This is a genomic window from Variovorax cryoconiti, assembly GCF_051216395.1.
GTDB lineage: Bacteria > Pseudomonadota > Gammaproteobacteria > Burkholderiales > Burkholderiaceae_C > Variovorax.
The window spans coordinates 1-57,671 of the sequence record NZ_JBPJZI010000010.1; the positions used below are offsets into that span (position 1 = coordinate 1).

Annotated in this window: 42 protein-coding genes, 1 tRNA gene and 1 pseudogene (1 of these 44 running past the window's edge); 25 read left to right on the top strand and 19 right to left on the bottom strand. The window is 68.8% G+C overall.

Annotation, left to right across the window (positions count from 1 at the left end):
- From ACSFA2_RS20845 to ACSFA2_RS20880, 8 genes and pseudogenes are all read left to right on the top strand, one after another.
- Positions 1–294, top strand: a pseudogene (locus ACSFA2_RS20845) (methyl-accepting chemotaxis protein); the annotation flags it as partial.
- 248 nt (positions 295–542) lie between these two features.
- Positions 543–2,336, top strand: coding sequence for a nitrite/sulfite reductase (locus tag ACSFA2_RS20850; protein ID WP_435457241.1), 1,794 nt, complete (start codon positions 543–545; stop codon positions 2,334–2,336).
- Positions 2,333–2,731, top strand: a complete 399-nt coding sequence (locus ACSFA2_RS20855; protein ID WP_435457242.1) for a DUF934 domain-containing protein — start codon at positions 2,333–2,335, stop codon at positions 2,729–2,731. Before ACSFA2_RS20850 ends, ACSFA2_RS20855 begins: the two co-directional genes overlap by 4 nt.
- A gap of 229 nt (positions 2,732–2,960) precedes the next feature.
- Positions 2,961–3,581, top strand: coding sequence for a phosphoadenosine phosphosulfate reductase domain-containing protein (locus ACSFA2_RS20860; RefSeq protein WP_435457243.1), 621 nt, complete (start codon positions 2,961–2,963; stop codon positions 3,579–3,581).
- A gap of 10 nt (positions 3,582–3,591) precedes the next feature.
- Positions 3,592–4,542 (top strand): sulfate adenylyltransferase subunit CysD, encoded by a 951-nt coding sequence (gene cysD, locus ACSFA2_RS20865; RefSeq protein ID WP_435457244.1) that lies wholly within the window; start codon positions 3,592–3,594, stop codon positions 4,540–4,542.
- Entirely contained in the window at positions 4,542–5,864 is a 1,323-nt protein-coding gene (locus ACSFA2_RS20870) for a sulfate adenylyltransferase subunit 1 (protein WP_435457245.1), read from the top strand. Before cysD ends, ACSFA2_RS20870 begins: the two co-directional genes overlap by 1 nt.
- A gap of 74 nt (positions 5,865–5,938) precedes the next feature.
- Positions 5,939–6,268, top strand: coding sequence for a ferredoxin FdxA (gene fdxA / locus ACSFA2_RS20875; protein ID WP_435457246.1), 330 nt, complete (start codon positions 5,939–5,941; stop codon positions 6,266–6,268).
- 8 nt (positions 6,269–6,276) lie between these two features.
- Positions 6,277–7,299 carry an NAD(P)/FAD-dependent oxidoreductase gene (locus tag ACSFA2_RS20880; protein WP_435457247.1) on the top strand — a complete coding sequence of 341 codons (1,023 nt, stop codon included), beginning with the start codon at positions 6,277–6,279 and terminating at the stop codon, positions 7,297–7,299.
- A gap of 8 nt (positions 7,300–7,307) precedes the next feature.
- Here the strand turns inward: ACSFA2_RS20880 and ACSFA2_RS20885 are convergent, their stop codons facing one another.
- The 4 genes from ACSFA2_RS20885 to thiD all read right to left on the bottom strand — a co-directional run bounded on the left by ACSFA2_RS20885 (position 7,308) and on the right by thiD (position 11,094).
- Complete coding sequence (locus ACSFA2_RS20885; protein WP_435457248.1) at positions 7,308–8,291, bottom strand: NAD(P)H-quinone oxidoreductase; 984 nt, start codon at positions 8,289–8,291, stop codon at positions 7,308–7,310.
- A 214-nt stretch (positions 8,292–8,505) separates the two neighbouring features.
- Positions 8,506–9,105, bottom strand: coding sequence for an MltR family transcriptional regulator (locus tag ACSFA2_RS20890; RefSeq protein WP_435457249.1), 600 nt, complete (start codon positions 9,103–9,105; stop codon positions 8,506–8,508).
- A gap of 13 nt (positions 9,106–9,118) precedes the next feature.
- Complete coding sequence (locus ACSFA2_RS20895; protein WP_435457250.1) at positions 9,119–9,886, bottom strand: hypothetical protein; 768 nt, start codon at positions 9,884–9,886, stop codon at positions 9,119–9,121.
- A 350-nt stretch (positions 9,887–10,236) separates the two neighbouring features.
- Positions 10,237–11,094: a bifunctional hydroxymethylpyrimidine kinase/phosphomethylpyrimidine kinase gene (gene thiD / locus ACSFA2_RS20900; protein ID WP_435457251.1), complete on the bottom strand. Its 858-nt coding sequence runs from the start codon at positions 11,092–11,094 to the stop codon at positions 10,237–10,239.
- 47 nt (positions 11,095–11,141) lie between these two features.
- Between thiD and ACSFA2_RS20905 the strand changes: the two genes are divergently transcribed.
- From ACSFA2_RS20905 to ACSFA2_RS20930, 6 genes are all read left to right on the top strand, one after another.
- Positions 11,142–12,239 carry an FAD-dependent oxidoreductase gene (locus ACSFA2_RS20905; protein WP_435457252.1) on the top strand — a complete coding sequence of 366 codons (1,098 nt, stop codon included), beginning with the start codon at positions 11,142–11,144 and terminating at the stop codon, positions 12,237–12,239.
- Positions 12,227–12,424: a sulfur carrier protein ThiS gene (thiS, locus tag ACSFA2_RS20910; RefSeq protein WP_435457253.1), complete on the top strand. Its 198-nt coding sequence runs from the start codon at positions 12,227–12,229 to the stop codon at positions 12,422–12,424. The genes ACSFA2_RS20905 and thiS overlap by 13 nt, the downstream gene beginning before the upstream one ends.
- 5 nt (positions 12,425–12,429) lie before the next feature.
- The gene (locus ACSFA2_RS20915; RefSeq protein ID WP_435457254.1) at positions 12,430–13,248 is read left to right on the top strand and encodes a thiazole synthase; all 819 of its coding nucleotides are present in this window, start codon (positions 12,430–12,432) and stop codon (positions 13,246–13,248) included.
- Complete coding sequence (gene thiE / locus ACSFA2_RS20920; protein ID WP_435457255.1) at positions 13,245–14,156, top strand: thiamine phosphate synthase; 912 nt, start codon at positions 13,245–13,247, stop codon at positions 14,154–14,156. Before ACSFA2_RS20915 ends, thiE begins: the two co-directional genes overlap by 4 nt.
- Before the next feature lie 36 nt (positions 14,157–14,192).
- Positions 14,193–16,328, top strand: coding sequence for a TonB-dependent siderophore receptor (locus ACSFA2_RS20925; RefSeq protein ID WP_435457256.1), 2,136 nt, complete (start codon positions 14,193–14,195; stop codon positions 16,326–16,328).
- A gap of 68 nt (positions 16,329–16,396) precedes the next feature.
- A tRNA-Asn gene (locus ACSFA2_RS20930) sits at positions 16,397–16,472 on the top strand.
- A gap of 134 nt (positions 16,473–16,606) precedes the next feature.
- Here ACSFA2_RS20930 and ACSFA2_RS20935 read toward each other — a convergent pair.
- Positions 16,607–16,840 carry a hypothetical protein gene (locus ACSFA2_RS20935; protein ID WP_435457257.1) on the bottom strand — a complete coding sequence of 78 codons (234 nt, stop codon included), beginning with the start codon at positions 16,838–16,840 and terminating at the stop codon, positions 16,607–16,609.
- Positions 16,841–16,942: 102 nt separating this feature from the next.
- Here ACSFA2_RS20935 and ACSFA2_RS20940 point away from each other — a divergent pair, with 102 nt between their 5' ends.
- The gene (locus ACSFA2_RS20940; RefSeq protein ID WP_435457258.1) at positions 16,943–17,554 is read left to right on the top strand and encodes a hypothetical protein; all 612 of its coding nucleotides are present in this window, start codon (positions 16,943–16,945) and stop codon (positions 17,552–17,554) included.
- Positions 17,555–17,604: 50 nt separating this feature from the next.
- Here ACSFA2_RS20940 and ACSFA2_RS20945 read toward each other — a convergent pair whose 3' ends face one another.
- The 5 genes from ACSFA2_RS20945 to ACSFA2_RS20965 all read right to left on the bottom strand — a co-directional run bounded on the left by ACSFA2_RS20945 (position 17,605) and on the right by ACSFA2_RS20965 (position 20,520).
- Positions 17,605–17,808: a hypothetical protein gene (locus tag ACSFA2_RS20945; protein WP_435457259.1), complete on the bottom strand. Its 204-nt coding sequence runs from the start codon at positions 17,806–17,808 to the stop codon at positions 17,605–17,607.
- Between the two features lie 159 nt (positions 17,809–17,967).
- Positions 17,968–18,117 carry a hypothetical protein gene (locus ACSFA2_RS20950; protein WP_435457260.1) on the bottom strand — a complete coding sequence of 50 codons (150 nt, stop codon included), beginning with the start codon at positions 18,115–18,117 and terminating at the stop codon, positions 17,968–17,970.
- 72 nt (positions 18,118–18,189) lie between these two features.
- Positions 18,190–18,390 carry a hypothetical protein gene (locus ACSFA2_RS20955; protein ID WP_435457261.1) on the bottom strand — a complete coding sequence of 67 codons (201 nt, stop codon included), beginning with the start codon at positions 18,388–18,390 and terminating at the stop codon, positions 18,190–18,192.
- A 178-nt stretch (positions 18,391–18,568) separates the two neighbouring features.
- A complete protein-coding gene (locus ACSFA2_RS20960; RefSeq protein ID WP_435457402.1) occupies positions 18,569–19,351 on the bottom strand; it encodes an alpha/beta hydrolase family protein in 783 nt (260 codons plus the stop codon).
- Positions 19,348–20,520 (bottom strand): DUF3182 family protein, encoded by a 1,173-nt coding sequence (locus tag ACSFA2_RS20965; protein ID WP_435457262.1) that lies wholly within the window; start codon positions 20,518–20,520, stop codon positions 19,348–19,350. Before ACSFA2_RS20965 ends, ACSFA2_RS20960 begins: the two co-directional genes overlap by 4 nt.
- 263 nt (positions 20,521–20,783) lie before the next feature.
- Here ACSFA2_RS20965 and ACSFA2_RS20970 point away from each other — a divergent pair, with 263 nt between their 5' ends.
- The 9 genes from ACSFA2_RS20970 (at position 20,784) to ACSFA2_RS21010 (ending at position 31,255) form a co-directional block, all read left to right on the top strand.
- Complete coding sequence (locus tag ACSFA2_RS20970; protein ID WP_435457263.1) at positions 20,784–21,314, top strand: universal stress protein; 531 nt, start codon at positions 20,784–20,786, stop codon at positions 21,312–21,314.
- 46 nt (positions 21,315–21,360) lie between these two features.
- A complete protein-coding gene (locus ACSFA2_RS20975) occupies positions 21,361–22,014 on the top strand; it encodes a BON domain-containing protein (RefSeq protein WP_435457264.1) in 654 nt (217 codons plus the stop codon).
- A 50-nt stretch (positions 22,015–22,064) separates the two neighbouring features.
- The gene (locus tag ACSFA2_RS20980; RefSeq protein WP_435457265.1) at positions 22,065–22,424 is read left to right on the top strand and encodes a TraR/DksA family transcriptional regulator; all 360 of its coding nucleotides are present in this window, start codon (positions 22,065–22,067) and stop codon (positions 22,422–22,424) included.
- A 44-nt stretch (positions 22,425–22,468) separates the two neighbouring features.
- On the top strand, positions 22,469–23,200 hold the full coding sequence (locus tag ACSFA2_RS20985) for a winged helix-turn-helix domain-containing protein (protein WP_435457266.1): 732 nt from the start codon (positions 22,469–22,471) through the stop codon (positions 23,198–23,200).
- 15 nt (positions 23,201–23,215) lie between these two features.
- Complete coding sequence (locus ACSFA2_RS20990) at positions 23,216–25,225, top strand: PAS domain S-box protein (RefSeq protein ID WP_435457267.1); 2,010 nt, start codon at positions 23,216–23,218, stop codon at positions 25,223–25,225.
- A 115-nt stretch (positions 25,226–25,340) separates the two neighbouring features.
- Positions 25,341–25,742, top strand: coding sequence for a hypothetical protein (locus ACSFA2_RS20995; RefSeq protein WP_435457268.1), 402 nt, complete (start codon positions 25,341–25,343; stop codon positions 25,740–25,742).
- 35 nt (positions 25,743–25,777) lie between these two features.
- On the top strand, positions 25,778–28,132 hold the full coding sequence (locus tag ACSFA2_RS21000; protein ID WP_435457269.1) for an ATP-dependent DNA helicase: 2,355 nt from the start codon (positions 25,778–25,780) through the stop codon (positions 28,130–28,132).
- Positions 28,129–30,249, top strand: coding sequence for an NAD(+) synthase (locus ACSFA2_RS21005; RefSeq protein ID WP_435457270.1), 2,121 nt, complete (start codon positions 28,129–28,131; stop codon positions 30,247–30,249). Before ACSFA2_RS21000 ends, ACSFA2_RS21005 begins: the two co-directional genes overlap by 4 nt.
- A gap of 112 nt (positions 30,250–30,361) precedes the next feature.
- Positions 30,362–31,255, top strand: a complete 894-nt coding sequence (locus tag ACSFA2_RS21010; protein WP_435457271.1) for an SDR family oxidoreductase — start codon at positions 30,362–30,364, stop codon at positions 31,253–31,255.
- A gap of 24 nt (positions 31,256–31,279) precedes the next feature.
- On the opposite strand, the gene ACSFA2_RS21015 is transcribed toward ACSFA2_RS21010, so the two are convergent.
- A complete protein-coding gene (locus ACSFA2_RS21015; protein ID WP_435457272.1) occupies positions 31,280–32,011 on the bottom strand; it encodes a Crp/Fnr family transcriptional regulator in 732 nt (243 codons plus the stop codon).
- Between the two features lie 158 nt (positions 32,012–32,169).
- Between ACSFA2_RS21015 and ACSFA2_RS21020 the strand changes: the two genes are divergently transcribed.
- On the top strand, positions 32,170–32,724 hold the full coding sequence (locus tag ACSFA2_RS21020; protein ID WP_435457273.1) for a Rossmann-fold NAD(P)-binding domain-containing protein: 555 nt from the start codon (positions 32,170–32,172) through the stop codon (positions 32,722–32,724).
- Here the strand turns inward: ACSFA2_RS21020 and ACSFA2_RS21025 are convergent.
- From ACSFA2_RS21025 to ACSFA2_RS21060, 8 genes are all read right to left on the bottom strand, one after another.
- Positions 32,721–41,321: a prealbumin-like fold domain-containing protein gene (locus tag ACSFA2_RS21025; RefSeq protein WP_435457274.1), complete on the bottom strand. Its 8,601-nt coding sequence runs from the start codon at positions 41,319–41,321 to the stop codon at positions 32,721–32,723. The two genes, ACSFA2_RS21020 and ACSFA2_RS21025, sit on opposite strands and share 4 nt — an antisense overlap.
- Complete coding sequence (locus tag ACSFA2_RS21030) at positions 41,318–48,550, bottom strand: hypothetical protein (RefSeq protein WP_435457275.1); 7,233 nt, start codon at positions 48,548–48,550, stop codon at positions 41,318–41,320. Before ACSFA2_RS21030 ends, ACSFA2_RS21025 begins: the two co-directional genes overlap by 4 nt.
- Positions 48,551–48,808: 258 nt before the next feature.
- Complete coding sequence (locus ACSFA2_RS21035) at positions 48,809–51,715, bottom strand: beta strand repeat-containing protein (protein ID WP_435457276.1); 2,907 nt, start codon at positions 51,713–51,715, stop codon at positions 48,809–48,811.
- Positions 51,716–51,853: 138 nt separating this feature from the next.
- Positions 51,854–52,510: a hypothetical protein gene (locus ACSFA2_RS21040; RefSeq protein ID WP_435457277.1), complete on the bottom strand. Its 657-nt coding sequence runs from the start codon at positions 52,508–52,510 to the stop codon at positions 51,854–51,856.
- A gap of 396 nt (positions 52,511–52,906) precedes the next feature.
- Positions 52,907–53,827 (bottom strand): LysR family transcriptional regulator, encoded by a 921-nt coding sequence (locus ACSFA2_RS21045; protein WP_435457278.1) that lies wholly within the window; start codon positions 53,825–53,827, stop codon positions 52,907–52,909.
- A 285-nt stretch (positions 53,828–54,112) separates the two neighbouring features.
- Entirely contained in the window at positions 54,113–55,579 is a 1,467-nt protein-coding gene (locus ACSFA2_RS21050) for a DegQ family serine endoprotease (protein WP_435457279.1), read from the bottom strand.
- Between the two features lie 107 nt (positions 55,580–55,686).
- Complete coding sequence (locus tag ACSFA2_RS21055) at positions 55,687–57,039, bottom strand: ATP-binding protein (protein WP_435457280.1); 1,353 nt, start codon at positions 57,037–57,039, stop codon at positions 55,687–55,689.
- A 103-nt stretch (positions 57,040–57,142) separates the two neighbouring features.
- Positions 57,143–57,671, bottom strand: the 3' portion of a protein-coding gene (locus ACSFA2_RS21060) for a response regulator (RefSeq protein ID WP_435457281.1). The gene runs 131 nt beyond the window's last position; only the last 529 of its 660 coding nucleotides appear in the window; its start codon lies beyond the right edge, outside the window — the gene reads right to left on this strand; the stop codon is at positions 57,143–57,145.

Below are 57,671 nucleotides of genomic sequence, written 5' to 3' on the forward strand. Positions count from 1 at the left end.
CAGATCAACCAGGCCATCAGCCAGATGGACCAGGTCACGCAGCAGAACGCGGCGCTGGTGGAAGAAGCCGCCGCAGCGGCCGGCTCGCTGCAGGAGCAGGCCGGCAGCCTGTCGCAGGTCGTCAGCGTGTTCACGCTGGAGAGCGGCAGCGGCAGGAGCGCGCCGCTGCGTCGCCCCGCCCTCGCCGCCAAGGCGGCGGCGCCGCGCGCTACCGCGGCGCCGCGCAAACGCGAAACGACCGCGACGCGTGACGTGGCGGTTGCTGCGGGCAGCAGCGACTGGGAGTCTTTCTGACCTGAGCGCGTCCTCTGTCACCGAAAGCCGGCTCCGCGCCGGTTTTTTTTTTCAGCGCGCCCGTCAAAGGCCCGACGCCCTTATCCCGACATGGCCTGGAATCGGCCGCCAACCCGCATGGCCACTGGTGAATATGCTTATCCGCATAATGCGCGAACCAAAAAATAGTTGGTTTCCCTGAGCGCGACTTCTAAAGTCGATGCCCTCCGGGCGGTGCCGAATGCACCGCGCGTCAAGATCCACACACGATGTACCAATACACAGACTTCGATCGCCAGTTCGTGCGCCAGCGCGCGGCGCAGTTCCGTGACCAGCTCGAACGCTGGCAAGCCGGCCGGCTCGCCGAGGACGAATTCAAGCCGCTGCGCCTGCAGAACGGCTGGTACGTGCAACGCTACGCACCGATGCTGCGCGTGGCCGTGCCCTACGGCGAACTGTCGAGCCGCCAGTTGCGCGTGCTGGCCCGCATCGCCCGCGAGTACGACGAGCCCGAAGCCGAGGTGTATCGCCGCGCCACCGAGAAGCAGGCCGTACTCGGAACCAAGCACCTGCCGACCCACTACGGCCACTTCACGACGCGCCAGAACGTCCAGTTCAACTGGATCCCGCTGGCCAAGAGCGCCGACGTGATGGACCTGCTCGCCACGGTCGACATGCACGGCATCCAGACCAGCGGCAACTGCATCCGCAACATCACCAGTGACGAGCGCGCCGGCGTTGCGCACGACGAGATCGCCGACCCGCGCCCCTTCGCCGAGATCATGCGGCAATGGAGCACGCTGCACCCCGAATTCGCCTTCCTGCCGCGCAAGTTCAAGATCGCGATCACCGGCGCCGCCGAAGACCGCGCCGCCACCGGCTGGCACGACGTCGGTCTGCATCTGCTGAAGAACGAGGCCGGCGAGCTCGGCTTCCGCGTACAGGTGGGCGGCGGCATGGGCCGCACGCCGATCATCGGCACCGTGCTGCGCGAGTTCCTGCCGTGGCACCAGATCATGAATTACCTGGAAGCCGTGGTGCGGGTCTACAACCGCTACGGCCGCCGCGACAACATCTACAAGGCGCGCATCAAGATCCTGGTGAAGGCCGAAGGCCAGCGCTACATCGACGACGTCGAGGCCGAGTACCAGCAGATCATCACGCACGACGGCGCCCCGCACACCATCACGCAGGCCGAGTTCGACCGCGTGGTCGCATCCTTCGTGCCGCCGACGCTTGCCACCCGCGTGCTGCAGGCGGCCGACGTCACGGAAGCCGCGCTGCAGAAACATGCCGCCGACGACGTGATGTTCGCGCGCTGGCTGGCGCGCAATGTGGCACCGCACCAGAACCCCGCGCTGCGTGCCGTCACGCTGTCGTTCAAGCGCCTGAAGCAGGCGCCGGGCGATGCCACGGCCGACCAGCTCGACACGGCCGCGCGCCTGGCCGAGCGCTTCAGCGCCGGCGAGGCGCGCGTGACGCACGACCAGAACCTGCTGCTGCCCTGGGTGCACGCCGAAGACCTGCACGCGCTGTGGCTGGCCGCCCGCGAGGCCGGCTTCGCGAGCGCCAACGTGCGCCTGCTGACCGACATGATCGCCTGCCCCGGCGGCGACTTCTGCGACCTGGCCAACGCGCGGTCCATTCCCATCGCCGAAGCGATCACCGAGCGCTACCAGGACCTGGACGAGCTCGACGACCTGGGCGAAATCGACCTGCACATCAGCGGCTGCATCAACAGCTGCGGCCACCACCACAGCGGCCACATCGGCATCCTGGGCGTCGACAAGGACGGCAAGGAGTGGTACCAGGTGTCGCTCGGCGGCTCGGACGGCTCCGACCTCAGCGGCGCGCCGCTGGCCGGCAAGGCCGTCGGCCCATCGTTCACCGCGGCCGAAGTGCCGGAGGTGATCGAGGCCGTGCTCACGACCTACCGCGACACCCGCCAGATCGTCGACGGGAAGCGCGAGACCTTCATCGACACGCTGCGCCGGGTCGGGCCCGACCCCTTCAAGGCCGCCGCCAACGGTGCACGCTCCAAGGCCGAAGAGGTGGCCGCATGAACAAGACGCTGAAGCTCGTGGCCGCCGAAGACCACGTCGACGACGGCGACCCGAAGGTGCTGCAGCTGGCGAACGATGCCGACCCGCTCGCCATCGCCGTGTGCCTGCAGGACATCGACCGCATCGACCTGCACTTCCCGAAGTTCACCGACGGCCGGGCCTACAGCCAGGCCTTCCTGCTGCGCCGGCGCATGGGTTTCCAGGGCGAGATCCGGGCCACCGGCGACGTGCTGATCGACCAGCTGGTGCAGATGCAGCGCATGGGCTTTTCCAGCGCCGTGCTGCGCGAAGGCGTCGACGCCTCGGCGGCCCAGCGCCAGTTCGATCGCTTCGCGGCCTTCTACCAGGGCGACGCGGTGACGGCCGACCCGATCTTCAAGCGCGAATCCGCCTGACGCGGCTCCCTCGGTGAGCACACCCAGGCCGCGCTTCGTGCGCGGCTTTTTTTCGCGCGTTCGATGCGTGACCCGGTGACAGCTCATATCCAGGTTGACGCCCGAATCGCCCCGCAACCCGCATGAACAGGGGTGCATTTGCTTATCCGCATAAAGCGCGAACTAAAAGATCGTTTGCTTCCATAAGGGCTCTCCCTACAGTTCGGGCTCTCACGAAAACTTTTGTCCCATGCGCATCGATCTCGCACACGTCAACACCGAACTGGGCCGCAACGCCAGCGGCCTGGTCGACTGGGCCATCGGCCTCGGCCAGCCCGCGATCATCACGACCAACTTCCGCCCCTTCGAGGCCGTGATCCTGCACATGGTCACGCGTGCGAAGCGCGACGTGCCGGTGGTCTGGATGGACAACGGCTACAACACCGAGGCCACCTACCGCTTCGCCGACGAAGTGACGAAGCAGCTCGGGCTGGACCTGCACATCTACCTGCCGCGCCGCTCTCGGGCGCACCGCGAAGCGGTCGATGGCCCCACGCCGGCACTCGACGACCCGCGCCACGCCGCCTTCACCGAAGAGGTGAAGCTGGAGCCCTTCGCCCGCGCGTTGCGCGAGACGGCGCCGAAGGTGTGGTTCACCGCGCTGCGTGCCACCGACACCGCCGTGCGTGCGCAGATGGACCCGGTCAGCATCAACCCCGACGGCCTGATCAAGGTCGCGCCGCTGCTGCACTGGTCGTCGAAAGACCTCTACGAATACTGCGAAGCGCACGGCCTGCCCAACAACTTCGACTACGTGGACCCGACCAAGGGCGAAGACAACCGCGAATGCGGCTTGCATCTCTCGCACTGAGGACCTTCCGATGAACGCCCGCACCGACTCCGAACGGCTGCAACCGATGCACTCTCCCGCGCAACTGTCCAACACGCACCTCGACGCGCTCGAGGAAGAAGCCATCTTCATCCTGCGCGAAGTCGCCGCCGCCTTCGAGCGCCCGACGCTGCTGTTCTCGGGCGGCAAGGACTCGCTGGTGCTGCTCAAGTGCGCCGAGAAGGCCTTCGGCGCAGGGCGTATTCCGTATCCGCTGCTGATGATCGACACCGGCCACAACTTCCCCGAAGTGACCGACTTCCGCGATTTCCGCGCCAAGGAACTGGGCGCCGAACTGATCGTGCGCAGCGTCGAGGATTCGATGGCGCGCGGCACCGTGCGGCTGGCGCACCCGGGCGAATCACGCAACGCGCACCAGTCGGTCACGCTGCTCGAGGCCATCGAGGAATTCCGCTTCGACGCGCTGATCGGCGGCGCCCGCCGCGATGAGGAAAAAGCGCGCGCCAAGGAACGCATCTTTTCGCACCGCGACGCCTTCGGCCAATGGCAGCCGAAAGATCAGCGCCCCGAACTCTGGACGCTGTTCAACACGCGCCTGGCACCGGGCGAGCATTTCCGCGTGTTCCCGATCTCGAACTGGACCGAGCTCGACGTGTGGCAGTACATCGAGCGCGAGAACGTCGCGCTGCCGTCGATCTACTACACGCACAAGCGGGAAGTGGTCGAGCGCCGCGGCCTGCTGGTGCCGGTGACGCCGCTCACCCCGTCGCGCGATGGCGAAACGGTGCAGACGCGCGACGTGCGCTTTCGCACCGTCGGCGACATCACGACGACCTGCCCGGTCGCCAGCCTCGCGGCCGATGCCGGCGACGTGGTGCTGGAGACGCTCAGCGTCGACGTGAGCGAGCGCGGCGCCACGCGCATGGACGACATGACGTCGGAAGCTTCGATGGAGAAGCGCAAGAAAGACGGGTACTTCTGATGACCGCCACCACCCTCGAATCCAACATTGCCGCCGACACCGGTGCCGCCCTGCGTTTCATCACCTGCGGCTCGGTCGACGACGGCAAGAGCACGCTCATCGGACGCCTGCTGGTCGACAGCAAGACCGTGCTGCAGGACCAACTGGCCGGCGTGCAGCGCGGCGGGGAGACCGACCTGGCGCTGCTGACCGACGGCCTCTCGGCCGAGCGCGAGCAGGGCATCACCATCGACGTGGCCTACCGCTACTTCGCGACCGCCAAGCGCAAGTTCATCATCGGCGACGCGCCGGGCCACGAGCAGTACACCCGCAACATGGTCACGGCCGCGTCGAGCGCCGACGCCGCTGTCGTGCTGGTCGACGCGACCAAGCTGGGCTGGGCGGCCGAGGTGACCGACGGCGAAGTCGTCAAGGGCGAACTGCTCGCGCAGACGCGCCGCCACGCGCTGCTGTGCCATCTGCTGCGCGTGCAGTCGATCGTGTTCGCGGTCAACAAGCTCGACGCCATCACCGACGCCGAGCTGGCCTTCGAGCGCATCTCGAACGCGCTGAACGCCTTCGCTGCGAGCGCGGGCGTGCAGGTCGCCGCCATCGTCCCGATCTCTGCACTCAAGGGCTGGAACGTGGTGTCGGCACACGAAGGCTGGTGCGGCTACACCGGTCCGGCCCTGCTGGACCTGCTCGAAGGCCTGCCGGTCACGGCGCAGGACGAAGACGTGCCCTTCGCCTTCCCGGTGCAGTGGGTGGAGAAGTTCTCTTCATCTGCCGACACCTCGCAGGGCCGCCGCGTGTTCTGGGGCCGCGTCGCCAGCGGCCATGTCGAACCGGGCCAGCAAGTCACCGTCATGCCCAGCGGGCAAACGGCGACGGTGGCTCAGGTGCTGGGCCACACGCGCCAGCCGAAGACGGTGCATGCCGGCCACAGCGCGGGCATCGTGCTCGACCGCGAACTCGACGTCTCGCGCGGCGACTGGTTGCTGGCGCCCGACGCCTTCACGCCGGTGCGCGAGATCACGGCCACGGTCGCCTGGCTCGACGACGAACCGCTGGTGCCGGGCCGCATCTACTGGGCGCTGCAGGGCCACCGCTGGGTCAAGGCCAAGGTCGCGCGAATCGTCGACCGGGTCGACATCGCCACGCTCGAAGCCAGGCCGGCCACCCAGCTGGAGGCCAACGCCATCGGCGACGTGGTGCTGGCGCTGCAGCAGCCGCTGGCCGTGCTGCCCTTCACGCGCTCGCGCACGCTGGGCTCGCTGGTGCTGGTCGACACCGCCACCCACAAGACCGCGGCCGCGGTGCTGGTTCGTCCGGCCGCCGCCTGACGCTTTTCGCGAGCCCTTAAAATGCGGGGTTTCCCCCGATTTCACTACGCCGAGAACCGCCGGCACAGACTCTCATGACACACGTCGTTTCCGAAAACTGCATCCGCTGCAAATACACCGATTGCGTCGACGTGTGCCCCGTGGACTGCTTCCGCGAAGGTCCCAACATGCTGGTGATCGATCCGGACGAATGCATCGACTGCGCCGTTTGCATCCCCGAATGCCCGGCCAACGCCATCTTCGCGGAAGAAGACCTGCCGGCCGACCAGCTCGCCTTCATCAAGCTCAACGCCGAACTCGCGCTGGCCGACGGCTGGAAGAGCATCACCAAGCGCAAGGCGCCCCTGCCGGACGCCGACGACTGGAAAGACAAGCCCAACAAGATCTCGGAACTGGTGAAGTAAGCCCTCCGATGTCGGCGCGCCCACCGATCGAGACCGACGCGCTGATCATCGGCGCCGGGCCGGTCGGGCTGTTCCAGGCCTTCCAGCTCGGCCTGCTCGAGATCTCCTGCCACATCGTCGACGCCCTGCCCCACGCGGGCGGCCAGTGCGTCGAGCTGTACGGCGACAAACCCCTCTACGACATCCCCGGCACACCGGCCACCACCGGCCGCGGCCTGGCGGACGCCTTGCTGGCGCAGGTGGCGCCGTTCAAGCCGGTGATGCACCTGGGCGAGCGCATCGAGACGCTCGTGCGCGAGGCCGATGGCCGCTGGCGCCTGGGCACCGACCGCGGCAGCGAATTCGTCGCCAAGACCGTCTTCATCGCCGCGGGCGTGGGCGCTTTCGTGCCGCGCCGCGTCACGGTCGAGGGCATCGAGGCCTTCGAGGGTTCGAAGCTTTTCTATCACCCCGACGACCTCGACCGCTTCGTCGGCCAGACGGTCGTGGTGAACGGCGGCGACGACGCCGCGCTGGACACCGCCCTGGCGCTGGTCGGCCAGGCCGCCCATGTGACGCTGCTGCACCGACGCGACGGCTTCCAGGCCGATCCGGCCAAGGTCGCGGCCCTGCGTGCGCACGTCGCGGACGGCACGCTGGGCTTCGTCGTCGGCCAGCCGTCGGGATTCGACGGCAGCGAGCTGGAAGTGACGCTGCCCGACACGCGCATCGTGTCGCGTCCGATCGACGCCTTCATCGCCTGCCTGGGCATCTCGCCGCGCCTCGGCCCCATCGCCGACTGGGGCCTCGACCTGGAGCGCAAGCAGGTGCCGGTCGACACCGAGAAGTTCGAAACGCGCGCCCCCGGCGTCTTCGCGGTTGGCGACATCAACACCTACCCGGGCAAGAAGAAGCTCATCGTCTGCGGCTTCCACGAGGCCACGCTGGCCGCCTGGGGCGCCGCCGCCCTGGTGTTCCCCGGCAAGGCGATCCACCTGCAGTACACGACGACCAGCACGCGCCTGCACCAGCTGCTGGGCGTGGGTGCTTAAGTGCGAGGCTAAGGCACCGACAGCACGATCTTCCCGACGCTGAGGCCGGACTCCATGCGCCGGTGTGCTTCGGCGGCCTGCGCCAGCGGCAGCACCGTGTCGATCACCGGCCGCAGCGCACCCGCGCCGAACTGCGCCAGCCAGCGCTGCGCGAAGCGCCGCGTCATCGCCTGCTTCACAGCCGGCGTCCGCGACTTCATCACCGTGCCCATGATCTGCAGATGGCCGAAGAGCAACCGGTCGATCGGCATGCTCGCGCCCGCCGTGCCGCCCATCACGCCCACCTGCACCAGCCGGCCGCCATCGGCCAACGCGCGCACGTTGCGTTCGAAGTAAGGAGCGCCGATGAAGTCGATGACGACATCGACGCCGCGCCCGCCGGTCTCGGCCGCGACGACCTCGGCGAAGTCCTGCGCGCGGTGGTCGATGCCGACGTCGGCGCCGAGGGCGCGCACACGATCGAGCTTGTCGCCGCTCGCGCTCGCGAAGACCTGGGCGCCGATCGCATGGGCGAGCTGCACGGCGGCCGAGCCGACGCCACCCGCCGCCGCGTGGATCAGCACGCGCTCGCCGGCCTCGAGCCGGCCCAGGTGCACCAGGGCCTCGTGCGCGGTCACGAACACCTCCGGCACGGCGGCCGCCTGCACATCGTCGAGGCCATACGGCACGTGCACCGCCATGCGATGGTCGATGCGCGCGATCTCGGCGTAGGCGCCGCCGCCCACGATGCCCATCACGCGGTCGCCCAGCGCAAAGCCGGCCACGTTCGCCCCCATCGCGATCACCTCGCCGGCGATCTCGAGACCCATCAGCGTCGAATCGCCGAAGTCGGCGCGGCCATAGGCGCCACGGCGCTGGTTCAGGTCGGCGCGGTTGACCCCCACCGCGCGGTTGCGCACCAGCAGGTCGTCAGGGCGGAGCACGGGCTCGGGAACATCGGTCAGTTGCAGAACGTCGGCCGTGCCGAAGTCTTCGAAGGTGATGGCTTTCATGCGGGTATCAGGAGAAATTGTCGGAACAGGCGCGTGAGCCTATCCGGGACAGGCGACGCGCGCCCGTGTGACTAGAATCACCCCCGCTGCGCGCAACCCGCGCAGCAATCCGCTAGGGGTGCCGGCGCACGCGAGTGCAATGGCTGAGAGAGTCCCTTTGAACCTGATTGAGGTAAGCATCACTCAGGGTTGGCTGCTCGCGAGTCGCCGCACCTCAAACGCCACGGGATGCCTTGCCCGCTTCGAGGCGGCCGTCCAACCAGCCCGCGATGTACGTGACGGCATCGGTGAACCGTTCACGCTCAAGCAGTGCACGCGCCCTGCTTCCTGACGCTTGCGGGCGGTCTTGGAGAATGTTCGGTTCGTCACCAGACGCGCGAGCTTCGAAATCAGCATTCGCATGCAGCTGAGAGGTCAACTGAACAACTTCATTGGATTCAAAGGTCTTGGCGGACACCTCATGGGCAGCCTTGTTTCTGACTTTGCGGATTCTCTCCAAGTCGTCGAACATCCATCGAGGAATTAGATCGAGCGCATACACGAGCTTGATTCGCGAAGAGAACGTCGACAACGGGCCCATACCGGCGAACAGCGGATCAGCGGCCACTCTCGCGACATGTTCATCACGAGCAAGCCTATGGAACAGGAGGGCCCGGAGTACATCGTCTATAGCGCTCGCGCCTACAAGAATGCAGCCGCGGTCTGACTCCGACTCCATCTCGCCGAAAAGCTCGTGCACTCGGCGCTCATGCCGCTCATGCCGCTCATGCCGCTCATCACTATACCGAGCTTCAAATTCTTCGTTTGTGTCCATGGCTACTGAAGAGCTAGCTTTTGCGCAGAGAAACGAAAACACCGTTCCCATGGCGCTCGCTGCCGATGCCGATGCCGAAGCCGTACTGGTAATCATCAGCCAGGGCTCTCAATTCAAGTTCGTCAGGCTCCCATAGCGTGAAGACTACCCGCTGCTGCTTCAATTCCGCACCCTCATCGTTACGCACCAACATCTCCACATCGTAATTTCCAGCCTTCCAGCGAAAACGGCTCTTGAAGATGGACATTGCCTCTTCGAGCAACCCTTGATCGAGGAGTACAAGCTCCTGCGGCTTCCCCTCTCGTTGACTCTTTGCCTGAGCAGCTTCCGCCTTCTTTCCGATGTCCAGGCGCACTCGAGAAGCTAGTTGAGAGATCCTTCTGTCCTCGTCTCTCTCAAGTTTCTCGTAGGCGTTCAAACTCATGGAGTATTCACCTCCAGCCTGAATTGTGAATGGCATCAAAATCTGCGTTTGCGCGACCCGGTGGTCGGGATAAAACTCAGTAAAGGGCACTTCTAAAAAATCGACTCCGTCTCTGCGAAGTTTGATCGCAAGAGAACTGACGCGCGCAGACTTGCTGCCGGTGTTACGGATGTTGAGCACTAACCCGACCGTCGCGAAACCGGCCGCGTGCGTGATTCTCATCTGAGGCGGATAGTCAACCACCAATTTTGGCTTCCCGAACCATTTTGCTATCGGTGGAGCCTGGGACAAGACTATTGCCAACATTGACGAAGCAAAAGCCCAAAACGTCCAATCGCCGTAGAAGGGGGCATTCATCTTCTCTCTCCTCTCGCGCGTCGCGGAATTTGTTACAGGATACGTGCTCGCTCTCGGAAGGTCGAGTAGAGCGTGCGCCCATCGCGAAGCCGTCGCGCGAGGGCCGGCGCTCGAACTACAATCACCGCTCGCTAGGGGTGCTGGTCCGAATTTCGGTCCGGCTGAGAAAGTCCCTTTGAACCTGAATGCGCCATCTACGTTTTACTTAGATGGCCCGAGGTAATCCTCGCGCAGGGAAGCCGGCCCGACACGCCGCAATGCCGCACCGCACGCCGGTCGCGTCGCTTGTGCTTTCGGGCCATGCCCACCTGCCAAACACTTTGCATGGAGCAAATGGATGGCACACATGATCACTGCGGCAGCCGATGCATCGGCACCGGCGCGAAGCCGTGGTTGAGCGGGCCGTGCCCCTCGCCGGTCTGCACGCTGGCGCCAGCGGCGATCGCGCCGAGCACGTAGCGGCGCGCCAGGCCGACGGCCTCGGGCATCGCGTGGCCGAGCGCGAGATGCGCGGCGATGGCCGACGACAGCGTGCAGCCGGTGCCGTGCAGGTGGCGGCTGGCGATGCGTGCCGAGGCGTAGGGCTGGCGCACCCCGCCCGGCTGCCCGAGCAGGTCGACCAGGTCGTCGCCCGGCAGATGTCCGCCCTTGAGCAGCACGCCGCGCATGCCCTGCGCCAGCAGGTCGTCGACCGCACTGTCGAGCGCATCGATGTCGCCGATGCCGTGACCGATCAGCCATGCCGCCTCATCGAGGTTCGGGGTCACCAGCACGGCGCGCGGGAACAGCAGCTTCACCATCAGGGCCACGGTCTCCGATGCGATCAAGCGGGCGCCGCTGGTCGCGACCATCACCGGGTCGAGCACGACGTTCGGCAGGCGGTAGCGGTCGATGGCCCAGGCGACGACCTCGACGCTCTCGGGCGTCGGCAGCATGCCGAGCTTGACCGCGTCGACGCCGATGTCGTCCACCACCGCCTCGATCTGCGCCTTGAGGAACGCGGGCGGCACGGCGTAGATGCCGGTGACGCCACGCGTGTTCTGCGCGGTGAGCGCGGTGATCGCCGTCATGCCGTAGCAGCCGAGTGCCGCGAAGGTCTTGAGGTCGGCCTGGATGCCGGCGCCGCCACCGCTGTCGGAGCCGGCAATGGAGAGCACGCGGGCATAACGCTGCATCGGCGGCGAGTTGGTGGCGGGCAGGTTCGTCATCTCGAAAATTATGGGCGATGGGTGCGATGCGCCGTCGCGACGACGCGATGAGCACCCTGCCCTTCGAAGCGGCGACTGTGCTCGGCGCCGGACTGATGGGCCGCCTGATGGCGCTCGGCCTGGCGCGCGCCGGGTGCCAGGTCGTGGTGTTCGACGCAGCCGGCCCGGAGGCCGAGAGCGCCGCCGCGCGCGTGGCCGCCGCGATGCTCGCGCCGCTGGCCGAATCCGCCGTGGCACCCGCGTCGGTGGTGCGCATGGGCCATCACGCCCTCGCACGCTGGCCCGCGCTGCTGCAGTCGCTCGACACGCCGGTCTTTTTCCAGCGCGAAGGCACGCTGGTGCTGTGGCACCGGCAGGACGCGGCCGAAGCGGCGCGCCTGGCGCGGGTGCTCGAACGCACCGGCGAGCAGGTGCCCGCACTGCCGACGATGCAGCGCGTCGACGCCGATCGCATCACGGCGTTGGAACCGTCGCTGGGCACCCGCTTCGCGCAGGGCCTGTTCCTGCCGGACGAAGGCCAGCTTGACAACCGCGCGCTGCTCGATGCGCTGCGCACTGCATTGGAAGCGATGCCGAACGTGCGCATGCACTGGCACAGCCCCCGCGCGCTCGATGACTTTGCGCCCGCGCCGAACGAACGCGTGATCGACTGCCGGGGCCTGGGCGCCCGCAGTCAATGGCCATCGCTGCGTGGCGTGCGCGGCGAAGTGATCCGGGTGCACGCGCCCGAGGTCGCCCTCACGCGGCCGGTGCGGCTGGTGCACCCGCGCTACCCGCTCTACATCGCGCCCAAGCCCGGGGGCGTGTTCGTCATCGGCGCCACCGAGATCGAATCGGCCGACCTGTCGCCGGCCAGCGTGCGCTCGACGCTCGAACTGCTGAGCGCGGCCTATGCGGTGCACAGCGGCTTCGCCGAAGCACGCATCCTGGAGATCGCGACGCAGTGCCGGCCGACGCTGCCCGACAACCTGCCGGCCCTGCGCCAACCGCGGCCGCGCGTGCTGCAGATCAACGGCCTGTACCGACACGGTTTCATGGTCGCGCCTGCGATGCTGGACATGGCGATGGACCTCCTGGCCACCGGGCACTCGGCGCTGGCCGAGACCTTCGACCTGCCGATGGAGGCCATGGCATGCACGTGCTGATCAACGACATCCCGCACGCCTTGCCTGAGCCGGCCACGGTGGCCGATGCGCTGGCCGCGATGAACGCGCTGCCGCCCTATGCGGTGGCGGTGAACCGCGCATTCGTGCCGCGCTCGGCCTACGCCGCGCACGCGCTGAAGAACGACGACCGGCTCGAGGTCATTCGCCCGGTGACCGGAGGCTAGACCCCATGCACGCAACGCCATCCCTCGACCCGCTGGTCCTGTACGGCCAGACCTTCCCCAGCCGCCTGCTGCTGGGCACGGCGCGCTATCCCTCGCCCGACGTGCTCGAGGCCGCGGTGCGGCGCGCGCGGCCGGCCATGCTCACCGCATCGCTGCGCCGGCAGACGGCCGTGACCGGCACGGGCGGCCATGAGGACAACGGCTTCTGGCACCTGCTCAGGCAACTCGGCGTGCCGGTGTTGCCCAACACCGCCGGCTGCCACGGCGTGCAGGAAGTCATCGCGACCGCACAGATGGCGCGTGAGCTGTTCGACACCCCATGGATCAAGCTTGAGCTCATCGGCGACGACTACACGCTGCAGCCCGACACGCTGAACCTGGTCGACGCCGCCGCCCGGCTCATCCGCGACGGCTTCCAGGTGCTGCCCTACTGCACCGACGACCTGGTGCTGTGCCAGCGCCTGGTCGACGTCGGTTGCCAGGCCGTCATGCCCTGGGCTGCACCGATCGGCACCGGCCGGGGGCCGATCAACCCCTACGCGCTGCAGTTGCTGCGCGAACGGCTCGACGTGCCATTGCTGGTCGACGCCGGCCTCGGCCTGCCCTCGCACGCCTGCCAGGTGATGGAGTGGGGCTATGACGGCGTGCTGCTCAACACCGCCGTTGCGCTGGCGCAGGACCCTGTCTCGATGGCCGGTGCCTTCGCCGACGCGGTGCAGGCCGGCCGCAGCGCGCACCGCGCGGGCGCGATGGCCGCACAGGCCTCCGCGCAACCCAGCACGCCGGTCCTCGGCACGCCCTTCTGGCACCACGACACCGCATGAACGACATGACCCCCCACGCCGCCGAGATCGTCGCCGCGCATGCCGGGCGCTTCGGCACGGTCGCGCCACCACCGGTGCAATTCCGCTCCGCGCACCCGGTCTACCGCGCCGCCAAACAGGCCTGCATGGCGCTCGGCTTCATTGACGCCGATGCCGAATGCCTGGCCTGCGCCTGGCATGCGCAGACCGTGCGCACCGGGCGCTTCGACGCCCAGACCTGGCCCGATTCGCCCCCCGATTTCGGCATGGGCGCCTTCCCGCCCGGTACGCGCAGCGATGCCTTCGCGCCCTGCCCTGCACGCCTTGGCCTTTACGCCGTACTGCCCGACGCCGCATGGGTCGGCCGCATGGCGCGCGCCGGCGTGCCGACGGTGCAACTTCGCTTCAAGTCGACCGACGCCCACGCCATCGACCGCGAAGTCGCCGCTGCCGTGCAGGCCGTACAAAGCACCGGCGCACGGCTCTTCATCAACGACCACTGGCAGGCCGCGATCGCCGCCCGCGCCTATGGCGTGCACCTCGGGCAGGAAGACCTCGACGCGCTCGCATCCAACGACCTGCGACGCATTCGCGCGGCAGGCCTGCGGCTGGGCGTCAGCACGCACGGCTATGCGGAGATGGTGCGTGCCGACACGATGAGCCCGAGCTACATCGCGATGGGCGCCGTCTTCCCGACCACGCTCAAGCAGATGACAACGGCGCCGCAAGGCATCGCCCGACTTCACGCTTACGCGCGACTGCTGCGCGGCTACCCACAGGTCGCCATCGGTGGCATCGATGCCGAGCGGCTGCCGGCCGTGCTCGCGACCGGCGTCGGCTCGGTCGCGATGGTGCGTGCGCTGATCGCCGCCGACGACCCCGAAGCGACGGCCGCGCGACTGAGCGTTGCCATCGCCGCTGCGCACTGAATCCCGATGACTTCTTTCCCCGCCTCCCAACACGCCATGCATACCCCTCGTCCCACTTCCATCGCCCTCGCCGTTGCGGCCGCCCTGCTCTCGATGACCGGTGCCGCCGCGCACGCGCAGGAGGCCACGCTGCCGTCCGTCACCGTGGATGCGCGCAGCACCCCGCCGCAGGCCGACATCAGCGGCTTCGGCGACCTGCCGCTCAAAGACGTGCCGATCTCCGCCACCGTGATCGACAGCCAGCAACTGCAGGCCAGCGGCGCGCGTCGACTCGCCGACCTCACGCAGTTCGACCCGTCGGTGACCGACGCGTACAACTCGGCCGGCTACTGGGACTACCTGACGGTGCGCGGCTTCGTGCTGGACAACCGCTTCAACTACCGCCGCGAGGGCCTGCCGATCAGCGCCGAGACGGCGATCCCGCTCGACAACAAGGAGCGCATCGAGATCCTGCGCGGCACCAGCGGCATCCAGGCTGGCACCAGCGCGCCGGGCGGCCTGGTCAACTACGTCGTGAAGCGGCCGACCGAGCAGGACCTGCGCGAGGTGCGCACCGAGGTGTCGGGCCGCGGCAGCGTGCTCGGTGCGGTCGACCTGGGCGGGCGCTTCGGCGAGGACCGCCAGTTCGGCTACCGATTGAACGTCGCGGCCGAAGACCTCAAGCCGCGCACCTATGCGCTCGACGGCGAGCGTCATCTGTTTTCGCTGGCGGCCGATTGGCGCCTCACGCGCGACTCGGTGTTCGAGGCCGAGATCGAATACAGCAAGAAGCGCCAGCCGAGCCAGAACGGCTTCAGCCTGCTGGGCAACACGCTGCCGGCGCCGGTCGACCCGCGCATCAACCTCAACAACCAGCCCTGGTCGCAGCCGTCGGTGTTCGAAGGGCTGACCGGCACGCTGCGCTTCACACAGGCGATCAACGCCGACTGGCGCTGGAGCGCGCAGGTCGGGCAGCAGCGACTGAAAAGCGACGACCGGCTGGCCTACGCCTTCGGCTGCGGCGCCGAAGGCAACTACGACCGCTATTGCTCCGACGGCACCTTCGACGTCTACGACTTCCGCAGCGAGGACGAGCGCCGCACGCAGACCGCGGGCAACCTCAGCCTCAAGGGCAACGTGATGACCGGCAGCGTGCGGCACGACCTGACGGTGGGCCTGCTCGCGACCCGCGTGCGCAACCGCTTCCAGGACCAGGCCTACAACTACGTGGGCACCGGCAACGTGTGGGGCACGGCGATCGTGCCGGCCGACCCGGCGCTGACCGATGCCAACACCAACCGCGACGAGCGCTCGACCGAGTTGTCGGTGCAGGACGCGATCCGCTGGAACGACCGCTTCACCACATGGCTGGGCGTGCGCCACACACGCCTGGACCGCGACAGCGTGCGCACCGACGGGTCGCGCCCCACCGGCTACAAGGACGGCCTCACGACGCCCTGGGTCGCCGTCAGCTACGCGCTGCAGCCGGGGCTCATGGCCTATGCCAGCTGGGGCGAAGGCGTGGAGTCGCAGGTCGTGCCGAACAAGGTCTCGCAGTACAGCAACGCCGGCGAAGCACTGCCGGCGCTGACATCGCGGCAACGCGAAGTGGGGTTGAAGGGCACGGTGGGAACGTTCAACTGGCAAGCCGCGTTCTTCGACATCTCGCGACCGGTGACCAACGTCGACACCTGCAACAACACCGGTGCGTCATGTACCGGCCAGTACGACGGCCAGGCCGAACACCGCGGCCTCGAACTCAACGGTGACTGGACGCAGGGCCCGTGGCGCCTCGCGGGCGGCATGACCTTGATCGACGCGAAGCGCAGCGGCAGCGAAGACACGGCGATCAATGGCCAGCGCCCGACCAACGTACCGCGGCAAGTGCTGCGGGCGCAGGCCGCCTACCGCATCGCCGCCGTGCCCGGCCTCGAATTGCAAGGCCAGATGTCGCACGAGGGCCGCCGCAATGTTCTGCCGGATGGATCGATCACCTTGCCTTCATGGACGCGCTTCGATGCGGCGCTGCGCTACGACACCAAGATCAGCGGCGTCGCCACGCGGTGGACCTTCGGCATCGAGAACATCGCCGACAAGCGTTACTGGAAAGAATCGCCTTACCAGTACGGTCACGTGTACCTCTTTCCCGGTGCGCCGCGAACACTGCGACTCGCCGTCACGGCCGCGTTGTGAAAACTCTGCAGCACGACACCCGCCCTCTTCAAAAGGCCCAAAAAACCACGCTATAATCTGAGGCTTGTTCCTCGATAGCTCAGTTGGTAGAGCGCCGGACTGTTAATCCGTAGGTCCCTGGTTCGAGCCCAGGTCGAGGAGCCAAAATTAGCCGCAAGGCGACTGAATGCCCCGCTATTCACGTAGCGGGGCATTTTCATTTTCGGCGTCTGATTCGAGCAAACACTTGGTGTGCCCAGTCTCCGTACGCAGCGCACGACGGTCGCGCCGGATATCTCTTAGATCCACCGCGCCGAATAGGTCGGACTGGTGTCGCGCACCCGCTCCTTGCCGCATTCCTGGCACACGTAGATCTCCAGTGCGCCCGCCGCGCGCTTGTTCAATGCCTCGGCCCATGGCTTGGCGCTCAACAGTCGAAGGGCCGCATGCGGCGGCGTGTCGCGGGCCGAGTGCTGCACGAGTTCTACGCACAGCGGACATGAACTCGGCGTCTGGGGAGCTTCGGGGGACATGAGGGGCTCGATCACGTGGTCTGCCCCGCCGACATGGCGGGATATGCGCGAATGCTAACGGCTCGACGATGAGTACCTTGGTTCGCATCGATGGCATATTGCGTGAAATACGCCCGTTTTCAGGAACACAAAGGTATTCATTTGTGGCTTCTTCGGGTTTCAATAGAGGCCTCTGTCCGAATCCGAATGACCACCATGTCCGATGCCTCGAACCCCTTCACTTTCGAGTACTCCCTCGGCGCGTTCGAGGTCACGGCCTGCGACCTGGTGGTCACGACGCCGCAATCACGCGACCCGATGGCCGACGAAACGGTACGGAAGGTTTTGACGCTGCTGAAGGAGCAGCACGGCACCGACGCGGCATTCGTCGCCGAACTGCATGATGAATCGCTGATGGAGCCAGCGCCGGTCATGTCGCCACGCGGCGGATTCCATGACGACGCGACGGGTGATGTCTACGTGCTGGCAGTCTGCCTGCAGGTGTTCGGCCCCTTCGAGCGATGCTTCATCCGTGTTCCGGTGCTGCTGGCCGATGGCCGAAACTACGGCACGCTCTATGCACCTTGCAAGGGCCTGACCGAAGAAGAGCGCCGGCGCGATGCCGCTCTGGTCGAGATGACCGCCCAGCTCACAGCGCGTCTGGTCGATGCGCGCCGTGTGCCGGCGCGTTCCAAAGCCGTGAGCGAAGCCCAGCCGCAACCACAGTACGCCTGAAATGCGCAGTGCCCTGACCGGGCCGACGCCTCTGCGGCAGTACGCTCAGCTCAGAAGCCGCCCATAAAGGTCGACGGCTCGCCAGCCCCCTCGGCCGCGGCAAAACGGGCCGACTCCTCGTCGCCGGGCTCGTTGGAGAACACAAGCGTTGCAAGCGCCAGGGCGAAGCACACCAGGATGGCAACAAAGCCAAAGCTGTAGACCAGCGCGGCCATCGCCAACGGGCCCAGAAGGAGTGCGATGAGTTTGTACATGTCCGCATCATTGCGGACAACTCGAGAAACCCTCTGTGATCAATGTCACAGATGACTGCGCGTCCTACGTCCGCCTACACAGTTGCTCGTCCATGCGACTCGGCTCATAAGTCCAAAGACCTACAAATTCACCGGCAGCGCACAGTCACGGGCGGAGAGTCAATCCGGCTCGTCCAGGATGGCGATGGTGGTCTCGACACGCTCAGCCATCTTCTCTTCGAGATGTCCCCATCCACGGTAGGTCGGCACGATCGTGAGCCACCCGATACCGATCACGCAGAACAACGCCACGAACAGTTCGACATCCATCGCTGCCTTACGTTTCCCTCTTCGAAGAGAGGCGAATTCTAAGCACCGGAGACCCTGATTTCGTCCGAAATGTCAGCGCTGTTCAAGCCGTCTCACGACGCCCAGACCGGAGAACCACGCGTCGATGGGGGTGTTGTGGCTTCGCTCGCCCATTTCACGGGGGCGGAAACAGAGCAGCTCACCAGGCATCGTGACTGCCTCGAGCAAGACATAGTGAAACTCGCCTTCTTCCAGCTCGTTCACACTCAATGCCAATCGTCCAGAACCCGTCATGCTGCCTCCGGTGAATCTTCGATGACAGGTTTGTAGCCGCTGACCTCGCCAAGGCCGAGGGACTTTTCCGCGCTTCTGCCTCGCCATCCCATGCGCCCCCATGTTTAGGACACACTTCGTGACACATTCCCGCAACGGGTCGCCTTGCCAAGCTCCCTGGCGGGTGATATTGCCCCGCTCACGCCGGCCTGGCCGGCAAGGGTCGACCCCCACCTGCGGCTGGATGGCCGCGCGCACCCATGGTCATTTCGGTCATCCACGAGACGAGCAACATGCCATATGACTGCCGCCACTCCTCCTTCGACAGCGCATGGTCGGCGTCCGAGATGACACGGTAGGTGACCGAACGCACACGTTTGAAGGCCGCCATGTAGTTTTCGATCACCGGATGCGGCACGGTCTTGTCGTGCTCGGACTCCACGATGAGCGCATCCCCACGGAAGGCCGCACAGGCCCCGAGCGCGCGGTTGTCGGCGGCGCCCACCGGCATGCGACGGTAGGTGGCCAAGTCGTCCCGGTCCAGCTTGCCTTTGGGCACGTCCCAGTCCCCGTCCCGGTAGAGCGCCGGCGCACGCAACGCCAGCCAGCGCACCGGCCGCAGCGAGCTCACGATGGCCCCCAGGTAGCCGCCGTAGCTGCTGCCCACGATGGCAATCGACTCCGGGTCGACGGTCGGGTGGCTGACCAGCACGTCGTACGCCGCCAGCACATCGCGCAGGTTGTCTTCGCGCGTGACCTCCTGACGCTGTGCGACATGGCGCGCATGACCACGCAGGTCGAAGGTCAGACACACACAGCCCAACGCGGCGATCTGGTGCGCGCGGCGGATGTACTGCTCCTGGTTGCCGTCCCAGCCATGCACCAGCAGAACGCCGGGCACCGTCATGGAGGATGCGACGAGGGTGCCGGCAATGTGTTGGCCGTCAACGGCAATGTCGACGGTGTTGTGTCGGGTGTTCAGCATGCCGGGTCGATCAGCGTGTACTTGGTGAGCCTGCCGACGTCCGGCACCTCGCCCTGGTAATAGACCAAGGCGTCCGGCGGCAGGGGCGCCGGATCGCCGTGAACCTCGACGCAGCGCGCATGGACGCGGTCGCGCTCCGGATGGCGATGGAAAAGCTCGAGCGCAGCGAGTTCGGCGCCCGTCGCGCCGCCCACGCGCCACGACTGCTCCAGCACGCCCGAGCGCCACTGACCGAGCGGGCCACGGCCGCGCGCGACGTCGTAGTTCAGCCGGGAGGTGAAGAATCCGGGAAAGCACTCGGCCACCGCGTCGTGATAGAGCCGGGCCTGGTCGATCGCCAGGCGCACGTCGAAGGGCGGCCTGGTCGCCAGCAAGGCGTCGAAGCCGCCGCGCACCAGCCACAGGTCCGACCCGCCGTAAACCTCGTTCCCGTGCCGGTCACGCGTCAGGTATTGAGTGCCATGGTAGGTCGCGGTGAGCCCGCCCACAACGACCTGCCCGACGCTGAAGGTGACGGGGTCCGTGAGATTTTCTTCCAGCACCACGCCATGCGCGCTGAGTTCGACCTCGTCCATCTCGGCCAGACACTGCCGCAATGCCTCTGTGTCGGTCACGACTTGCTGCCCGCGCCCACCCGTCGCCCGCACGGGCTTGATGCGCACGGCCCCCAGGCGCAGCAGCGCACCGCCCGCGGCGCATGCGTCGTCCCGCGAGAAGGCGGTGAAGCCCGTGAGCACCGCGCCAGCCACGTGAGCGGCGAACTCGTTCGACCAGCCGACGGGGCGCGCCGCATCCGGCCGCACCAGCGGATGGGTGATGGCCTTGGTCAATACGAAGGGATACGGCACCACACCACCGAAGAGATCATGCGGCCCCGTGATGCCCAGTGACTGCGCCTCGCGCAGGTCGGACAGCGTGTCGTTCGGCACGAAGTACAGCGGGCGCGCATAGGACTCTCCAGGAACATACTCACCCCCGAAATCCAGCCCCTTGAGCGCCGCGATGCGCTCTGCGAAGGCAAGACGCGTCGCGCACTCATGCACGCTGGCGTAGGCATGGTCGTCCCGCGACAGGGCGACAACGCAGCCGTCGTGCTGCGCCGCACGGGTGCCGGCGGAGACGACGGGATCGCCGACAGCGGCGACGAGGATGGCATCACGGGTCATGGTCGAGGCTCCGGTGGAGGGCGAGACGGTCGTTCCGCGCTCGCACCAGGGTTCGAGAAAAAGCGTTGTGAACGCCGCGGCGTGCGCTGGCACCACCATCGTCGACGGACCGGCCACCCCTGTCTGTCGGAATGCGCCTGCACATGGACCCGTGTGCGCCAGCCCCCTTGGGCTTCGTCCCCCTCGGGAGCTTGACGCACGTCAAGCCTTCGGCAACGCCAGACTTCCATACTGGCTGCCTTCCCTCACCACGGAGCGTCTCTATGTACCAACGAATCCTGGTTCCCGTCGACGGCAGTCCGACGTCCGATCGCGGTCTGCAAGAAGCCATCCGCCTTGCGCGCCTCACCAACGGCAAGCTGCGATTGATCCATGTGGTGGACGACCTGTCCTTCGCGCTCGCCATGGACGCCTACGCCGGCTACTCGGGCGACTGGATGAGCGCCCTGCGCGACGGCGGCCGCAAGGTGCTCGAGGACGCGAAGTCCCAGGTCACCGCCGCCGGCCTGGAGGCCGAGACGGTGCTCTACGACAGCGTCGAAGGTCGCGTGCATGAACTCACCGTGTCCGAAGCCAAGACCTGGCCGGCCGACGTGATCGTCATCGGCACGCACGGCCGCCGCGGCGTCGGCCGTCTGGTCCTGGGCAGCAGCGCGGAATACGTGCTGCGTCTGTCGCCGGTGCCGGTGCTGCTCGTGCGCACCGCCGAAGCACCGACAGAACCCGTGCGCGAGACGGCCGACGAAAAGCCGCTGCGCGTTCACCTGCCCAGCGGCGCGCTGTCCATCGAATAGCCGCGCCATTCGACCGACCTCACTTCGACACACCCCGGGAGACCGTATGAAAGCCGATGCACAACTCCAGCATGACGTCATGGCCGAACTCGAGTGGGACCCGGCCATCCAGGCCACGACGGTCGGCGTGATCGTCAAGGACGGTGTGGTGACCCTCACCGGTCAGCTGGCCAGTCACGCAGAGAAAGAGGCCGCCGAACGCGCGGCGCAACGGGTCCGGGGCGTCAAGGCGCTGGCCATCGACCTCCGCGTCAAGCTGCCTGCCGATGCCGAGCGCAGCGACGCCGACATCGCTCTGGCGGCCGAGCGCGGCCTGATGTGGCATGTGCTCGTTCCGAAGGACAAGGTGCGGGTGCTGGTTGACAACGGCTGGATCACGCTCGGCGGCGAAGTCGAATGGCGCTACCAGCGTCAGGCGGCCGAAAGCGCCGTGTGCCACCTGATGGGGGTGACCGGCGTCACCAACGCCATCCACATCCGGCCGCGGCTCGACCCGCACGATGTCGAGAAGAGCATCCACGACGCGCTGGCGCGCCAGGCGGACCGGCAGGCGAATCACGTGCAGGTCGGGGTACGCGGATCCGAGGTCACGCTGCGCGGCGTCGTGCATTCGTGGACCGAGCGCGCCGCCATTCAGGGCGCAGCCTGGTCGGCCCCCGGCGTGACCGCGGTGCTCAACGAGCTCATCGTCGAAGCGTGAAAGGCCGCGCCCACCGGCCCCCGCTGCCCCCATCGCTCAGGACCCGAACCATGAAATCCCTCAGCCCCTCCGACCTCGTCAGTCTCGCCGACCAGCTCGAAACGATGCGCCGGAAGGCGCTCGACGAGCTCCGCGAGGTCGACGTGCCTGCGTCACTCGCCCCCGAAGTGCGCGACCGCGCCGACGAAGCCGAGACCGAGCGTGTCGACGACATACGCATGGCCGAAGCGGCCATCGACCGCGCCACCGTGCGCGACATCGCGCTCGCGGAGCACCGCATGAGCACGGGCGACTACGGCATGTGCATCGATTGCGGCGAGGGCATCCCGCGCGCCAGGCTGTTCGCGCAGCCCACGGCCGTGCGCTGCGCGAGCTGCCAGACCGCGTTCGAGGCGCACTCGCCCCACTGAGTCCCGGTTGGCAGAAGGTCACGCGCAGGCGCTAACATGCCGCCGTGACCTCTCCCCTCCACCTGGCCGTCCTCGACGACGAAGAAGACATCACCCGGCTGCTGGCCACCTATCTGCAGGGGCACGGCTTTCGCGTCAGCCAGTTGCACCGTGGCCGCGACCTGCTCGCCCTGATGCCACACGACCCCCCGGTGCTGGTGCTGCTGGACCTGGGACTGCCTGGCGAGGACGGCTTCGTCATCGCCCGGCAACTGCGCGAACACTGGCAATGCGGCCTGGTGATCGTCACCGGGCGCGGCGACGCGGTCGACAAGGTGGTGGGCCTGGAGGTGGGCGCGGACGACTACGTCACCAAGCCCTTCGACCTGCGCGAGCTGCTGGCCCGCATCAAGGCGGTGTTGCGCCGCATCGTGCCGGCACCGACGCCCGCGAGTGCAGCGACACCGGCAACGACTTCCTCGACCAAGCGCTTCGAGGGTTGGCAACTCGACATCGCGGCACGACGACTGACCGCGCCGCAGGGCCATGAGGTCGTGCTGACCAGTGGCGAGTTCGACCTGCTTCAGGCCTTGAGCGACGCGCCGGGACGGGTGCTTTCGCGCGACTACCTGCTGGAACGCACCCGGGGGCGCGATGGCGGCCCGTTCGACCGGACCATCGACGTGCAGATCGGACGCTTGCGCCGCAAGCTCGAAAGCGATGCCGACAGCCCGCAACTCATCAAGTCGGTACGCGGCGCGGGCTACCTGTTCGCGCCGCGGGTCGACACGGCCTGAACGTCCGCGCCCGCCATGGAACACATTCCCTTGCGCTTCGATGCCGAGGACGGCAAGGTCTTCCGCTCGATCTTCGCGGCCTACCCCGACGCGCTGCTGCTGGTCAATGCCCAGGGCACGATCGTCCTGGCCAACCCCTTTGCCGTCGATCTCCTGGGCTACAGCGGCGACGCGCTGATCGGCCTGCCGGTCGAGGCGCTCGTGCCCGACGCGGTGCGCCCGCGCCACGCGGCCTACCGCCATGCCTACGGCGAGCAGCCACGCTCCCGCCCCATGGGCACCCAGATGGACCTGGTCGCCCGGCGACGCGACGGCTCCGAAGTGCGGGTCGAGATCGCCCTGAGCCCCCTGCACGACCACGGCCTGCCCTATGTGGTGGCCGCCATTCGCGACGTTGGCAGCTACCCGCGCGTGCGGCAGGCATTGCAGCGTGCGCGCTATGCGGAACAACTGGCGCACTTCGGTCGACTCGCCGTCGATGCGCGCGACACCCAGGCGCTGCTCGCGCAGGTGCCGGCCATGGCCGCAGAAGCGCTCGAGGCCGATGCGGCCATGGTGCTGCTGCTCGAGCCCGACGGGCTGACCTTTCGCATCGCTGCCGGTGGGGGGCTCACGGCGGACAAGTCCGCCGGCCAGGCCGTGCCCGTGGATGTGGTCGAGCTCGCCGCCCGCGTGGTCGCCACCGGGGGTACCGCACGGTCGGGCCCTTGCAGCGACGCCGACACCGGCCACTTTCTGGCCGTGCCGCTGTCCGATCGCGGCCGGACGATCGGTGCGCTGGCGGTGCGCTGCGCATCGCTGCAGCACCTGGGCGACGACGAGCTGCGCTTTCTCGACTCGCTCGCCAGCCTGCTGGCGACGCTGCTGCAGCGTGAAAAAAGCGAAGAGGCCCTGAACCACGCCCAACGACTGGAAACCGTGGGCCAGCTCACCGGCGGCATCGCGCACGACTTCAACAACCTGCTGACGGTGATCTCCGGCAACCTGCAGGTGCTGGAAGAGCTGCCCGGCTACGCGGCCGAGCCGATGGTGCAGCAGCTGCTCGGTGCGGCCACGCGCGCCGCGCGCCGCGGTGCCGAACTCACCGGCAAGCTGCTCGCCTTCTCGCGCCGCCAGGTGCTGCAGCCAACGGTGATCGACGCCGCCGCCCTGCTGCACTCGCTGGGCGACATGCTGCGCCGCACGCTGGACCAGCGCATCGCGATCGCGCTGGACGCCGACGAGGCGCTGTGCCTGGCCGACCCGGTGCAGCTCGAATCCGCCCTGCTCAACATCGCCATCAACGCGCGCGATGCCATGCCCCAGGGCGGCACGCTGGCCTTCACCTGCCGCAGCGTGTCGGTGCTGCCGCCCGAACTGCTCGCCGAAGCCACCGGCCCCTCGACGAGCGGCTACGTCGCAATCACCGTCGCCGACACCGGCACCGGGATGTCCGAGGCGGTGCAGGAGCATGCCTTCGAGCCCTTCTTCACCACCAAGGAGGTCGGCCGCGGTACCGGCCTCGGCCTGTCGACGGTCTACGGCTTCGCCAAGCAGTCGCGCGGTGCCATCGGCCTGCGCAGCACGCTGGGCGTCGGCACGGCCATCACGCTCTATCTGCCGCAGCTGGGCGACGAGGACGACATCGACAGCCCCGAAGCCGACGCGGGCGGCCGATTGCCCACCGGGCTGCGGGTGCTTCTGGTCGAGGACGACGCCGAAGTCCGGCAGGTGGCGCAGCAGTTCCTGCTGACGATGGGCTGCGCGGTCACGCCCTGCGCCACCGCGGAAGCCGCGCTCGAGGTGCTCGATGCCAACACCGCCTTCGACCTGCTGCTCAGCGACATCTCCCTTGGCCCCGGCCTGCGCGGCACCGAACTCGCCCAGCGCGTCGAACAGCGGCTGCCGCAGCTGCCGGTGCTGCTGATGTCGGGCTTTTCGCAGGAGCTGGCCGGCGCCTCGTGGGGGCGCGAGCTGCTGCAGAAACCGTACACCCGCGAGGCGCTGGAACGCGCGATGGTGCGCGTGCTGCACGCGGCCCGCTGACCGGCGGGCTCGCGCGGCGCCTCGACCGAAAGCACGGCCACCTCCTGGCCAACCGGCCGGCTGACCCGGAGGACCCGACGTGCGAGCATCCGTTCACCCACCGCCGGAGATGCCGATGCCCGCCACCGCCCCACCGACATTCGCCAGCCTCTTCGATTGGCGGCTGCCTTTCAGTCCGCTCGGCAGCTTCGCGCCCAACCCGGGCTGGACCTTCGGCAACGTGGTGATCAACACCACCAATTCCCGCGCGCCGCAGGTCGAACAGGCCATCCTCGGCAAGCTCAGCTACGGCCGGCAACTGGGCAAGGTGATCGAAGCGGTCGAAGTGCTGTGCGCGTCGTTGACGGCCGAGCACAGCGATCCACGGATCACCGCCTTCCAGGCGCTCGCCGACGAGGTGCGCGAGATCAAGCAATCGATGGCCGGCGACCGGCTGTTGCAGTTGAAGCGCGAACTCGAGGACCTGCGGGCGCAGGACCCGGCGGCCTGGAGGAAGCTGGTCCGGTCCGGGGGCTGAACCCGAGCCAAGTCACTGGGCTGTATATTCATCCAGTGACCTCCAGCCCACGCGCCGACGCATTCGCCGATACCGACGCCACCCCGCTCCAACCGGTGTCGGTGCGCGCGCTGTGCGCCTTCGGCGCCAAGGCCGGCGACCTGGACTTCCGCTTCGTCCCGGCGCCGAGCGCGCAGGAAGGCGTGGCCGGGCATCTGCTGGTGCAGGGCCGGCGCGATGCGGGTTACGAGCGCGAGGTCTCGCTGTCCCTCGCGTTCGAGGGCCTGCGCGTGCGCGGCCGGGCCGACGGTTTCGACGCCGAGCGGCTGCGCGTGGAAGAGATCAAGACCTTCCGCGGCGAGTTCGCGGCCATCCGCGCCAACCACCGCGCGCTGCACTGGGCCCAGGCGAAGACCTACGGCTGGATGCTGTGCTGCGCGCGTGCGCTGGCCGACGTCGACGTGGCGCTGGTCTACCTCGACATCGCCAGCGGCGAGGAGACCGTGCTCGAAGAGCACTGCAGCGCCGATGCACTGCGCAGCCATTTCGAAGCGCTCTGCCACCGCTACATGGCGTGGGCGCAACAGGAAGCCGCGCATCGCGCCGTGCTGGCCAAGGAACTCGGCGCGCTCGCCTTTCCGCACGCCGGCTTTCGCGCGGGCCAGCGTGAACTGGCCGAGGGCGTGTACCGCGCCGCCTCGACGCGGCGCTGCCTGCTGGCACAGGCGCCCACGGGCATCGGCAAGACGGTCGCCACGACCTTTCCGCTGCTGCGCGGCTGGGCCCGCCAAGGGACCGACAAGCTCTTCTTCCTGACCGCCAAGACCTCGGGCCGCGCGATCGCGCTGGAAGGCATCGGCCTGAGCGCACGGGCCGCGGCGTCGCTGCGCGTGCTCGAGCTCACCGCGCGCGAGAAGGTTTGCGAATACCCCGGACGCGCCTGCCACGGCGACGCCTGCCCGCTGGCACGTGGTTTCTACGACCGCCTGCCAGCGGCACGCGCCGAGGCGGTCGAGCAACGGCGGCTGGACACCGCGACGCTGCACCGTGTGGCGCTCGCACACACCGTGTGCCCCTACTTCCTCGCGCAGGAGATGGTGCGCTGGAGCGACGTGGTGGTGGCCGACTACAACTACTGGTTCGACGGCAGCGCCTTTCTCTATGCGCTGGCCAAGCAGGAGGAATGGCAGGTGGCGGTGCTGGTCGACGAGGCGCACAACCTGCTCGAACGCGCACGTGGGATGTACACGGCGTCGCTCGACATGGCGGCACTCGACCAGGCGCGTGCTGCGGCACCGACCGGCGTGCGCCCGTCCATCGACCGACTGCGCCGCGAGTGGCTGGGGCTGCAGCGCGACCAGCCCGAGGCCTACGTCGCGCACGACGACGTGCCCGAGCGCCTGCAGGCGGCGCTGCAGGAAGCCGTCGCCGCGCTGGCCGAGCACTTCGCAGCGGCGCCCGATACCGCGCACGGCCCGCTGCAACGCTTTTTCTTCGACGCCCTGCAGTTCGCCCGGCTGGCCGATGCGCTGGCCGATCACTCCGTCTTCGAAAGTCTGCCGCCGACGACCGGCACGGCGGGCCGTCTCGCGATCCGCAACCTGGTGCCGGCGCCCTTCCTGCGGGCGCGCTTCGCCGCGTCGATGACCACGGTGTGCTTCTCCGGCACGCTCGCGCCCTTCGCCTTCTATCGGGACATGCTCGGGCTGCCGCAGAACACGGCCGAGGTCGAGGTGGCGTCCCCCTTCCAGGCACACCAGCTCGACGTGCGCATCGTCACCGACGTCTCGACGCGCTACCGCGACCGGGCGCGTTCGCTTCCGCAGCTCAGCGCGCTGATCGGCCAGGTCTATGCGCACCGCCCCGGCAACTACCTCGCCTTCTTCAGCAGCTTCGAGTTCCTCGCGCAGGCCCACGCACGCTTCGTGCGCGAGCACCCCGACGTGCCGACCTGGACGCAGTCGACCGCCATGCGCGAAGCCGAGCGCGACGGCTTCGTGGCGCGCTTTCGCGCAGACGGCTGCGGCGTGGGTTTTGCCGTGCTGGGCGGCGCGTTCGGCGAAGGCATCGACCTGCCCGGCGACCGGCTGATCGGCGCCTTCATCGCCAGCCTCGGCCTGCCGCAGCACGACGCGATGAACGAAGTGATGCGCGAGCGGCTCGATGCCCGCTTTGGCGATGCGCGGGGCTACGACTACACCTACCTTTACCCGGGCCTGCGCAAGGTGGTGCAGGCGGCCGGTCGCGTGATCCGCACCGAGCACGATGCCGGCGTGCTCTACCTGTTCGACGAGCGCTTCGCCCGGCCCGAGGTACGCGCGCTGCTGCCGGCGTGGTGGGCGGTCGGCCTGTGCCACACGGCCGCCGCTCCTGCGGCTGACGACCCCGTGCGCGACCCCTCACCCCAATGACGAATACCATGGCGGCCATGAGCTCCGCACCGACCGCCGACCTGCCCTTCGACAACCCCTACACCCATGGCTTCGCCCGGCTGGCCGTGGCGGTGCCGCGCAACCGCGTCGCCGACCCGGTGTTCAACGGCCGCGAGACCGTGCGCATGCTGCGTGAGGCCGCGGCTGAAGGGGCGGTGCTGGTGGCCTTTCCGGAGCTGGGCATCTCGGCCTACACCTGCGACGACCTGTTCCATCAGACCGCACTGCTCGAAGGCTGCGAGGCGGCGCTGGCCGAGGTCGTCGAGGCCTCCCGCGGCCTGCCGACCGTCGCCGTGGTCGGCCTGCCGGTGCGCGCCGACCACCGCCTCTTCAACTGCGCGGCGGTGGTCGCCGACGGCGTGCTGCTCGGCGTGCTGCCCAAGACCTACCTGCCGAACTACGGCGAGTTCTACGAGGGCCGGCAGTTCGCCGCCGCCGACAGCGCCATCTCCCGCGAGATCACCCTGTGCGGCCAGCGCGTGCCCTTCGGCGCCGACCTGATCTTCAGGGCGCGCAACCTGTCGCTGATGACCTTGCACGTCGAGATCTGCGAAGACGTGTGGGTACCGATCCCGCCGTCGAGCTACGCGGCCCTGGCCGGTGCGACGGTGCTGGTCAACCTGTCGGCCTCGAACATCACCGTGGGCAAGGCGGACTACCGCCACAAGCTTGTGAGCCTGCAGTCGGCGCGCTGCCTGGCGGCCTACCTGTACTCGTCGGCCGGCATCGGCGAGTCGACCACCGACCTGGCCTGGGACGGCCAGGCGCTGATCTATGAAAACGGCGAACTGCTGGCCGAAAGCGAACGCTTCAGCAACCGCTCGCACCTGATCACCGCCGATGCCGACCTCGAGCGCCTGGCGCACGAGCGCATGCGGCAGAACTCCTTCGGCGTCTCGGCACAGCGCCACGCCGCCGTGCTGCGCGACTGGCGCACGGTCGAGTTCGACCTGCCCGGCCTGCCGCAGCAACCGGGCGCGCTGCGTCGCACGGTGGAGCGCTTTCCCTACGTGCCGGCCGACGCCGCCACGCGCGATGCGCGTTGCCAGGAGGTCTTCAACATCCAGGTGCAGTCGCTGGTGCAGCGGCTGGAGGCCAGCAACATCCAGAAGGTCGTCATCGGCGTGTCCGGCGGGCTCGACTCGACCCATGCGCTGCTGGTGTGCGCGCAGGCCATGGACCGCCTGGGCCGCCCGCGCAGCGACATCCTCGGCTACACGATGCCCGGCTTCGCGACCAGCGACCGCACGCTCAAGCAGGCGCACGCGCTGATGGCGGCCATCGGCTGCGAGGCCAAGGAGATCGACATCCGCCCGAGCTGCCGGCAGATGCTGGCCGACCTGGGCCACCCCTTCGCCGACGGCGTGCCGCAGTACGACATCACCTTCGAGAACGTGCAGGCCGGCGAGCGCACCAGCCACCTGTTTCGCCTGGCCAATCACCAGGGCGCGATCGTCGTGGGCACCGGCGACCTGAGCGAATTGGCGCTGGGCTGGTGCACCTACGGCGTGGGCGACCACATGTCGCACTACAACGTGAACGCCAGCGTGCCCAAGACGCTGATCAAGCACCTGGTGCGCTGGGTGGCCGACGCCGCCATCCTCCGCGACGACGGCAGCGACGTGCTGCGCGCCATCGTGGCGACCGAGGTCAGCCCGGAGCTGATCCCGTCGAGCGACGCCTCGGCCGAACAGCCGGGCCAGCGCACCGAAGACACCATCGGCCCGTACGAACTGCAGGACTTCCATCTGTATTACATCGTCCGCCACGGCTTCCGGCCGTCGAAGGTGGCCTTCCTCGCCTACAGCGCCTGGCGCGACCGCCAGCGGGGCAGCTGGCCCGACGCGCTGCAGGGCGAACGCAACGAATACACCCTGCCCGCCATCGTCGGCCACCTGCGCACCTTCCTCTGGCGCTTCTTCAAGACCAGCCAGTTCAAGCGCTCCTGCGTGCCCAACGGCCCGAAGGTCGGCTCCGGCGGCTCGCTCTCGCCGCGCGGCGACTGGCGGGCCCCGAGCGACTCCGAGGCGGAAGTGTGGCTGGCCGACCTGACACGGGTACCGGCGCAGGCCGACCATGTGTTGCACAACCGTTGAGGGCGATGTAGGACGAGTTCGCGGCTTTTCGGGGGAATACGCCGCCGTTCCCGGCAGTCGTCCCGAAGGATGGTAAAAAGTTGACGAACGTCAACTCTCTCCTCTCTGCTGCATGAGCGCCTCGTCCCTCCTACCGCTCGACCAGCAGGTCGTCGTCATCACCGGTGCCTCCAGCGGCGTCGGCCTCTGTACCGCCCGTCTGGCCGCCGCCCGCGGGGCCCGCGTGGTGCTCGTGGCACGCAGTGGCGATGTTCTGTACCAGGCCTCCCGCGACATCGACGCCGCGGGCGGCCGATCGATCGTCGTGCCGGCCGACGTCGCATCGCGCGAGCAGCTCGAAGCCGCCGCCCAAGCGGCCGTCCAGACCTTCGGCCGCATCGACACCTGGATCAACAATGCCGGCGTGACCATCTACGGACGGCTCGACACGGTGACCGAAGAAGACAGTCGGCGCCTCTTCGCCACCAACTTCTGGGGCGTGGTGAACGGGTCGCTGGCGGCCCTGCCCCACCTGGAGAAGCAAGGCGGTGCCTTGATCAACGTGGGCAGCGCAGCGTCCGAAGCGCCGCTGCCGCTGCAGGGCATGTACGCCTGCTCGAAGCTGGCGGTCCAGAGCTTCACCGACACGCTGCGGGTCGAGGTCGAGGAGCTCGACAAGAGCCCGGTGCACGTGACATTGATCCAGCCGTCGGCGGTGAATACGCCCCATGCGGACCACGCCGCCAACTACCTGGGTGGCGCCCCGGTGCGGCCCGCCCCGATGCTCGACCCGATCGAGGTGGCCGAAGCCATCCTGCGTGCCGCGACCCAAGGCGGCCGCGACGTGAAAGTCGGGACAGGGTCGCGCCTGAGCGCGGCGGTCACCCAGTGGATGCCATCGATGGGCGACAGGATGGCAGCTCGGCAAGCCGGCCCGCAGTCCGGCGAGCGTCCGGCGCATGCGTCCGAAGGCGCGCTCTACCAGCCGGGCAAGTCGGGCCGCACCCACGGCCACGCCACCACCTGAAGCCCGGCGCGGCGGCCGCCGCTTTCAGTGCAGCGCCAGCGCAGCCGACGGCGTCCTGGCCTGCTGCATGAAGGTGGTCAGCGCCTCGACCTTCGGGATCTGGATGTCGCGGCGGCCCTTTTCCTTGAAGCGGATCACGTCGCCACGCGCCATGCGCGAGAGCGCCCGGCTGACCGTCTCGAGGGTCATGCCCAGGTAGTTGCCGATCTCGGCGCGCGTCATGCGCAGCGTGATCTCGTCGGCACGCTGGCCGCGCTGCGACACGGCATCGGCCCAGTACCGCAGGAAGCCCGCGACGCGGGCGTCGGCCGGCAACGTGCACAGCGACGCCATCGAGTCGTGGTCGCGCGCCAGCTCGCGGCTCATGGCCTGGTGCAGCGTGCTCAGCAGCGCGGGGGTGCGGATGCTCGCTTCGATCAGCGTGTCGTACGGAATCGCCCAGACCTCGCCAGTGTCCATGGCCACGGCGTCGCAGCCGTAGCGGCCGGTGGCGATGCCGTCCAGCCCGAGCCAGTCGCCGCGGAAATGCAGGCCGACGACCTGCTCGCGTCCCTCGTCCGACAGGTTGACCATCTTGAAGAAGCCGGCGTTGACGACGTAGAGGCATTGGAAGGGCTGGCCGACCTGGCAGACCACGTCGCCGGCGTGCACCAGGCGCTTGTGCAGCGGCAGCGCGTCCTGGAGCAGTTGCAGCATCGTGGCGATGCGCTGGGCGGGTTGGTCTGCGGCGGTGCGGCGGGGGGTGTCTGCGTGCATGGTGAGCTCCGGTGCGGGTCGATGGAAGGAGCGTACGAAAGCAATGCAACACGACCGACAACGGGACCGCCCCGTTGGTAACAGTGATTGACGTTTTATGTCTGGGACGTGTCCGAAGGCGCCGACACGGCAGCGGTGCCCCGCGCGATGACGCCGCCTTGACGGGCATCAACCCGGTGGCCGCAGGCATCCGTACGCTCGCAGCCGTGACCTCGCTTCCACCGTCTCCCGCCCTGCGCGCCCTCGCGTCCGACACCTTGCTGAACGCCGCGGCGGCGACGGAGCTGCGCGATCTCGCCAGCCGGCTCAAGGCGGCATCGATCGCCGGCCACCCGGCCCTGCCGCTGCTTCAGGGAAAGAACCTGGCCGTGCTTCAGGCGGCGAGCGGTGCCACCGTGTCGGCGCTGCACGAGGCCGCGGCCCACCTGGGGGTGCGCGTGGCGCGGGTCAGCCTGGGCGAGCCGCCGCCCGAGGTGGCCGAGTGCGCGCGCATCGCTCGCATGCTGGGGCGCATGTACGACGCGATCGACGTCGGGACCACCGCGCCGGCTGCCGCGGCCGAACTGGCAACCCATGCGGGTGTGCCGGTCTACCGCGGTCTGGCCGACGGCAGCCACCCTGCGTTGGCGCTGGTGCTGGACGGCAACACCATCGACCAGGCGGGTGACCGGCGATTCCTGCTGCAGGCGCTGCTGCTGGCGACCATTGCTTAGTCGACCTTCACGGTGAACGTCACCGCGCCGGATGCCCCGGGCGTCAGCATCCCCGTGAAATGCCAGCTCAGCGCCCCCGTGCCGCCGCCGGCCTGCGCCGCGGCACACGCCACCGTCGGCCCTGGCGCCGGGTTCGCTGGCGTCGTCTTCTGGCAAGCGGTCAGCGTGGCCGGCGTGCTGCCGGTTTGCGCCCCGACGAAGCTGGTGTAGCTGGGCGTCGTGTCGTTCACGCTCAGGGTGCCGATGGGCGACACGCCGTTGTTCGTGTAGGTGATGCGGTACTCCAGCGTCTCGCCCGACTTCGCCTGGTTGTTGATGCCGAAGGCACCGCCCTGCGTGACATTGCGCACCTCCTTCTTCAGCTCGAGCACGCTGTCGGAGACGGTCGTGATGTCGTGCACCGTATAGCTCGCGCCGAGCGCCGGGCTGGCGTTGCTGAAGTCGAAGCTGGCCTGCACGGTGGCGTTGTTGCTGTGGCCGCTCATCGCCGTGGCCGGGATGAACTCCTGCATCACGAGGCAGACGCTCTGCCCGGCCACGACCGTCACAGGCACCGAGGGCGGGTACAGCAGCACGGCGCCCGCCTGCAGCGCCCCGGTGCAGGCCGTGTCCGCGAAGATCTTGCCGCTCCAGCCCGCCAGCGTCGGCGTGGCGACCTCGCTGGGGATACCGAAGCGCACCACGCCGCCGGTCTGCGCCTTGAAGGTGTGGGGGTAGCTCACCGTGCTGCCAGGCAGGCCGGTCTTGGCGCCGTCGGCCGCGAAGGTGTTCGGCGCCACATCGCCAAAGTCGAGGCTCGCAGGAGCACTGCCGTTCCAGGCGAAGGCGATGCGGTCGGGCGTACCCGTGCGGGTGTAGGTGTACGCGGTGCCTGCCACCGTCGTGGCCGTGCCCGACGGCAGGGCCGTGCCGCCCACCGACGCCCCGGTCGAGGTCCAGGCCGATGGCGTCGCGGGGTTCGTCTCTTCCACGCAGAGCGTGGCCGCCGGCGCGGTGGCGAAGGGCACCGCGAGCGTGTAGCGGCCGGCGCCATCGGTCACGGCGCTGGCGAGCACCGTGGCGGCGCAGTTCGTCAGTCGAACGGTGACCCCCGCGATGCCGGCCTCGCCCCCGTTGGGGATGCCGTCGTTCGCGGTGCCCGCGCCGACGCCGTTGTCGTTGAAGACCCGCCCGCCCACGCTGAAGCCGAAGCTGTTGGTGAAGGTGCAGGTGATGGCCGCACCGGCCAGCATGTTCGCTGCGGGAATCGTCAGCTGGTTCGCCACCAGCGTGCCGAATGCCGCGGTGGGCGTGGCGCTGGCGGTGTCGACGCAGCTGGCGCTCACCGGGTTGGCGGGCCAGCCGGTCGGCACCGTCTCCTTCATCGAGGCTTCCAAGCCAGCGGTACCCACGAGGGTCGCGCTGCCGCTGGCCGTGCCCGCGCCCACCACCGTGATCGTGTCCGTCGGCGCCGACAGGCCGCTCAGCGCGAAGCCGAACACGTTGCTGCCGGTGCCGCCGACGGTGGTCTTGACGATCTGCACCTTGGGGTACGGCGGCGTGTAGGTGTTGGTGAAGGTGCAGACGATGTTGCTGCCGGCGGCGGTGGCGGCAGCATCCAGCACGACCTTGCGGTTCGGCAGGTCCGGCGTCGCAGACCCGCCGGCGCCCAGGCCGGAACAAGCCACCGCCGTCAGCGCGTAGTTCGCCGGCAGCGGGTCTTCGGTGAGGGTCGTCACCGTGGCGGGGGTGGCCAGGGTCTGGATGCCCGCTGCGACCGCCGTGCCGGCCGTTGCCGTCACGATGCTCTGGGCCGCGAGCCCGTTGTCGCCGGTGAAACCGAAGCTGCCCACGTTGCCGATCGAGACCTTGCGGACCGTGACGGTCGCGGACGCCGAATTCGTGAAGAGGCATTGCAGCGCCTTGCCGTACTGCACGCTCGCAGCCGGGATCGTGTACGTCCGCGCTGCGGCCCCTGTCCCCAGGCTGCCGACCGGCGCCCCGGCGTCGGTGCAAATCGCGCTGGCCAGATTCCACCCGGGCACGGCCGCCTCGTCAATGGTCACCGCCGTGCCAACCGCGGTCCCGCTGAACGCCTGCAGGCCCGCCGTGGCCGTGTTGCCATCGACCTGCACCGGCGTGCCGGCGACCGTGGTGGTGGCGCTGCCGCTGGCTTGCGCCGTGTTCGTCAGCAAGAAGCCGAAGGGTCCGCCAGCACTGCCCGTGGTGGTCTTCGACAGTGTGACCGTCGGTGGCGCACACACGGTGGTGGCCGTGCTCTGCGCGAGGAAGCCCTCGGCGCCAGGGCCGCTCTTGATGTGGAAGACGACCGAGTTGGTACCGCTCTGCCAGTTGTTGGCCAGCGTCGCGGTGGCCGCAGCTCCCGCCACGAACCCGACGTGGACATACGGGTTCGGGCCGCCCTGGGGGACGCTTGGCACGGTCTGCAGCACGCCGTTGACGAACACCTCGGCCACCGAGTTGTCGGAATAGAAGTCCAGCTTCAGCGAGAAGCTCGACGGCGTGACCGAGGGCGCCAGGCTGAAGGTGAACCGATGGTAGACATCCACGTTGTTGGCGCCCTGCCCCGCCGTCGTGTAGTTCGAGATCCAGTTGGCAGTGCCGAAGGGCGAATTGATCCACGCGCCCGGCGCCTGGTTGCCGACATAGGACCGCTGCCAACTCGCCACGCTGCCTGGGCCGCCCGTCGCCGTGCCCTCGCCCGATTCCCACACGGTGTCGCGACCCGACGTGAGCGGGCCGGTCGGGCCGTAGGCGGTGTTGAAGACCGCCGGATTGGTCGTGCACATGATGGTCGGCGGGATCGGCGGCACCACCACGGTCGAGCCGGTGTTGGTAAAGGTGCAGACCGCGTTGCTGCCCGGCGCCGTCGCGGCTGCATTCAGCGTGAGCGTGTTGCCGCTGAGCGTGGCGGTGCCGCCAGCGCCAAGGCCGGTGCAGGACGCGCTGGTCAGACTGAAGCCGGCGGGTGGAATGGCTTCGGTGATCGTCGTCACCACGCCAGCCGCCGACAGCGTCTGCGTGAGCGCGCTGGCCGGCGTGCCGGAGACACTGGTCGTGATGCTCTGCGCCTGCAGGCCGTTGCTGCCGGTGAAATCGAAAGTGCCGATCGCGTTCAGCGAGATCTTGCGGATCGTGACGGTCGGCATCGCGCCGAACCGGTAAGGCTGCGGACTCGGCAAGTAGCTGTTGCCACCGGCCGTGAAGCTGCCCGCCAGCGCCACGCCGCCGACCGTGACCGGCGTCGTGCTGTAGATCGCGGCCACGGTGCTCGTGGCTGTGACCTGGCAGGTGCTCGCGGCCGTCGTGGTGCAGCTCGCGCCAGCGCCGACGGCACCGCCGTTGAAGGCGACATTGGGCGTCGCACCGAAGCCCACAACCGTGCCGGCGCCGACCGGGTTGCCACCGGCGTCGCGGATGTAGACCTCCAGCAGGTCTTGTGCGACGCCGTTCGCCAGCCGGTTGTCGTCGACCACGCGCAGGCCCGACTGCGCGCCGCTCGCGGCGCCGAGCACGAAGCTGTAGGTCACAGGGCTGGCGTGGAACGCGTTGCCGCCCGACGTGAAGGCACCCGTCATCACGCCCGCAGCGATGCTCGCGGCGCTGCTTTTCGCGCCGACCAGCGTGCTGGTCGCGGTGACTTGGCAAAGGCCGGCCGAATTGGTGGTGCAGGTGCCGACGGCGCCGACGGCAGCACCGTTGAAGGCCACGGAGGCAGTCGCCGCGAAGGTCACGACAGCGCCGCTCACCGGGTTCTGCGCCACGTCGCGCACCATGGCTTCGAGCACGTCCTGGGCCGTGCCGTCGGCCAGCTGGTTGTCGGTCACGGTGCGCACGCCCGATTGCGCGACAGCGCCTGCACCGGCGACGATCGTGGTCGCGGCGCTGGCGCAGCTGACGGTGGCACTGGACACGCACGCCGCGCCCGGTGCCGTGGCCGGGGTGCCGCTGCCGGACACGTTGGTGTTCGCGTAGTTGGTGAGCACGGTGCCGGCGGCCGCCAGCGCGGCGGTCGACGGCGCCGTGGCAGCCAGCGTGAAGCTGCGCGAGGCAGCGGCCGGGATGCCGCCGGCGGGCAAGGTCATCGTGCAGGTCAGCGCAGCGCCCGCCGCGCTCGGGAAGGCGCCGCAGGCGACCGCGGTGACGCCGGTGCCGGGCGTGACGGCCGTGGCGACGACGCCCGGCGGCAACTGCTCGCGCACCACGACCGTCGTGCCCGTGGCGATCGCGCCGATGTTCGCGGCAGTCAGCCCATAGCTCATTGCAGCGCCGGGGACCGCGGTGGCCGGTGCGGTCTTGGACAGCGAGACGATCGGTGCCGCCGTGTTGGTGAAGGTGCAGGTGATCAGCGCGCCGGGCCGCATCACGCTGCCGGCGAGCGATGCCGTCTCACCGACCGTGGTCGCCAGGTTGGTCGTGGCATTGCCGTTGCCCGGGGCGTTGGCATCCAGGCAGCTGATGGACGCGGGCGTCGCCGGCCAGCCCGTGGGCACGCCGGTTTCACCAACCGTGGCGGCCGTGCCGGCGGTGCCGTTGTGAACGACCGCCGACGCGGCCGTTGCCGCGCCGGTCACGGCGATGCTGTCGGTCGAATTGGTGACACCGGTCAGCGTGAAGCCGAAGGTGTTGGCGCCCACGCCAGTGGTCGTGGTCTTGCGCACGATGATGCGTGGCAGCGCAACGAAGGTGTAGGTCACCGGGCTGGCGTGGTAGGTGTTGCCGCCTGAAATGAACGCGCCGGTCATCACCCCCGCGGCAATGCTGGTGGCGCTGCTCTTGGCGCCAGCGACCGTGCTGGTGGCCGTGACCTGGCACAGCCCGGACGCATCGGTCGTGCAGCTTCCTGCGGCACCGACGACACCCCCGTTGAAGGCCACGGTGGTGGTCGCTGCGAAGGTGACCACCGCCCCGCTCACCGGGTTCTGCGCCGCGTCGCGCACCATGGCCTCGAGCACGTCCTGGGCCGTGCCGTCGGCCAGCTGGTTGTCGGTCACTGTGCGCACGCCCGACTGCGCGATGGCCCCCGCGCCGGTAACGATCGTGGTCGCGGCGCTCGCGCAACTGACCGTGGCACTGGAGACGCACGACGCGCCAGGCGCCGTGGCTGGCGTACCGCTGCCGGACACGTTCGTGTTCGCGTAGTTGGTGAGCACGGTGCCGGTGGAAGCGAGTGCCGCGGTCGACGGCGCGGTCGCGGTCAAGGTGAAGCCGCGTGCTGCAGCCACCGGGATGCCGCCGGCGGGCAAGGTCATCGTGCAGGTGAGTGCAGCGCCCGCGGCGCTCGGCAAGGCGCCGCAGGCGACCGAGGTGACGCCGGCGCCGGGCGCGACGGCCGTGGCGACGACGCCTGGCGGCAATTGCTCCCGCACCACGACCGTCGTGCCCGTGGCGATCGGCCCGGTGTTCGCTGCGCTCAGCCCATAGCTCATCGAAGCGCCGGGGGCGACGGTGGTCGGAGCAGTCTTCGACAGCGTGATGATCGGTGCCGCCGTGTTGGTGAAGGTGCAGGTGATCAGCGCGCCGGCCTTCATCACGCTGCCGGCGAGCGTCGCCGTGCTGCCGGCCGTGGTCGCCAGGTTCGTCGTCACGTTGCCGTCGGCCGGCGCATTGGCGTCCAGGCAGACGGCAGACACCGGCGTCGCCGGCCAGCCCGTGGGCACGCTCGATTCGACAACGGTCGCAGCCGTGCCGACCGTGCCGTTGTGGATGACGGCGGATGCGACGTTCGCCACGCCGGTCACCACGATGCTGTCCGTCGGGTTGGTCACACCCGTCAGCGTGAAGCCGAAGGTGTTGGCGCCTGCCCCATTGGTCGTGGTCTTGCGCACGACGATGCGTGGCAAGGCGACGAAGTTGTAGGTGACCGGGCTGGCGTGGTAGGCGTTGCCACCGGCCGTGAACGCGCCGGTCATCACACCCGCGGCGATGCTGGTCGCGCTGCTCTTGGCACCAGCGACCGTGCTGGTCGTCGTGACCTGGCAGCGCCCCGATGCATCGGTCGTGCAGGTCCCGGCCGCGCCGACCGTCCCGCCGTTGAAGGCCACGGTGGCAGTCGCCGCGAAGGTCACGACGGCGCCGCTCACCGGGTTCTGCGCCACGTCGCGCACCATGGCCTCGAGCACGTCCTGCGCCATGCCGTCGGCCAGCTGGTTGTCGGTGACGGTGCGCACGCCCGACTGCGCGACGACGCCTGCACCGGCGACGATCGTGGTCGCGGCGCTGGCGCAGCTGACCGTGGCGTTGGACACGCACGCCGCGCCCGGCGCGGTGGCCGGGGTGCCGCTGCCGGACACGTTGGTGTTGGCGTAGTTGGTGAGCACGGTGCCGGTGGCCGCCAATGCGGCGGTCGACGGCGCCGTGGCAGCCAGCGTGAAGCTGCGCGAAGCAGCGGCCGGGATGCCGCCGGCGGGCAAGGTCATCGTGCAGGTCAGCGCAGCGCCCGCCGCGCTCGGAAAGGCCCCGCAGGCGACCGCGGTGACGCCAGTGCCGGGCGTGACGGCCGTGGCGACGACGCCCGGCGGCAGCTGCTCGCGCACCACGACCGTGGTGCCCGTGGCGATCGCGCCGATGTTCGCGGCAGTCAGTCCATAGCTCATCGCAGCGCCGGGGGTCGCGGTGGCCGGTGCGGTCTTGGACAGCGAGACGATCGGTGCCGCCGTGTTGGTGAAGGTGCAGGTGATCAGCGCGCCGGCCTTCATCACGCCGCCGGCGAGCGTCGCCGTGCTGCCGACCGTGGTCGCCAGGTTCGTCGTGACGTTGCCGTCGGCCGGCGCGTTGGCGTCCAGGCAGATGGCGGACACCGGCGTCGCCGGCCAGCCTGTGGGCACGCTCGATTCGGCGATGGTCGCGGCCGTGCCGACCGTGCCGTCGTGAACGACGGCCGATACCACCGTCGCCGCGCCGGCGACGGCGATGCTGTCGGTCAGGTTCGTGACGCCCGTCAGCGTGAAGCCGAAGGTGTTGGGCCCTGCCCCGTTGGTCGTGGTCTTGCGCACCACGACGCGCGGCAAGCCGACGAAGTTGTAGGTGGCGGGGCTCGCGTGGTACGCATTGCCACCCGCGGTGAAGGCGCCGGTCATCACGCCGGCCGCGATGCTCGCTGCGCTGCTTTTCGCGCCCGCCACCGTGCTGGTCGACGTCACCTGGCAGCGCCCTGCCGCATCGGTGGTGCAGGTGCCGGCCGCGCCAATGGCGCCACCGTTGAAGGCCACGTCGGCGGTGGCCGCAAAGGTCACGACGGCGCCAGCCACCGGGTTGCCGCCGGCATCGCGCACCATGGCCTCGAGCACGTCCTGCGCCGTGCCGTCGGCCAGCTGGTTGTCGGTCACGGTGCGCACACCCGATTGCGCCACCGCGGCCGCGCCGGTCACCACGGTCGTGCTGGCATTGGCACAGCTGGCGTCTGCGCTCGGCACGCATTGGGCAGTGACTTGGTCGACGGTGCCGAACCCACTTGTGGCGGCGGTGGCGTAGTTGATCAGCACGGCTCCCGCAGCGATGGCCGGCGCGGTCGTGGTCAAGGTGAACCCGACCGTGGCGCCCGGCCCGATGCCGCCGGGCGGCAGGGTCATCGTGCACTCGAACCCGGCGCCAGGGGCGCTCGGCAGCGTGCCGCACGACACGCTGCCGGCACCGGGGCCGGGTGTCACAGCCGTGAGCACGACGCCCGTCGGCAATTGTTCTGGAATCAGAACGGTGGTGCCGGTCGCACCGAGCCCGCTGTTGTTGAGGCTCAGGCCATAGGTCATCGTCCCGCCCGGCACTACCGTGGCAGGCGCCGTCTTCGTGAGAGCGAGGACCGGTCCGGCCGTGTTGACGAACGTGCAAGTGATGACGGCATTCGCCCGTACGTTGGCCGCCCTCAGCGTTGCCGTGTTGCCGCTGCGCGTTGCGAGGTTGCTTACCGCATTGCCGCTGACGGCGGCATTGGCGTCGATGCACAGCACGCTTGTCGGATTGCCGGGCCACCACGCCGGCACCGTCGACTCCTGGATCGTCACGGCCGTGCCCGGCGTCCCCGTGTGGACCACCCCCGAGGCCACCGTCGCGACGCCGGTGACGGTCACGCTGTCGGTCAGCCCGGTGACATTGGTGAGCGTGAAGCCGAAGGTGTTGGTGCCGGTGGCGTTGACCGTCTGCTTGCGGATCGCGATGGTCGGCGGCGGGCCGAAGCCGTAGGCAATGGGGCTGGCCTGGTAGGTGTTGCCGCCCGCAGTGAACGCACCGGTCAGCACCCCGGCCGCGGTGCTCACTGCAGTGCTCTTCACGCCGGCAACGGTGCTGGTCGCCGTGACCTGGCACAGGCCCGTCGCATTGGTCGTGCAGGTCCCGGAGGCACCGACGGCGCCACCGTTGAATGCCACGCCGGGGGTGGCCGCGAAGGTCACGATGGCGCCGCTCACCGGGTTCTGCGCCGCATTGCGCACCATGGCCTGGAGCACGTCCTGCGCGGTGCCGTTCGCCAGCTGGCCGTTGGTGGCGGCCCGCACGCCCGACTGCGCGGGGGCGACCTGCGCCTCTGCCGCCATGCCCGCCATCAGCACCCACGGTGCCAGCAGCGAAACGGCGACGCGGCGCCAGGAGAGTCGACGCTTCATTCTTGTTTCTCGTTTCCGCCCAGTTCCGCCGACGGCCTGGGCGCGGGGCCGCCCGCCGACGCGAAGCCCAGCCCCGTCTCGTCGAACTTGAAGCGGATGCGCAGGTAGGCACCCTTGCTGGTGTATTCGTTGGCCGTGAGCTCGCGGTCCCGCAGGCCGATGACGTTGTAGCCCGCCGACAGCCACAGGTCCTTCATGAGCCGAACGCCGATCTCCACGCCCAGCGTCTTCTGCAGGCCGCCGCCCTTGCCGTGCAGGAGGCCGCCCTGGACGCCGACGTCCCAGGTCTTGTCGAGGTCCTGCGTGTAGCGGCCGTGCAGCAGGTGCGCCCAGTAGGTGCTCTTGAGCGCGCCGTCGTCGGCGCGCGCGATCTTTGCGGCGTAGCGGCCGGTGAACACGCTGCCGCGCTGCGGGTTGTAGTTGAGGTGGGTCGACACGATGTCGGCACTGGTGCTGCCGGGCAGGCTCGCGTTGCCATGGTCGGCGCCGAACACGCTGCTTCCCGCGATGGCACCGGCCATGTTGCCGGCGCCTTCGATGCGCTCGGCGCGATGCTCGTAGCGCGCCAGCGCATTCCAGACGTCGGTGTCGACCGGGCGATACGCCAGGCCAATCTGGTGGCGCTGCAGATGCCGCTCGTTGCCGGCGTTGCCGCCCTTGCCTTCGCTGTCGCTCACCACGCTGCGCGCGAGCAGGCTGAGTTCGGGCGACAGTTTGTAGCCGAAGCCCGCGCTGAACAGACGCGTGTCGGCGTCGTCGCCGCGCCGTGCTTCGACGATGCCGCTCGCCTTGGACCGATCGGTCAGGTACTCGGCGCCGGCGGTGATGGCGGTGGATTCGCCCAGCAGGCCGCCCGAATAGCCGGTGCCGTTGTTGACACTGTTGTCGTAGCTGCCGAGTCGCCGCGTGTGCTCCAGACCCCCGGTGAGATGGAGGCGATCGGTGACCTTGAAGGTGTTGCGCACGCCGATCGCCGTCTGGGCCGAGCGCCCGTCGATGCTGTCGGCCAGCCGGTACTCGTTGTACACGCGGCCGCCTTCCATGTAGTTGCTCTCGATGCCGAGCACCCCGACGTTGTTCGACTGCGAGGTGCTCAGCTCGTCGGGCCCGTACAGGCTGGAGACGAGTTCGTAGCGACCGTACGCGCGGGTCTTGTCGGTGATGGCGTAGTTGCCGCCGATGGCGAGCGCATGGCGGCTCGACCGGTGCACGTCCTGCTCGCCTTCCACGAAGACCTGCGCCTGCGGCAGCTCGGGCAGCTGGGTCGACAGGCGCACCCGCACGGTCGTGAGGCTCTCGCTCGCGGCATTGGCGGTGGCGGCCGCACCGAGCGCGGTGACGTTGCCGGCCGCCACGCTGCCGCCGAGCTGTCCGTTGTAGGTGGAGATCTGGCCGTAGTCGAAGCCCGCGCTGGTGCCCATCGCCGCGTTGCGCTGGCCGTGCCGCACGCCCGCTTCGGCCACCACCATGTCGCTCAGCTTCTTCTGCACGCTCAGGGTCGCGCCCCGGCGGTCGCCGTCGAGCAACGCATCCTTGCTGTAGAGCAGTTCGCCGCGCACCGCGGTGGTCGCATCGACCTTGAATTCAGCGCGCGCCGAGGCTTCGGTGCGGCCTGCGGAAAAGCTGGCACCCGGGTTGTCGAAGCCTTCATCGGTCTTGTTGGCCAGCGCGACCACGGCCAGCTGCTCAGTCTGATGCCGCACCTCGACGCGCGCGCCGTGGCCCTTGCCCTTGTCGTCGGACTCGGTGCGCACCACTTCGGCCGCCAGGGTGGTGTCGTCGCCCAGGCGCGCCACCGCGGTGAGCGCGCCGAGCTTGCGCTTGTTCTCGGGGTTGCCGTCGGTACTCGCGACCACGCCGAGCTGCAGACGCTCGCCCACCTTCACCTGCACATCGGTGCCGGCCACGGTGAACTTCGGGCCGCCGCTGTCCACTTCGTAGGTCACGCGGATCGACTGCGGGTTGAGGTTGGCGTCGACCGAGGAGATCGGGTGCGTGAACAGGATGCGGCGCGTCAGCGTCTCGACCGTGTAGTCGACGAAGCGCGCCACCGCCGTGCGCTGCAGCACGATGTCGGGCTGGTGGCGGTCGCGCACGATCACCTCGACCTGCTCGCTGTTGTCGACAAATTCGCCGCCGCCGGCCCGCAGGTAGTACGGGCCGGACGTGCCGAGCGCGCGGAACTCCTCGACCTGCTGCGTCTGCGCGGTGCGCGAGACATAGCTGGTGGCGCGCACGTTCTCGTCTTCGACCACATGCTTGAGCCCGGTCAGCGCACGGTTGCTCTGGCTCAGGACGCGCACCTCGGTGCTGCTCGCGGTGGTGAAGTCGCCGTACAGCAGGTAGGAGCGGTTCTTGTCGATGCGCACATACAGCTTCTGCGAGCTCTGCGCGTCGAAGCCTCTGACCGAGGAGTCGCCATAGATCGGATAGAACTCGTCGGGCCGGATGTCGCGGAACAGGCGGTCCTTCAGCGTCTTGTCGGAATCGAACGCAGCCGTCAGCAGGTACTCGCCCTTGACCGCGCCCTTGAAGAAGAAGGCGGCACGCGCCGTCGCGCGGCGGTCGTTGTGCGTGTCCGACAGGCCGGTCAGTTCCGTCTCGAAGGCCGCGCCCGCCGGCATGGCGCCGAGCGGCAAGCCGCCGCGCTTGGTGAAGTCGAGCACGCCTTCGACGATGCCGACGCCGATCATCGGCCGCAGTTCCGGCAGCAGGGCCAGGCGCACTTCCTTGACGAAGGCGCCGGCCGTCACACGGATGCGGGCATCGCCGGGCTCGCCGGGCGGCAGCAGGCCGAAGCGCGCGACGCCGCCGTCCATGAAGAGCTGCGTGCCGGGCTCGGCCGGGTTCAGGTCTTCGTCGAGCCAGCGGCCGCGGTCGCTCTCCAGCGTGAGCTGGGTGCGCGCCGTGACCGGCACGCCTGCGGCATCGACCAGCCGCACCGTGACGACCACCGGCGTGCGCAGGTCGGCGCGCGCCACGTCCGGCAGCTCGATCTGGATCGCGCCGAGCTTGTCGGGCGCGATCACGCCGATCTGCTGGGGCGTGCCGCGGGGGTTGCCGAAGTCGTCGACCGCTTCGAGCCGCAGCGTGTTGGCCCCAGGGGTGAGCGCGACGCCGATGTATTCCCAGGCTGCGATCTGCCGGGCCGGCAACTGCGTCTTCTTGCCGACGCGGCGCTCGTCGACGGCCTGCCCGTTGACGATGAGCCGCAGGGCCAGCCCCGCCCCGCCTTTCACGCGGACATTGATCGACTGCGCGGGCAGCGTGTCGCCGTCCTTCAGGCCGATGAAGCCCAGCGCGTTGCCGTCGAGCCGTGGCAAGAGCGTTTCGAGGTCGATCGGGCTGGGCACGGCGGCCGGCAGCAGTGCAGTGGCACGTGGCGCCAGGTTGGCGGCGGCGGTGTTGATCGGCGTGCTGCCATAGGCGCCCAGGCCGGTGGCGGTGCCGCCGGGTGCCGACGACTGCCCGCCGGTCGGCAGACCGTGGAGCGCGGCGAACAGGCTGCCGGCCGGCGTTGCAGGCGCACTGGCCGCAACGCCGAGCGTGCCGCCCATGCCGGCAGCAGCACCGACGAAGCTGCTCGCGTTCGCGGCGGCTGCCGGCATCGCGATCAGCGGCGCCGAGGTGGTCGACAGACTTCCGGTGCTGCCGCTCGCCAGCGACTGCCCGGAGGCCGGCAGCGACCGGATGTCACCGATCGGAACGACCTTGCCTTCTGGGTCCAGGCGCAGCCGCACCTGGGCCTCGGCTTCGGTGTCCGGCAACGCGGCGATGGCGGCGCGGCGCGCGATCACCTCGTCCACCACCGCGGCGCTGTCGCAGTTGCCGACGATGAAGTTGGCCTTGTGGAACTCGCCCTTCTTGAGATCGGCGAAGCGGCTCTCGGGCCTGCCGGCATTCCGGTTGTCCAGCAGCTCGAGCCGTGCGCCGGTCGGCAGCGTGGTCTGGTCGAGGCGCACCACGTGCGTCAGCGGCTTCAGTCCGTAGAGACTCCATTTGCCTTCGACGTCGGTGACGACGTGGGTGCCGTCCTCGAGGTACAGACGCACGCCCGGTATGCCGACTTCGTCGACGCCCTCCTGCTTGCCGTCGCGTTCCTGCGCGTCGTCGCCCTGGTGCTCGCCGTCGCGCTTTTCATTGCGCTTCCCGTCACGCTTGCAGTCCATGTAGACCTTGCCGAACAGGAAGGCCTCGTCGGAGAACACGCCACCGGTCACCCGCACGGTCCAGTTCGCGAGGTTCGACTGCAACGGGCCCGAGGCGGCCCGTGCGCGGTTGATGGCGTCGCCGTTGGTGGGCGCGCCCACACCGATGCGCGCGCGGTAGCGCACCATGACCGACTGGTCGATGCCGAGCACCTGCGTCGGGTAATCGAAGACCAGGCCCGGCCCGGCACCGCCGGCCGGGTTTGCCACCGCGACGCCATTGAGCCGCGCGCTGTTGGCGACGTAGGCGAAGCCGGGCGGCAGGCTGTCGTTGAAGGTGATGCCGGTGACGGGGAAACCCGTCTTGTTGGTGACCGTCAGCGCGTAGTCGATGAAATCGCCAAACTCCACCTGGCGCTTGCTGCCGTCCTTGCGCAGCACCAGGCCGAGGAGGTTGCCCGGGTCGAGCGGGATGTGGTTGTGCACCACGTCGCACGGCACGCCGGTGTCGCCGACGCCGGCATTCACCGAGAAGTGGTAGGTCGTCGGGTCGCTGTTCTGCGGCGGGCCGGCGTTCGGTGCGACGGCGCCGCAGCGTGCGTAGCTGCCCGCCGTCACGGGAATGATCTGCGACGGCAGCACGTAGCCGCTGCCGGCGGGCGGCACCACGCTGAGCTGGTAGGTGCACATGCCGGTCACCGGCGGCGACTGCAGGAAGAACTGGTAGCCACCGTCGGCGCCGGTCGTCATCGAGACGCTGCCGTTGCCATGGAAGGTGTAGGCCCCGGAGGTCGCGCCGTAGATCTCGGCCGCGGTGATCGGCGTGACCGCGCCGCTGTTGCAGCGCATGCGCGTGTACGTGACCACCGCGCCGGCCACCGGCTGACGCGTGACGGCGTTGTAGACCGTGCCCGCCGGATCGACCAGCAGCGACTGCACCGACGCCGCGCTCGCCGCCACCAGCATCGACGGCGTCACGTTGACCGTGTTCTGGTCGAAGGCCGCGGCCCATGCCTTGTTGGTGACCGGCACGCGGCTGCCGATGGCCGCGGGCTTTTCGGTGATGCGCACCGTGAAGGCGAGCGTCTCGCTCTGGCCCGGCGCCAGCCCGCGGGTGCCGTCGGTGAGGCTCAGCACCACTTCGGTCGGCAGCTTGAAGGGGTCGGTACTTTCGAGCGACTCGCGGCTGCAGGCTGCGCGGCCGGTGAAGCTGCGGGCCACGTTCAGCAGCCCGTTGCGCACCGTGGGCACGCCCACCAGTTCCCAGGCGGCCACGAGGCCGTCGGGCCTGTCCATGTCGAAGGTGCAATTGAGGTTGTCGATGATCCGCAGGTTGGGTGCCACGGCCACACCCGTGTTGGACACGCGCAGCATGTAGTCGAGCTCGTAGACGCCGAGCGCCACGCGCCTTGGCAGCGAGGTGGTCTTGGTGAGCACCAGCGCCGGCAGCTGCACCGACACCGGCGTGGGCGAGGTGTTGTTGTTCGGGTTGCCGTCGCCATCGGGGTCGGGGTTGTCGCCGTCGGACGAATCGTCGAACGCAACTGCGGCGCCGTCGGGCGTGAGCGCGCCCTGCGCGCGCACCGTGTTCAAGAGCGTGCCGGTGCGGCCGGTGAAATTGATGCGCGCTTCGAACTGCAGCGTGAACTGCGCGCCCACCGGCAGCACCGCGCCGGGTGCCAGCAGACTCTGCGCGGCCGCGGTGCCGGTGAAGGCGTTGTTGACCACCGCCACCGTTCCGCTCACACCGTTGCCCTGGTTGCCGGCAATGGCCATCGAGCCGGCCACGATGGTGTACTGGTTCGGGCCCGGCACCGGCGCCGTGGTGTAGCTGCCGAACTGCGTTGCGCCGGCGCCTTCGAGCACGTCGGTCGCCTGCACGGCATACAGCCACTCGGCGCCGTAGTTGCGCACGTTCACGCTGAAGCGCACCGTGGCCGTGCCGTCGAGCTGCCCGTCGGGGCCTCGGTTGACGCGCGGCGCCGAGGCCGACTTGGCCACGCCGATGCGGCTCTGGCTGGTGGTGATGACCACCGTGTTCGATGGCGACACGGCCGACGCGATGCCGTCGTTGTAATAGCTCTGCGCGGTGTTGCGGATGTCACCGGTCTGGTCGGCGCGCACCTGCACCGCGAACTTCATCGCGATCGATGCGTTGCGCGCCACCGGCGTCGGCACGCCGATGGCGACCTCGATCGCCGCGGCATCGTCGATGGTGCGATAGCTGAACGCTGCATCGCCCGGCATGCGGAACAACCGCACCGCGCCCGCCGCCGTGCTCTGCAGGGTGCCGACGAGGTACTGCGTGCCGGCGGGCACCAGGTCGCGAACCAGCACCAGGCTCGTCGGCGCACCGTTCACCAGCACCGGCGTGCCGGCCGGTGCGGCGGTGTTCGACGGCTGCGCGTCGCGCGCGCCGATGTTGGTGCCCGAGACCAGGAAGTCGATGCGGGTCTGCCCCGGAATCACCTGGCCGGGATAGCTCGCGGACTTGACGATGGCGATCACCGCCACGTCGCCGACGGTCACGGTGTCGCGGTTGATGGCCACGAGGTGCTGCAGCGCGGTGGTGGCCGACAGCGCCACACAGGCGATGCCGGTGGCGGTCGAAGGGATGGTGCCCTGCACCAGCAGTGCGGTGGTTTCGCCGGGCTGCAGCGACAGCGCGCCGCCGGTGCCCAGCGCCACCACCGGATCGGCCGGATCGACGACGCCGTTGTTGTTGACGTCACGCACCACGCGCAAGGTGCTCAGGTCGAGCGTGTCGGCCGCGCAGCCGCTGCCGTCGTTGGTGAAGGCGAAGGTGTAGCTCGACGGCACGTTGCCGGTGTTGGTCAGCAGGTGGCTCAGCGTGACGACGGTGGCCGGCGGGCGGTTGACGGACTGGTCCTGCGTGAGCACCAGCGCCTCGACCGGCAGCACGATGGCGACGACGCCGTTGGAGCTCGCGGTTTCGGTCTGCGCGAGGCCGGCGGGCACGTAGGTGGCCTTCGCCACGTTGCGGATCACGGTCCCGCCCGGAGCCGGTGCGGCCCCGGCCGAGGCCATGCAGAACAACGCCACCAGGCCGAGCGCCCGCATGGCACCCAGGCGATGTCGCCATGGCAGTGGGTGCAGGCGCGAGCACGGGCTCCTTGAGTCTGAGTGAGATTGCACGCCGAGAAACCTTCCGTCGACCCTCCCCCCGGAGTGCCGTGAACACAGGGACTTTTTTCCGCTGGCGTCGGGGCGGTGACACGACCCGACGCCAATGGAAAAAAGCGAAGCGCGCGCCGTGGGGCGGCGCTTCGCACAAGCCGACAGACCCCGAGGTCTGCCGGCGACTCAATCACCCACCCGTCAGTTGTTGATCCGCACGGCGAAGGTCAGCGTGGCGCTGCCGCTCGGTGACACGGTGTTGATGGCGCTGCCGCAGCTCACGGCGGTGGCGCTCTGCGCGTAGACCGGCGCGGTACCGGTGATGCCGGTGGCCACGCATTGGTTCGCGGGTTGCGTCGCACCGGTCAGGCTGGTGTACGCAGGCGCCGCATCGTTGATGGCGAGGTTGGTGACCGGCGAGGTGCCTTCGTTGGTGGCCTTGACCTGGTAGACGATGCACTCGCCCGGCTTGAGCGACAGCGGGGTCGCGGAGAAGACGGTGTCAGCCGTGCCGTCGCAGGCAACGTCTGCAGCCTGCGTCTTGAGGACGCGGATCTGCCCGCTGATCACCGTGGTGATGTCGGTGGCCGAGGGTGCACCGCAGTAGTCGGCGCCCGGTGCGAACGTGGCCGTCACCGTGGCGGTGTCGGTCGCGCCGGCGCTGGCACCGCCTGGTGCGAACACGCGCACCAGCAGTTTCTGCGTACCACCCGCCAGCAGCGGGCCTGGCAGCTGGCCGGTCACCAGCGTGTCGCCGGCATCGATCTGCCCGTCACCGTTGACGTCGAGGTAGATCGAGGTGGTCCAGCCGAGCGTTGCGTCCGCGCCTGGCACGGTGGCCGTCAGCGTGTAGGCACCGCAGGTCTGGTTGCCGGTGTTGGTCAGCGTGTGGGCATAGACGACGGTGCCGCCCGGAGCGACCTGCCCGACGTTGTTCGGCGTCAGGGTGGCAGCCCACAGGGAGGCGGTGGTCACCGTCACCGCGTCAAGCTTGGTGTCGGTCGCGGGCGCGCCGGTCGAAGCGACGGCGGTCGATTGCACCTGGAAGTAGATCTTCTGGTCGGTCACAGGCGTTTGCGTGGCGGGTGGCGTCACGCAGGCGTCGACCTGCGCTTGCGCACCGACGGCCACCGACACGGTGGTGATCGCAGCACCGGTACAGGTCGCACCGGCCGCCACGAACTTCACCGTCCAGCCTGCCGGCAGCGTGCCCGGGAAGCTGGCCGACTGGCTTGCGGCGAGCGTGTAGGCGTTGGCGATCGAGTCGTTGTTCTTGACGAACAGCGTGAAGATCGTGCCCGTGCCTGCGGAGGTCGTGTGGGTCGTGGTCGGCAGCGGGCTCGGGCCCGGGCCCAAGTCGCCGCCTGCGACGGAACCCGAACCGGTACCGGCGGCGCTGTTGGTCAGGTCGACCAGCGAACCGACCGCGATCGTCACCTGGTCGAGCGTGGCGTCGACCTTGGTCGTGTCGCCGGCCGAACGGCCCGTGACCACTGCACTGAACGGCCCGGTGCCGACCAGCGTGCTCGCGGGCACGTTGGCTTGCACCACGATGTTCACGCTGCCGCCCGCTGCGATCGGACCCGAGTCGACCACGCCGTCGCCGGTGGTGTCGAGCAGCGGCGTGACGCCGTCGGCTGCGAAGAACAGGAAGGTGGTGCCGGCCGGGAAGGTGCTGCTGCCGATCGTCAGGTTGACGGTGTCGACGGCGTTGCCGGTGTTGAACACGGTCTGCGGGAACTTGACGCTGCCGCCTGCGACCACGGTCGGACGCGTGGTCGTGTCCGCGGCCGTGCCGTTGGGCGTGCCGGCGACCGTGTCGACGGCCGTCAGCGCGGTCGATGGGTTGGTACCGACGACAAGGCCGTAGCTGGCGACGACGGTGTAGGCGGCCGGGTTGGTCGACGAGCCTGGCGTGCCGATGTTGGTCGACGTGGTCGTCAGCGGCACCGATGTGGGCTCGTAGCGGCCCGTGTTGGTGGTCGTCGACGTGCCGATCGCCGCGGTGTTGTTGACCAACACCACGAAGCTGATCGTCTGCGTGACGTTCTGGTTCAGCGTCGCGACGACGGCATTCAGCGTGTTGCCGGTGGCCGCGAAGTCGATGCCGACCGGGTCGGCGCCAGCGCCATCACCGAGTGCGACGCCAGGGGCGCTGCTCCACACCGCGGAACCCGCGACGTAGGTGAAGCCTGAAGGCAAGGTGTCGGTCAGCGCGAAGCGACCGGGTGCACCACCGGTGTTGTTGAACGTGAGCGTGTAGACCGTGTACTGGCAGGTCGCGCTCGAGGCGAGGCCTGGCGCCCAGGTGGTCGAGCACGACGCGAGCGACGAACGCGGACCGCCGGTGCTGGCCGTCGGCCATGCCGCGCCGCCCGGGCCGGCCACTGCCGGAATGCCGATCGCCTTGGTGGCGTTGAAAGCCGCGACCGTGGTCAGGTCAACCTGGTCCTTGTCGGCTGCCACGAGGTTCGTCGGGGCGTAGAGCGCCGGCGTGCCCGCGGTGGCCGTGACGGTGGCCAGCGCATACGGCGTGGTCGGCGCGACGGCCGTGCCGGGGATCGTGTAGGCCACGACGAAGGGGAACGTGCCGTTGCCGCCCGCGACCGTCTGTGCGGGCACCGCGCAAGTCGCTGCCGGTACGACCGAGCACAGCGGCGTGGTGCCGTCCGGTACGCCATCGCCGTTGGCATCGGCGTAGACCTCGATCTTGGAGAAGCGCGTCGTGGCGTCTTCGGCGACCGCGAGCGTGAAGGTGTCCGGGCCGTTGCCGGTGTTGGTCAGCACGTGCGGCGCATACACGATGGAGCCGGCGGCGCCGATCTTCGTGTTGACCACCGTCGTCGTGACCGTGCCGAACGAGTCGAGGGTGAACGAGCCGACCTGCTGGACCGTGGTCTGCACCAGGTTCGAGGTGGCCAGCTGCGTGTTGCCGCTGGTGTCCGAGTAGGAGGCCGAGGCCTGGTTCCCGATGACGGTATTGGCAGGCGGTGCGACCGCGAAGACGGGCGAGCTTCCGAACAGGAAGCCCAGCGTCAATGCGGCGGCGCCGGCCCATGAAGCACGTGGCCTGAAGCCGGTGCGTTGGGTTGGCAGGGTGGGAATCACTTGGTTTTCTCCTCGGTTGTCAAAAGAAAGGGAACATGAAGAACCCGGCCGATGCACTTCCCGAGGGCAAGGCATCCATCGGATCGCGCGCTGTCGGTCGAAGGAAAGAGAGAAAGGGAAAACCAAGCGAGGCCACGGTCAGCGCAGCGCGCCGGCGGCAGGCGACACGCCAGCGGACGGCGTTGCCGGCGGCGTCGCACTCGCGGTCTTGGGCGCCGGCGGCACCACGACTTCGACCTTGGCGCGCGCGCTGACCGACGCCACGCCGCCGGCGGGCAACTGGCCCAGCGTCCAGCGCAGCGCGCGGTAGTCGCTGTACGGCACGGGCTCGGCCTTGCCGTCCCGGGTCTTGCGCATCAGCGGCTCGGCGGCGAACTCACCGTCCTTCACCGCCGCCCTCACCAGGGTCGCGCCCGGCTTGGCGCTGCGCGGCAGGTACTCGAGCCCTTCCGGAATCGGCAGGTCGGCGACCAGGCCCGACACCGGCTTGCCGGTCTTGTTGGTGTAGGTCACCGTGTACTCGAGCACGTCGCCCGGCTTGACCGATGCCGCATCGAGCAGCTGCTCCTTGCCGTCGATGGCCTGGACCACCCTGGATTGCTGGAGCTCCACGGTCACGGCCGCCGGCACGGCGGCGGCCTCCGCGGGCTTGGCCACGGTCGACCCGGTTTGCGCGACGGCGGAGAAGGCACACGCGGCCCCCAGCAGGACGCCGACGCCAAGGCGCACGGCACGGTGCCAGGGCGCCATGTCGCGCCGGAGGAAGGAAGCTTGAGTCGATGTTGTAGTTGGCATTGGATGCTCCAGTTCAAAAGACAAGCGGCGGCCCGACATGGCCCGTCGCACCCACGACGGCTCGGGCCGCCGATCCATTGCGGACGCGCACGCCCCCGCGGGCTGCAGCACGGCAGCAATCTCTAAAAAGAAAGGAATCCCTTGAAGACTTCTGTTTTTATTCAGCCATCAATTCCGGCCACTGGCGGACCTTTGGAATTGACTCGACCCGTCCCCCTGTGCCGGTGTCGAAGAAATTCTTATTTTTGAATGTGAATAAATGTACCCACCCTGACACGCAAAACACCGGAACTAGTTCACACTTCGCAGCCGGTACCGGCAGTTCCATTTCCGACAACCCGGGCGGCGAATGCGCCTTCCCACCGAATCCGTCGCCAAGAATCAATTGGGTGACAATTAAGAGACTTGGTGGATGCCGGCGGGCCGTTCGGCCTCTGTTGCATCCAGAAGGTATTCGACGAATGTCCTGATCTTTCTGGAATTGCGACGCCCCGGGAGAAAGACCAGGTTGATCTCTTCATCCATCAGAGGAACGAACGGCAGCACGGCCAGCAGTTCACCCTTTTCCAGCGCCACCGCGGCCAGGGCGGTGGGCACCAAGGCGATGCCGCGGTCGGCGCGCGCCAGCGCCAGCAGCAGTTCCGGGTCGTTGCAATGCAGGACCGTCGCGGCGGCCACGCTGCGCGGCTGGCCCACCGTGTGCACGGTCATCTCGCCCACGCGCCGGTGCGCGCCGCCGGTCAGGAAGGCGTGGCCCGCCAGGTCGGACAGGGTGAGGATCGCGTTGTTGCGCCCCAGATAGGCAGGCGAGGCGCACAGCAGCATGGGTACGGTGGCCAGTCGCCGGGCCACCAGTTCCTCGCAGCCCTCGCGCCCGAGCCGCAGCACCACATCCGCCTCATCGCGGAAAAGGTCGACATGGCCGTTGCCCAGCTCGAGCGACAGCTGCAACTGCGGGTGTGCGAGCATGAAATCCGGCAGATGCGCGGCCAGGAGTTGGCGGCCCGCATAGGTCGGTGCGGCAATGCGCAGGCGGCCGGTCAGGGCGCGTTCGTCGGCATAAAGGCTCGACATCGCCCGATCGACCGCACGCAGCATGTCGACCGCCGTCTCGAAGAACTGGCGCCCTTCTTCGGTCAATGCGAACCGGGCCGAGCCCCGGTGCAGCAGCACATGGCCGACGCTGGCCTCCAGACGCTGCAGTTGGCGGGACGCGGAGGCCTTCGGGACATCCAGCACATCGGCGGCAAGCGTCAATCCGCCCAATTCGACGGCCTTGATGAAGAGGCGCACGTCGGCAAGTGAAAAGTCTTTCATGGATCTTCTTATTCACCGTCATGGAGCCCTTGCAACGCGCCCCCTCCCAGGGCCGCGCCACCCCCATTGGTCCGCGTCGTTTTCGACGTCGGCGTTCCGGGCTCACGATGCTTGCATTCTCAACACATTTGTCTCTTGATGCACGCGATAAAAATAACATTGTCTGATTTGTCAGGAATAGATCGTTATTTTGTGTACTGGTTAACGCTGCGGCCAAGCCATAAAAAAACCCGCCCTCCAGAAAGAAGGGCGGGCTCTGCCGGAATCGGCGCTGACGGCAAATGGTCAGCCGATACGCACCGGCACGAAGATCCGATCGCCGCCACGCTGAATGAGCAGCGCCACCGATTTGCCGGCCTTGGCTGCCACCTCGCGCACCTGCTCGACGCTCTGGGCGGGCGTGCCGTTGATGGCCAGCAGCACGTCGCCCGGCTGGACACCCGCCAGGGCCGAGGGGCCGCCGGCATCTTCGATCAGCAGCCCGCTCTCGACTTCCGCTTCGCGCTTCTCCTGCGGCTGCAGCGGGCGCAAGGCGAGGCCGAGCTTGCCCTTGCCGGTCGCCTCGTCGTTCTTGGCGACCACACTGCTCTTTTCCGACGCGTCGCCGAGCTTGGCGGTGATCTGCTCGCGCGCGCCCTGGCGCCACACGTCCAAGGTGACCTGGCTGCCCGGCTTGCGCTGGCCGATGACGGCCGGCAGGTCGCCCGAGGACACGATGGGCTGCCCATCGACCGCACGGATCACGTCGCCCGAGCGCAGTCCGGCCTTGTCGCCGGGGCTGCCCTTTTCGACGTTCGACACCAGCGCGCCTTCGGGCTTGTCGAGCTTGAAGGAGTCGGCGAAGGCCTGGTTCACCTCCTGCACCGCGACGCCCAGGCGCGCGTGGCTGGCCTTGCCGGTGGCAACGATCTGGTCCTTGATCTGCACCGCCACGTCGATCGGGATCGCGAAGGACACGCCCTGGTAGCCGCCGCTGCGCGTGTAGATCTGCGAGTTGATGCCCACCACCTCGCCGCGCGTGTTGAGCAGCGGGCCGCCCGAATTGCCGGGGTTGATCGCCACGTCGGTCTGGATGAAGGGCACGTAGCTGTCGTCCGGCAGCGAGCGACCCTTGGCGCTCACCACGCCGGCGGTCACGGTGTTCTCGAAACCGAAGGGCGAGCCGATGGCGAGCACCCATTCGCCGACCTTCAGGTCCTTGGTGCTGCCGAGCGCGACGGTCGGCAGGTTCTTCGCGTCGATCTTGAGCACCGCGATGTCGGTCTTCTCGTCGGCGCCCAGCACCTTGGCGCGGAACTCGCGGCGGTCGGTCAGCTTGACGGTGACTTCCTTTGCGTCCTTCACCACGTGGGCGTTGGTGAGGATGGTGCCGTCGGCGCTCACGATGAAGCCCGAGCCCTGGCCGCGCGTGGGCACTTCGCGTTCCTGCTGCCGGCCGCGCGGGCCCATCTGGCCACCGCCGAAACGGCGGAAGAACTCGGCCATCGGGTCGTCCGGGTCCATGCCGGCGGCACCGTCGAACGAGGTCTTGGTGGTGCCGGTGACGCTGATGTTCACCACCGCCGGGCCGTCGCGCGAGGTGATGGTGGAGAAGTCGGGCATCGTCACCAGCGGCGCGGCAGCGGCCGTCGCGACCGGTGCAGGCGCCACGGCGCGCGCGCTGGTGTACGCACCAGTGCCCACCGCGCCGATCACGCCGGCGGACGCCAGCGCCAGCACGAGGCCCTTGGTCGAAGTCAGTCGGGTGTTCATGGAGATTCCTTTCGAGGGTGTGGGATGAAACACGATGAAAGGAATGTGCGCGCCCAGACTTAGGCCGCGCTTAAACAGGCAGCGTCGCGGCGAACGCGACGTGGGGCTCAGCGGCCGCGCGGAAAGTGCACGACGACGCGCAGGCCGCCGAGCCGTTCCGACGCACCGAGCGCGACGGTGGCACCGTGCAGGTCGGCGATCGACTTGACGATCGCCAGGCCCAGCCCGCTGCCGGGCGCCTGCGCGGTCTGCGTCTGGCCGGCGCGGTAGAAGCGATCGAGCACGCGCTCGCGCTCCTCCACCGGCAGGCCGGGGCCGCTGTCGTCGACCTGCACGTCGACACCGCTGTCGCCGGCCGCGATGCGCAGGTCGACGCGCCCGCCTTCGGGCGTGTACTTGATGGCGTTGTCCAGCAGGTTGCGCAGCAGCATGCGCAGCGCCTCGGGGTGGCCCTGCACGACCGCCGCATCGGCCTGGTCGAGGCCGATGTCGATGCGCCGCGCCTGGGCCGCAGCCACGACGTCGGACACGGCGAGCCGTGCGAGTTCAGGCAGGTCGACCGGCTCGGCGACCGCGCCCGCCGCCACGCTGGCCTCGTGCCGCGCGAGCGCGAGCATCTGCTCGACCAGCTGGGTCGCGCGGTCGATGCCGGCGGCCAGCCGGCCGGTGGCCAGCGTGCGCGTGGCCTCGTCGTTCGCGCGCTGCAGGCCCTGCACCTGCAACTTGAGCGCCGCGAGCGGCGAGCGCAGTTCGTGCGCGGCATCGGCCACGAAATGCTTCTGCGCTTCGAAGGCGTGGCGCACGCGCTCGAACAGCAGGTTGAGTTCCTGCACCAGCGGTCGCACCTCGTCGGGCAGGCCCTCTTCGCCGACCGGCGACAGGTCGTTGGCCTGGCGCGCGGCCACCTGGCGCCGCACCCGGGCCACCGGCGCGAGCGACCGGCTGACGACCCACCACACGACCAGCATCAGGATGGGCGCCATCAAGGCAACCGGCATGACCGTGCGCACGGCCAGCGCCCGCGCCATCTGCCGGCGCACCGCCATGTCCTGCGCGACCTGGATCACCAGGCTGCGCGTCTGCATCGAGAACACGCGGTAGGTCGTGCCGCGCGCGCGCACGTCGGCAAACCCCAGCACCGCGATCTGCGGCAGCGCGGCCTGCTCGGCCGACTCGAAGATGCGCACGCCGTCGGCGGTCCACACCTGCACGACGAACTCGAAATTCTGCTCGGCCCCGCCGATGCCGCCGACCGCCGAACTCGGCGGCAAACCGGAACGCAGCGACATCGCCATCTGCTGCATGTGGTAGTCGAAGATCTCGTCGGCTTCGTTCAGCACCGTGCGGTAGGCGACGAAGGCTTGCGCGCCCGCAGCGAGCACGATGGCGGCCAGCAGGAACAGCAGCAGGCGCGCGCGCAGCGAGCCGGTCAGCGATGGGATGAAGCTTTTCAAGCGCATTCCCTTCGTGGGACGACACGGAACCGGCTCTGCCGGGCCGTAGGCGTCGCCCCCGGAAGGGGGTGGGCGAAGCGACACGAAGTGCGCGCAGCCTGGGGGTGAGTCATAGTTTCGGGATCATGTAGCCCACGCCCCGCACGTTGCGGATGAAGTCGGCCCCCAGTTTCTTGCGCAGGCCGTGGATGTACACCTCGATCGCGTTGCTGCTGATCTCGTCCTTCCAGCTGTAGAGCTTCTCCTCGATCTGCGCGCGCGACAGCACCAGGCCGGGCCGGGCGATGAGCGGCTCGAGCACCGCCCACTCGCGTGCCGAGAGGATCACCGGCTGGCCGTTGACCGACGCTTCGCGCGTGCCGGGGTTGATGCTCACGCCCAGGTGCTCGTACACCGGCTCGGCCCGGCCCGCGGCGCGGCGCAGCAAGGCGCGGATGCGTGCCAGCAGTTCGTCGAGGTCGTAGGGCTTGAGCACGTAGTCGTCGGCCCCGGCGTCGAGCCCTTCGATGCGCTGCTGCACCGAATCGCGCGCGGTGGCGATCAGCACCGGCATGCGCTGCTTGCGCGCGCGCAGGCCGCGCAGCACTTCGAGCCCGTCGCGCTTGGGCACGCCCAGGTCGAGCAGCACCAGGTCGTAC

Bases quoted from the DNA above. Each gene is read 5' to 3' on its own strand.
- ACSFA2_RS20980 (WP_435457265.1), top strand. From the start codon at position 22,065: ATGAAATCCCTCAGCCCCTCCGACCTCGTCAGTCTCGCCGACCAGCTC.
- ACSFA2_RS20885 (WP_435457248.1), bottom strand. From the start codon at position 8,291: ATGAAAGCCATCACCTTCGAAGACTTCGGCACGGCCGACGTTCTGCAA.
- thiE (WP_435457255.1), top strand. From the start codon at position 13,245: ATGAACGACATGACCCCCCACGCCGCCGAGATCGTCGCCGCGCATGCC.
- ACSFA2_RS20950 (WP_435457260.1), bottom strand. From the start codon at position 18,117: ATGGATGTCGAACTGTTCGTGGCGTTGTTCTGCGTGATCGGTATCGGG.
- ACSFA2_RS21050 (WP_435457279.1), bottom strand. From the start codon at position 55,579: ATGAACACCCGACTGACTTCGACCAAGGGCCTCGTGCTGGCGCTGGCG.
- ACSFA2_RS20990 (WP_435457267.1), top strand. From the start codon at position 23,216: ATGGAACACATTCCCTTGCGCTTCGATGCCGAGGACGGCAAGGTCTTC.
- fdxA (WP_435457246.1), top strand. From the start codon at position 5,939: ATGACACACGTCGTTTCCGAAAACTGCATCCGCTGCAAATACACCGAT.
- ACSFA2_RS20945 (WP_435457259.1), bottom strand. From the start codon at position 17,808: ATGTACAAACTCATCGCACTCCTTCTGGGCCCGTTGGCGATGGCCGCG.
- ACSFA2_RS20850 (WP_435457241.1), top strand. From the start codon at position 543: ATGTACCAATACACAGACTTCGATCGCCAGTTCGTGCGCCAGCGCGCG.
- ACSFA2_RS20915 (WP_435457254.1), top strand. From the start codon at position 12,430: ATGCACGCAACGCCATCCCTCGACCCGCTGGTCCTGTACGGCCAGACC.
- ACSFA2_RS21040 (WP_435457277.1), bottom strand. From the start codon at position 52,510: ATGCCAACTACAACATCGACTCAAGCTTCCTTCCTCCGGCGCGACATG.
- ACSFA2_RS20880 (WP_435457247.1), top strand. From the start codon at position 6,277: ATGTCGGCGCGCCCACCGATCGAGACCGACGCGCTGATCATCGGCGCC.
- thiD (WP_435457251.1), bottom strand. From the start codon at position 11,094: ATGACGAACCTGCCCGCCACCAACTCGCCGCCGATGCAGCGTTATGCC.
- ACSFA2_RS20970 (WP_435457263.1), top strand. From the start codon at position 20,784: ATGTACCAACGAATCCTGGTTCCCGTCGACGGCAGTCCGACGTCCGAT.
- ACSFA2_RS21030 (WP_435457275.1), bottom strand. From the start codon at position 48,550: ATGCGGGCGCTCGGCCTGGTGGCGTTGTTCTGCATGGCCTCGGCCGGG.
- ACSFA2_RS20975 (WP_435457264.1), top strand. From the start codon at position 21,361: ATGAAAGCCGATGCACAACTCCAGCATGACGTCATGGCCGAACTCGAG.
- ACSFA2_RS21015 (WP_435457272.1), bottom strand. From the start codon at position 32,011: ATGCACGCAGACACCCCCCGCCGCACCGCCGCAGACCAACCCGCCCAG.
- ACSFA2_RS21010 (WP_435457271.1), top strand. From the start codon at position 30,362: ATGAGCGCCTCGTCCCTCCTACCGCTCGACCAGCAGGTCGTCGTCATC.
- ACSFA2_RS21055 (WP_435457280.1), bottom strand. From the start codon at position 57,039: ATGCGCTTGAAAAGCTTCATCCCATCGCTGACCGGCTCGCTGCGCGCG.
- ACSFA2_RS21025 (WP_435457274.1), bottom strand. From the start codon at position 41,321: ATGAAGCGTCGACTCTCCTGGCGCCGCGTCGCCGTTTCGCTGCTGGCA.
- cysD (WP_435457244.1), top strand. From the start codon at position 3,592: ATGAACGCCCGCACCGACTCCGAACGGCTGCAACCGATGCACTCTCCC.
- ACSFA2_RS20965 (WP_435457262.1), bottom strand. From the start codon at position 20,520: ATGACCCGTGATGCCATCCTCGTCGCCGCTGTCGGCGATCCCGTCGTC.
- ACSFA2_RS20905 (WP_435457252.1), top strand. From the start codon at position 11,142: ATGAGCACCCTGCCCTTCGAAGCGGCGACTGTGCTCGGCGCCGGACTG.
- ACSFA2_RS20860 (WP_435457243.1), top strand. From the start codon at position 2,961: ATGCGCATCGATCTCGCACACGTCAACACCGAACTGGGCCGCAACGCC.
- ACSFA2_RS20870 (WP_435457245.1), top strand. From the start codon at position 4,542: ATGACCGCCACCACCCTCGAATCCAACATTGCCGCCGACACCGGTGCC.
- ACSFA2_RS20925 (WP_435457256.1), top strand. From the start codon at position 14,193: ATGCATACCCCTCGTCCCACTTCCATCGCCCTCGCCGTTGCGGCCGCC.
- ACSFA2_RS20955 (WP_435457261.1), bottom strand. From the start codon at position 18,390: ATGACGGGTTCTGGACGATTGGCATTGAGTGTGAACGAGCTGGAAGAA.
- thiS (WP_435457253.1), top strand. From the start codon at position 12,227: ATGCACGTGCTGATCAACGACATCCCGCACGCCTTGCCTGAGCCGGCC.
- ACSFA2_RS20935 (WP_435457257.1), bottom strand. From the start codon at position 16,840: ATGTCCCCCGAAGCTCCCCAGACGCCGAGTTCATGTCCGCTGTGCGTA.
- ACSFA2_RS21045 (WP_435457278.1), bottom strand. From the start codon at position 53,827: ATGAAAGACTTTTCACTTGCCGACGTGCGCCTCTTCATCAAGGCCGTC.
- ACSFA2_RS20855 (WP_435457242.1), top strand. From the start codon at position 2,333: ATGAACAAGACGCTGAAGCTCGTGGCCGCCGAAGACCACGTCGACGAC.
- ACSFA2_RS20895 (WP_435457250.1), bottom strand. From the start codon at position 9,886: ATGAATGCCCCCTTCTACGGCGATTGGACGTTTTGGGCTTTTGCTTCG.
- ACSFA2_RS20890 (WP_435457249.1), bottom strand. From the start codon at position 9,105: ATGGACACAAACGAAGAATTTGAAGCTCGGTATAGTGATGAGCGGCAT.
- ACSFA2_RS21005 (WP_435457270.1), top strand. From the start codon at position 28,129: ATGACGAATACCATGGCGGCCATGAGCTCCGCACCGACCGCCGACCTG.
- ACSFA2_RS20995 (WP_435457268.1), top strand. From the start codon at position 25,341: ATGCCCGCCACCGCCCCACCGACATTCGCCAGCCTCTTCGATTGGCGG.